Raw genomic sequence first — 54,706 nt, 5'->3', positions numbered from 1 at the left:
ATGTCTCCGTTGAAAACGCGAAGAAACCTGTCCCGTGCGGGGAAAGATTTCCCCGCAGTGGGTTGAAGTCAAAAGGGCTTACCTCACGAGCAGAGCTCGAAAGGCGCTCAGGAGAGCAGTAGGCGTTCATCACCGTAGATACGGTCACCGTGCGAGCCACCGAACGCTAATCGCACTTGGGCATAGCCATCACCGCAGTGATGTAGCCTGAAGGCTCTGGCTACCTGGGAATGTGCTGTCGATAACAGCGATCCGTACCTTGTATTTAGCCGGACGATTTATCTGGGTCAATCACTGTAGAGACGCTGTTTCACGGGGCTTTTCTTCTGGCTTCCAATGAGGAATTTTCGACCGGGGAAACTGATAAGCGGTCAGGCATGGGCCGTTTTCAGTAGTAGGCTATTACTCTTGGCTCAACCATGAAAACGCTCAGAAGAGGGCGAGACCGTGCCGACTCAGCAACCTGTTCAGAGTTCATGCGCCTACCGTTGGGCGTACGCCTGCGGTATGTCGGTGAAGCGTGGTTACCGTAGTTTGAAAACGTTTGAATCCCACGTGGTTGAGCGTGCGGAGATGACAGGTATGCCCGCAGGTAAATTACTCGTTCGCGGGAGTTTTCTGATTGCCAAACTGGCAATGATCGGAGGGCTGCTCTTTATCGGTTTCTGGCTCGTCGCTTCTGTTGTGGTGGTGATCGCTGTGATTGCCCTTCTGCAGTCCAAGGCTGTCATCGACACGGATTTTGAAGAGGGCAATCCAGGTCCTGACTACCTTGGGGCTAACTCCTATCTTGGCAACTACGATGACAATGGCCATTACATAGGTCATTTCAAATCATCTGATGACGTCAGATAAGCTTCTTCGTAGCACCCATCAACTGATCCGTTCCTTTGCCCGCTGCACCATGCGCGGCTTTGCTTGCACCACCTAGCATCCCCTCAAGGCTGTTGCCGATCGAGTAGCCAGCCCAGCTCATGGCGACCAAAAACAGTCCAGGCAGCACCAAGAACATCGCCCCCATCACATACTCGATCACCTGCGCGGTGACCGTCCCATCCATAAGCCCGGATGTGGGCAGCGACAACAGCACCTGATTGGACGCCGAAACCTGGTTGTACAAGGTGTCGAGCATGCTGGAGTCGACCCAGCGAGCCAGTTCCCACCAGAAGCTCAGCATATGTAAGGTGAACAGCGTGAACGTCACCGTCATGACGGTCTTCAACTGGTAGGTACTGACCAACAGGATCAGCGGCAAGCTGATGATGACGCCCATGATCAGGAAGGCCTGCACCATTGGCAGAGCGGCGCGTAGTGCATTTATTGCCGGGAAGTTGCTGAAGGAACCGAGGGCCAACCCGGTATTGGTGGCCAGGTTATTGAGCCCCTGATTGATCGAACCGCCACGAGCGCTGGAGCCGTAGTCCTGATACACCTGTCCGGGCGACATGGACATCGATTGCTGGCGTGGGCTGATCAGTTCGCGCAAGGTGGCATCCTCGATCTCGTTGCTCGAACGCCCAGTCAACCAACCTTTCAGCTGAGTCAGCAGCGAAGGATCGACCTGCTCGATCAAGCGCTCGCGTAGCCCGACTCCACTGTCGCTCCACCACTGCTTGCAGGTGGGGTAGCCCGCGCCATTCTCCAGCCGCGGCAAGGAAACATCGCGGTTGTCATCATACGGCCAGCTGACTCTCGGTGTGTGTGTGCGATCCGTATCGTAGTAGCCCGGTGTGTCGAGAAAATAGCTTGAGCCGATCCAGGAGGCGTCGTGACTTTGTACCTTGTCCAACTGCGGACGGTTGGTGAATAGCCGAGAGCGGGAATGGCCGTAGCAGTCGCGAGTGAAGTCGGCAACTTCCTGCAGTAGTACCTGGCTGTCGATACGCGAACTGTCGATCTCCATGCGCATTTGTCGGATATCCGGTGCGCAAGGGATGGAGGCGGTGGCCGCCGCGGTTACCCCTTTGCTCAAGGCATGCACCAGAAACCACCAGATCGGTACGTTGGCGGAGCGTTCGCTGATGGTATTGAAGGTCGTCCCCCAGGCGGTTTCCGCTGGCTTGGCCACACTCACGCCGCAGCGCTGACTCGCCGCATCATCGAACGCCATTGACGAGAGGCTCAACGGAAAGACCGGTGCGCAGCCGAACAATACGACGATGTAGGCCAGCCACAACCGGTTCTCGATCCGTGGCACCGAGAACAATCCCTTGTTTCCCTCATCCGCGCCTTGCTGACGGGCCGACAGCCATTCCTGGAGGATAATCGCGCCGAAGGGCGCGGCAAACAGCCCGGTGTCGGACAGGACGCTCCAGAGTCCGTTGTTAATGATCCAGGCCAGCAGGGAGAGGTAAAATTCCAGGTAGCTGTTGGTGCTCAGGAGCATGGTGGTGACCTCACAGTCGGGTGAGTTCGACGTAGGTAAAGAGCACGAGCCCTAATGTCCCGATGCGTTTCACGCGCAGTCGATCCTGTGGTCGATGTTGGTAGCACCGAAGCAGATCCCTCCAGAGCGCAAAGAGAGCGCCGTAGAGCAGGACGCGCCACCACCGCAGATAGGGCCGTGCGGATTCGAACGACTGCTGCCAGGCATCGAGGCCGCCCAGCACAGTGCTGCCGAGCCAGGCGACCAGTGCGGCGGCGAGGGTCATCACTGCGGCAATCCCCAGACTCGCAAGCAAAGTGAATAGCGGTGAGCGTTTCATGGCTCACTTACGTCTGGCGTCAGCATCATTGAGTCGACCGGGCTCGGGGTCGCCTTGCTCGACGGTGCGCGAAGCATCGGCACCACCGGCATGCCGGTCGAGCACCAGGCTGGCGGTATTGGTGGCCAGCATCTGCCGGGCCTGCAGTTCGGTCTGCAGCAGGCGTATTTCGCGCTCCAGAGCGTCGATGTTTTTCGTCAAGGCCGTCTGTGCCGGTTCGGCGGAGGCGATGTTGGGTTCGTGACTGCCCGCCAGCAGAGTGCGCAGTAGCAGCAACGCTTTGTCCAGCACACTGGACAAGGCCGTCTCACTGGCCAAGCGCCGTGCCAACAGATCCTGGTCGGGGTCGTCACGCAGGGCTTCGATCACACCACGGGTCACCGGCAACATTGGGCTGGAGGTTTTAGCCAGATTGTCAGAAGTAGGCCGCAGCGAGCCGGACAACAACTCTTGCAGTGCTTTGAGATGTTCGCTGTAGGCCTCCTGGATCAGTGGCGTCAGTCCGCTGCCAGCTGTCGCACGCAGGGTTTCGCAGGTGTCGCAGATCGCGACTTCGCTCTCGCCTAACACGCGAACGGCCCATTCGGATTCCTCATGGGGCGAGGTCCAGGTTTGGCAAATGGCCCCACCCAAGCAGTCGCTACTACTGACTGATGTAATGTCATCCACTGACCGGTTATGCAGCAGGTTATAGCCCGCGCGCACCACGTCGGCGGTCACTCGAATGGGTGTCTGCCCACTACCTCCAGCCTTCTGGCCGCCGACCCAGGACACCCCATTGTTGCCGTTATGGATCTCGGTATTTTTCACCGCCGCTACCGCATCACCGCCGGTTTGCTCCAGATTGCCCTGCATTTCTTGGTTCTTCGCCAGCGCGCCCCAACCGGCTTGACCGACCTTGTCCGCCATCTTTTCGGCCATGGCCTGGCAGGTCAGCTTGGAGCGGTCGAAGTCAATACGACCTTGCAGCACTCCGTTACTCAGCAACTCATAAAGACCGGGGTTGGCGCGCTGGATGATCAATGCTGGCAGCGACATCACTGCTTGGGTCGCGTTTTGCACAATGCTGCCCATGATCTGCTGGAAACCTTCGGTGACGCCGTTCAGTTGGTTTTGCAGGGTGTTGGTGAGGCTCATGTTTCCGCACATCATGTTCGCTCGCCAGGACACGCCGACACCGAGACCACTGGGTCGGTAGAGCGAACTCGGTGAGCCGACTGCCGAGCCGCCACCAATGGTGTACATCACTCGGTCATCGAGTACTTCGCCTTGAGTGCCCAGGCGGTAATCGCCCTCGGCGGCGTGGGCATGCGTGGCCATGGCGAGCAGCCCGTAGAGCAATAGACTTACCAGACCAAACCATGATTGCGCACGAAGCCGACTCATGACGCACCGCCTTCGAAGTCGATGCTGAACAGGAAGGTCTGTCCCTTACGTTTGCAGCAGCTATAGGGACGCCACAGCGACCAGGCGTAGCCGCCATCCGCGCTCTGTACCGGATCGCAGGGGAAGAGGGCGCACGTGGGCTGCACCTGGGGGTAGAGCAACTGCCACTTGTGGGTTGAGGCATCGTTTTCAACGATCGGGCCAGGCGGCCAGTAGCCGTCGCGTTTGGCGGGCGTGAGTGGTAAGTACACATGCGGCTGCCAGTTTCGGGTAATCACATCGCCGGCCCGTTGCGCCATGACTGCGGCCGCTTTGAAATCGTCGGGCTGTACCAGAAAGCCCTGCCGGGGATAAACGTTGCCCCATATGTTTCCAGAAGCCTGACGTCCGATTTCACGGATCCCCGGCATGAGCGATTCGGGGTAAAGACTTTCCGGAATGCCATGGCGCCAGGCTAGTGAGTCCAGGGTACTCAGGTAGTAGGGCATGAACGCAGTTGCACCGCTGGCGCAGGCATAGCCGGATTTCGAAGCCAGTTGCGTTGCGGCCCAACCACCGGGGTGGCCGATACCGTCGACGTTCTTGAAACGGGGTAGGCTGTCGCGGCGGGTGTTCAGGGTGATCAGGTTGCCGCCACCTTCTGCACCGCTGATGGGGGAAGAGAGGGTGGCCATCTCGGTCCATGGGTTATTGCCGGTGGTGGCGTAGCTCGAGACCACGAGTTCGGGAATGAAATGACGAACTTTGGTCGAGGTTTTGACTGTGCAGCCGAAGGGCGTGCAGAGGAGCCAGAAACAAATACCGACGATCCTGTATGCGAGACAATTTGGAGAAAGCACAGAAGACGTGATGCTGCCGGTATCCAGCGCCAAGCTTGGCCCGCACGCCAGCAGGATGCTCAGCGTCAAAGGTCGTAGCTTCTGGGGTGCAATTGACGGGCATACGACAGGCATGATCCAGGCTCTTTGAACTGATGGCCTGGACAGGATCAATGACGTAAGAGGGGGTGTCGGTGATAAAGCCGAACGTGGTGTTGTCGGTTTACAAGGGTTTACAGGACGATGAAATGGCTACTCGATGTCCAGCACACGGCGAAGGGCGTCAGGTTCGATGAGTAGCTGATTCGCCGTGATCCCGAAAATATTGGCGAGTTTGCACAGGACCAATAGCGACGGGTTGCCTACCCCTCGTTCGATTTGACTGACGTAGGTACGATCCACCTCGGCCATGAGCGCCAACTGCTCTTGGGTAAGGTTCTTCACGCGCCGTATCAAGCGGATGTTCTCCGCCAATTGCAGGCGAAGCTGTTCGTAGTCTTGAGTCATGCGCGCAAATTGCGCTTTGAGGGACTCTCAATCCACGGGATATAGTCTACATTGGTAGTGATCTAGGCCATTTGATGTTCATGCCTGTTATCGAGCATTCATTTGGTGTCGTTAAGATTTTCGAGGCTGGACTCTGCGTCTAACAATAAATCAGAAATCTAGGGTATGTATGGACGAAAACTACATTTCAATTCCTGCGGCGGATGGTTGCCCAAGTCTTCTGACACCTTGGGGCAACGAATTTGCCCCGATGATCGAACGTGGCGTGCAATGCGCCCAGGCTTGGCTTGATACGCCCGGCGAGATTCCTCTGTGGTGGGAGCTGGCGCAAACCCGCAAGACTTTTCCTGTTGGTGACTGCCAAGATGCTTTTGAAGCCGGATTCCTGTTGAGGATTCAGCAGCGGCTTCGAGGTGCAGCGCGATAACCTGTCGCTCGCTTTAGAGCGCGAGACCTGAATAGATTTCCCTATGCAGGTTCTATTCCTCGCACTCTATCGATCCGTTCAGCTACCCGGTAAGCCGCTTCCAACTCTGAGCAACCGTTCTCCTGCATCAGTGTCCAGCGCTCGGCTTTTTCCTCGGGTTCCGTCATGGCTAGGGCGAGATAGAGACTGGGCGGCACGGCCCTAAACAGCGTCTCGAGCTTCTTCGATAGCACGACCCCTTCGGTGTATTTACCGGGTTCCTTGCTGGCGGACAGCAACAGGGCTTTCTGCGCCGGTGAAAGTTTCTTGAAGCGAGCGATTTCTTCAATTTCCGCAGGCGGCATGTTCAAACAAATCCACCATTCGATCATGTTGAGCATGGTCTGCGCAGCCGTGGGGAAGTCGGCAAGGTTTTGCGTCGCCAGCCAGAACCAGGCGCCGAGCTTGCGCCACATCTTTGTGCCCTTGACCACGAATGGCGCCAGCAGCGGGTTTTTGGTGATGATATGGCCTTCGTCGGTGACCATGATGATTGGCCTCCCCAGGTACTGGTCGCGTTCGGCGAGGTTGTTCACGGTGTTTATCAGGCTGATGTAGCTGATAGACATCTGTGCCTCGTAGCCTTCGCGAGCGTAAGTGGCGAGATCGACAATGGTCACATCGCTCTCGGGCCAAGGCGTACCCTCGCGATCGAACAGTTCGCCCTCGAAACCCTGGCTAAACAAGTCGATGGACTCGCCCATTTCCTGGGCACGCTCACGACGCTTCTCTGGCAAGTGCGGGTCGGCGGCGACGCGCAGCAAGGCGTCGCGCACGTCGCGGGTCAGCACCTGACGGCCCGCCGTGACGCAGGTCTGCGCCGCATCCAGGATGCACTCGCGGATCAAGCTGCGATCGGCTCGACTCAGGCGGGCTTCTTCCTTGGCCTCGCCGCCGGTGATCATCAGTCGGGCAGTGATTTCTAGTTCACCGAGAACATCGCGCTGGTCTCCGCGATTGGCTACAGCCTCATCGTCCAGCTCATCAATCGACAGACTCGCCACTTGATCCGGTTGCTCGACCAGGCGCCAGGCATCGGCGAACGGGGCGAGACTGACCGAGGCGCCAGGTTTCAATTGGACCTTTTTGACCGACAGGCCCTGTGTCGCGAAGTAGTCGCCTTGCAAGCCGAATGAGTTACCGGCTTCGACGATAAACAGGCGAGGGCGGTACACGGCCATGACCTGCATCAGCAGGGTGACCAGGGTCGCCGACTTGCCGGCACCGGTCGGGCCGAACAACAGCAGATGACCGTTCATGGCCCGGTCCAGGCGTGACAATGGGTCGAAGCTCAATGGCGAGCCGCCACGATTGAACAAGGTTATGCCCGGATGTCCCGTGCCGGTACTGCGGCCCCAGACCGGAACCAGATTCGCCAGATGCTGGGCGAACATCAGTCGCGTGTACCAGTTGCGCGTGTCGCGGGCCGGGTCGTAAGCCATCGGCAACCAACGCAGGTAACTGTTGCAGGCAGCGACTTCATCGCCTTCGCGTACCGGTTGCAGCCCCGCGCCCAACAGCGCGTTGGCCAGGCTGACCGATCGCTGGTGCAGTTGCTGTTCATCGTGACCGCGCATGTAAAACGCCAGGGTGCCGCGGTACAGCTTGTGCTGGCGGCCGATGATCGCGCGAGCCTCTTCGACATCCTGACGGGTCTGGGTCGAGGCCAGGTTTTCACCGATGGCTTTGCGCGCCAGGCGGTTCAATTGATCCTCAAGTACATCCTGCGGTTTGACCACCAAGGTCAGACTCATCACCGTACTTTCGGGTAACTGGTCGAACAGGGCATTCACCGCGTCGCCCTTGCGGGTTTCTCCGGTGAGTTGGCCAATCAAGGGCGCCCGGCGCAGTTTGTCCACCACCATCACCCGGTGGGGTTGATCGTCAAAAAACCAGAGTCCGCGCTGCACATCCGAACGCGGTTCGTTGAAGAACAACCGCTCGGCAAAGTCATGATCGAAGGGCAGTTCCAGCGACTCATTATCGCCCGACTCCGGATAGGCCACGTGGCGGTAGAACTCCTCGGGCGCTTCATCGGTGAGCCTGGGTGCCGGATTGAACCAGGGCAATAACCAGGCATACAGACCTCGGCCATCGACTCGTGCCGATTGCACCCCGCAAGCTTGCAACGAAGCCGCGACCCGCTCGCAAGCCTGATGCAAGGATTGCACCGGTGTGAGCCCTGTCTCATCAGCGTCAGACTCAAGCCAGCGATAGACCACCAGGCGCACCCGTCGGTTATTGCCACGCCAGGGAAGGCGGGTAACCACCTTATCCTCAAACAGACCGCCGGGCTTGGCGATAGCCTTTAGATGGCGGCGAGTAAGCTCCAGGTACGCTTGGGTGAAAGCCGTGCCTCGTGCGCTGTCTCGAATATAGCCAGTGAGCCGGTCCAGGTAGGGGTAGAAATTGTTGTCGTCCTGGCAGAAAAACTGCGCCACCCAAGGCGCTTGATCCAGCTCGTCAAAGCTATCCTGCAGGGCATCCTCAAGGGCATCGCGGGCCGCCATCAACCAATCGGGTTCGCGCCCTTCAGTGCCGATGGGCAGCAACTCGAATACCGCACCCACCGAGCGATTGTCGTCGAGCAGAAAACACTGCTCGGTGTCGAGGTACTCGACCCACGGTAGGTGATCGGTGAAGCTGGGGTTGTGCGCGTACAGTGCGGCTTCATCGGCCAAGGTGGCGCGAGGGCGTAACGGGTTGCGCCAGGCTTTCCACGCAGGAGCGCCGGTTCGCATCACAAGTCTTCCTGCCGTTCACCCGGAAATGCGTACTGCACACGTTGATAGAACGGAAAGACGGTCGAGTAACCCGGGATCGGTGCCTGTTCGGTGCCACTCAAATGCGGATACACGTACAGCACCAGATCGGGATTGGGCAGGCGCGGGAACAAATTGTGGATCTCGTTCGTCGTTGTGCGCGTGTACGGTTCTTGGAGAGAGGCGGAGAAATCTGCCTGGGCCAGCGGACGGCGTAACTGCTGCCGAGCATCCAGCAGTTGCTGCTGAGTGCCTTGCGAACCGGTACCGTTCCAGATGTCCAGCATGGTTTGCTCGCCATGGGGCAAAAGCGTCTCCTTGTCGGTGGAACACCCCATCAGGACCCAGCAGAGCAAGCTAATCCAGGTCAGGCAGAGAAGCATGGTCTTTTTCATGGCGAACGCTCCGGCCCTTGGGCTCGTAGTCGATGGTGATCTCATGGTCGAGGTGCAGTGCGACTTGGGCGGCAGGTGGCACGTACACGGCAGCAAAGGCCTCGCCATACAGTTTGTTGACCCACTCGCGGATGTCGCTGACCCCACCACTGAGGATTGAGTTCAGTGCGCTGTTGCCCGTGCTACTGGTGACCCCGAGTGTACTGCCGCCCGAACTGATCACGCTGCTGTTGTTCTGCTCATCGCCGAGCAGAGCGGCGACGCCCGCACCCGCCGCGGTGATCAGGCTCTGGCTGCCGAGGTACTGCTGGGCATTCGAGCGGCGCTCGCCGGCAATGCAAGGAATGCCATACGGATCGGACAAGTAGCCGAGTCCACCGCGGATCTTGTCGGTGTTTGAGCTCTGGGTGGTGGAGGCATTGCGGCTGGCTATCGCCTTCGGCTGAGGTACCGTGCGGATGGTGCCATCGGTAAACACAAAGGTGATCGACTCGACTTGCCCGCGCACGCAGGACAGGGTCCAGTCACCGGACGCTGTGCCGCTCATTACGGCCCCGGCTACGTCTGGCAGGTCGATGCCGTTGGCGGTCAGGTTCTCCGGACCGACCAGCACCTTGAAGGGATAGGGATCATTCACTGTGCCGTCCACCGGGACTCGGCCGATCAGCGCAGTCATGGCGACTGAGCCCATCAGCGTGGCGTTTTCAGGGATGGTGTAGATCGGCTTCGCACCTTCGGTACGATCAGCGGATCGTGTCAGGTCACGCTCACCCTGGGTGACGGTACGCAGCTGTTTCTGGCTGCGATCAATGGCGTTATTTTTTGCGCCTTCCAGTGAGTTGAAGGCGGTCGGCAGACTCAGTACGGAGGAGGTCTTTGGTTTGCCTCGGGAGCCGGTGGATGGAGCATCCGAGGGTTCAATCCACTGCAGCGCATCATTGGCAGAGTGCCGCCCTTCGAACTGGGTACTGTCGCCCGGCTCAAGCCCCAATCCGATCGGCATATCCTTGCCTTTGCTGGTTAGCCCCGACAACTGCTCCTGTAACTGTGTCAGTAGACCGTGAGCCTGGCGACTGTCTTGTTCTGCTTTGAGCCGGGCCTCGTTGGCTTGTCGGCGGCCTTCGTCAACCTGCTGGGTCACGCTGCCAAGCGCCGTCTGGATACGCGAATCGACGCTGTTTTCCCGTTCGTGCAGGCGGTTGTTCTCCGCCTGCAGTGAATCGTTGTGTTTCTTCAACCCGAGCATGTCGCTGCGCATGGCCTTCACCTGGCCGACCAGGGTGGCGACCGTGTCGCGCGGGGTATCGCCAGCAATGCCAAGCGACTTGGCTTGCTCGGCGGATAACTGAAGGTTGTCCTGATCAACCGGGTTCGCTGGAGAAGGAGCGCTACCACCCGCGACCCAGCTTTTCAGGATGATCACCACCACGGCCAGCAGCGCAGCCGGTACCAGCCATTTGAGCAAGGCGTTAGCCTTCATCGTCAGCACCTCGCGTAATGGGCGGGAGCAGCATGGCGTGTTCGAGGCCGGCACCGCGGGTGACGAGGTAGGCAATTGTGGTGTCTTCAGCGCTGCCGATAGGCCCGAGGAAAGCATGCTGGAAGGCCGCGGCGAACAGCTTGGCCTGAAGCCGGCGCGGATCGAGTTGCACCGTCTCTAAACCACGATTGCGCAACTTCACCGCCGTCACCCAGTAATCACCGAGTCGCCAGGCGGCGATGGGTGTGCTGGACACGTTTTCGGTGGGCAGCAGGGTTGGCAGTTCGGTGCGCGGCTTGAGCGGGACGCGGCGTACACCGGGCAGGGACTCCATGGTGCGCAGCGGCGCGTACAGACTTTGCGCGGCGTAGCGGGTCAATGCGACTGGGATTGGTGTACGATCTGGAGCCGGGACGGTGCTAGATTCCTTCTCGGCAGACTGAACCTGAACATTTTTAACAATACGCACGGGCTCCAGCGGTTGATCACCAGGCGTGGAAGCAATATCCAGCAGGATGATCTCGCCCGTCGCGACCGATTGCAGTTGCAGTCGGGTCGGGGCAATGGCTTCCGACGCGCGCAGGTACAGCGTGCCGCCAGTTGATTGTACGCGCAGCTTACCTGTCAGGGTTGAGGGCATGCCGACTCGAACATTTTCATCGACAAAGACCACCCGTTCCTGATTGATTACCAGCGGAACCGCGAGGGGTAGGCGTTCCCAGTGCATAAGCTCGACGGCCTGCGCTGCAGCTCCCCATAGCATCAGTGCGACGGTGAGTCCCAGGGTAGAAATCCGCTTCATGGCTCACCTCCAGGCAGGGAGATTTTTTGCGGTGTGCCCTGATAACAATCCAGCGCCAGCCCCCACTTATTGCGCTCGGGATCCAGGTCAAAACGCACAACGCGCAATGGATAACGCACCACCACCCGTTTCACCGGTTCGGCGGCGTAATATTCATCGGCATTAAGGTCGAGCTTGACCAGCCAGCTGTCGCGATCGAGTTGCTTCACTCTGAGTTCCGGATCTTCGCTGTAACCTCGACCCAGAATTTCGTAGACGCCACGCACCCGCTGGCGCAGTTCGCCGGCAGCCTTGCGGTACTCGTAGTCGCCGTCGAGGAAGGCCTTGCAGGCGGGTGTTAGGTAGGACTGCAAGCCATAAATAGCGCGGCGATAATCCTGCTCGCCATCCGATGGCCAGCGGTTGAGCTGACCAAAGATGTACAGGGCAAAGGCATACACATTTTCTGAGGGAATATCCCACCATTTACGTGTGCTGCCCGAGCGCAGATCCGGTGGGACATGCACGGTCAGATCGGTCGGTGCCGAGCGCCAACCGTACCAGAGCCCGGCACAGACCAGGGCAAGGATCATTACCGCCAGACGCAGGCTGAAGATATGCGCCTGTTGGGCGTCCACCTTGTTCCGAAAACGACTCATGGTTGCCACCGGGACAGGGCAGGGCGCAGTCGATGCGAACGGCGAACCGTCCAGGCACCAGAGTGAAGGATCAAACTGCCGCGACCCAGGCGCCAACGCATGGCGAGCATCCATTCGAGCCTGCGGTACAACCAGGTCTCGGGACGGGCCCGTTTGGCCCGGCGCAGTAGAGAGCCACCGACCAACACCACCACCGTCATGCCTGCGATCATGCCGGTCGGCGCCACCGCAATGGAGGCGGTGGCAATCGCCAGGGGAACACCTAGCACCAGGCCGATGACTGCGCCAGTGCCAAGCGCTACCCACATCTCATCATTGGTCAACCCGCGCAATACGGCGGGATCACGATTGAGTCGCTCCGGCAGAAAGACCAAGGTGCCGTCGGCAAGGCGTTCGATAGCGTCGTTCATATCGACCTCACAGAATTGCGGCAGCCTTGGTCAGGAACCAGATAATGATCACCACCAGCAGGGCGCCGATTCCGACCACCGCGCCAAGGTCTTTCCAGGTCTTGCGTTGGTTCTGCACATCGGCATAGACGGTCAGGGAATGCCAGGCCACCCCTAAAAAAGCGAGCAGGGCGATCAGCAAGCCGAGCAGGATGCCGCCGTCGTAGGCGTAGTTTTTGATCGTCTCGATCAACCCAGAACCTTCACCGCGTGAGGGAGCTTCCATGGTCGGGAGTTCGGCAAGAGCCAGGCTTGGACCGAGTACCAACAGCAGACCGATCAGGCGCTGGCTTGCACGATCACGCAGGTTATTTTTCAGGGGGGCAAGGCACTTGAGCATGACGGTGATCTCCGGTGTTAAGACAGGGTGAAGAACAGCAAAACCAGCAAGGTGAGCAGCACGCGCGCGGCGCTGCCGCCAAAGGCTCCAAAGCGCACACTGCCGGTGGCCCAACCCCGGTAAACCGCCCACATCACCCAGGCGCACCAAAGCAAAGCCAGAACGAGAACCAGGGATAGCCAGAGTGTCGAACTGCTCTGCGGTGAGAAACCGGATGCGTTTTGGAACGCTGAGGTTTGGGCGTCAGTCATGCTCATGGCGAAGGCTCCGCGGGCGAAGTGTCGAGGAGGTAATCACCGACCAGTTCACTGGGATCGCGGGGTTGAGCGCGGGAAGGGGACAGGTAACCCTGTACTCCGTGGCGGATGCGCTGAATGTCCTGGGTCAGTCGTGGATAGTCGAAGCGATAGCGCTCGACTGATTCAGCCGTGCTGGCTGTCTCAGCTCGCGCCGTAAGACGGTCGATAGTGTCGAGCTGTTGGATGACCAGGCTAAGTTGGTCTTGCTCATAGAGCGATGAGGCAAAGGTGCTGCCGTGAACGATGGTTAGTAAAAGAAGTAAAAAACAGCGAAAGGCAGTAGTCGACATGTTATTGGCCCATGAGGAGATGGAGCCAGAGTCATGGGAGAGATTGAATTATTCAGTAGTAAACGCGAGATGGGATCTATCGTTTTTGGGGGCACGTGAACCAGCCCTCCTGTCCTTTTAATAATGCAATGTGCTACTCATCAGACAATGAGTCGATTTGCCCACTGTTTAAAGGGAGTATGGATGACGAAGAGCGAATCATCGCTTAATATAGAAACGTACATTCCTCATCTCCTTAACCTGAAGGAAGCTTCACATGTCTCGTTTGGCTGAATTTCGTAAGCTTGAGCAACAACTGGCTGAACAGCTCGCAGAGCTCGAGTCGATGAAAAGCGACTCCGGTTTGAAAAAAGAAATGGAATTTGAGAGCAAACTACGGGCGTTGCTTAGTGAGTACGGCTTCAGTCTGAAGAACATCATTAGCATCCTGGATCCACAGGCTAATCGTGTCTCGAAACCAATAGCTGCACCTGTAAAGGTGGCCCGTAAAGCTCGCGAAGTGAAAATTTACAAAAATCCAAACACTGGTGAGCTGGTCGAAACCAAGGGCGGCAACCATCGCCAACTGAAAGAATGGAAAGCCGAGTTTGGTGCAGATGTTGTTGAGTCGTGGCGCGCTCAGTAAGATCGGTTTTGATGAAAGGGCCTGCAAGGGCCCTTTTTGTTGGTGAAAGTTCTGAATACAAACCTTGACCCATTCACGTACCTGTTTAATTGGTGGTCAGGTCCTTGAGTCCCTTAAGTCTGGGAAGCCTACATTTCATATGACTTCCTAACTCATAGTGGAAACCGAGAAAGGCCTCTGGCGGTTTAATCCTCACTTGCGTGGTATGTCAGTTGTAGGTCTCTGGATAACTATTGGGATATGTAAAAGAAAAATGCTTTTCCCGAGTCAGAGATATTTCTTGAATGTAGTGGCCGTGATTTTCGTGGTGATACCGAGCATCACAGCACAAGGCAAAAATACGGCCATTGGATTGAGCGAAAAGGGCAGGGACAGGTAAATGACCCAAGGCACGATCAGCATTGGAATCACTGCTCGTTTGGCGCGGTGATAGACGAAGCTACTTTCTCGTCCTGCCCCGAATTTACGTAGGTCACGGCGGACCAGTCCATCGACAAAACCAGTGAACATGGCCAACAAAAATAGTGGTGTGGCCAGAACCAAAATGGTCAGGCGCACCACGAAGGTAAAGGTCACATACACTGCCGCCAGCACGAAATTCTCAATGCTCACGTAGAGCTGATTGGTCCAGCTCCAGAAGCTGTTGCCCTGGCTCGACACTCGCGCCTGCTGGGTAAAATCCGCAAAGCCAGTCTTGACCAGCAACCACTGATTGAGGAAATCCAGCCACTGGACAATCGTTGGACCAGGCTGTTGGAGGATGAGTGAAGATTTGAAGTGCTCGCTGAGCCAGCCTAACTCACTGGTTAGCATGGCCTGACTATGTTGCGAACCCTGATCACCCCAGAACAGAAGCAGGCCCGCGAACTCGATCAGGATCGAGAACAGCAACGAGGCGATCAGCAAACCGATAATGCGCAGGACCAGACTGATCGCCGAGATGATCAATCCCGGACGCTGGATCGGTTGTGGAGGCGTGTTCTGGGCGGAGGTCACCATCGTTCACTCCATTGTGTGCTGCAGAGTTGATGTGACTACGCCTTCTGGATCGTTTTCTGCTGAGTCGAAACCTAGGTCAGGGTAGAGCTACCCCACCTGATCCAGATCGAAGTTAATTGTTGGACCACCACCGCTGGCGCTCCACCATTGCCCCGCCTGTGCGTTGTAGGTCGCCCGCATTCGCTGAGCGAGCTCCTGGAGGTCCTTGGGCATGGCGTCGTCGTTGGAGGGTTTTGGTAAGGGCATGCGGACTTTCCAGAGCTGGCCACCGGCCTGGAAGGAAAACATTTGTCCCTTGGGCAAACTGACGATGTGAGCAGGCTCGATCAGCGGCACACTGGTGCTGCTGACACGGTCCTGTGAGGACGAGGTGAAGTCCGTGTTGGCCTCAGGATCGGAGGTGTCGGTGGCACCCGACACCAGGGTCTTGGTCAGCACGTTGACCTTGGGCAACTGTTGAGTAAGCAGCTCTGCGGTGGCAGTTTCGCGCACCCGCAGCATTTGCAGGGTGTTGAAATTGCCGATCACCTGACCGGCCTTGGCGCGGTTGCCGATACGTGCTTCGATATCGCTGAGGGTCTGGGTGTAGGCGGTTACCTGGATACCAGCGCCGCCGCCCTTGTTGATCAGTGGAATGAACTCATCACCCATCAACTCATTGAACTCATCGGCGTGCAGGTTGATCGGCAGCTTGTCACTGCGGCTGCCCGATGCGGGCAGGCCATGGTCAATACCATGTTTATAGATGTGGCCCGCGACCGAGACCAAGTCGGCGAACATGGAGTTGCCTACAGCGGCGGCCACCTCAGCGTCGGTCAGCGCATCCAGACCGACGTAGACGATGCCGCGCTTACGGATGATCTGCATCCAGTCGAAGATTGGCCGCGGGTCATCTAAATCGGTGTAGTTGGGGGCCAGTAACTGGGCAGTTTTGCCAGTGGTGAGTTTCTCCAGCAGCGGCAGTAGCGAGGCAACGATTTTGTCGAAGTAAGTACGGTCATACCGCACCGCTGAACGCAGTCCGTCCATTACCGGATCAAATACCCGCTTCACTGCCAGGTACTGCTCGATCGCCACCACGCGCTTTTCGCGTCCCACCATATGCCGGGGAATGTTCTTCTCGGTGAGCTTACCTTCAAGTTGGACGATCACTTCCCAGGCTTTCGGATCGGTCTTGGCGAAAAACTGCTGGGCGTATTCGATGAACAGTGCGTCGATGTTGACCACATGTCGTTGGATCTGCAGATAGTCCGGACGCCGGCCTAACTCGATCAAGGCACGGGCGATGATGTTGACGAAGCGCCAGGCAAACTCACGGAAGGCCGCCGAGTTGCCCTCACCACTGAGCTGCCCTGCGATGCGTGACGCCACCTCCGAAATACGTCCGAAACGTCCCACGGCGTTGTAGCGAGCGGAGATCTCCGGCCAGCCGAGATGGAAGACATAAAACTCTTTCTCCCTACCGGCGCGTTTGGCTTCGACGTACATGCGCTTGAGCAGGTCGGCATCGCCCTTCGGGTCGAAGACGATGACCACCTCATGTTCGACGCGATGAATGTCCTGGGTGATGTACACCTCGGCGAGCCGCGTCTTACCGACACGGGTCGTGCCCAGCACCAGGGTGTGTCCGACCCGTTCGCCCAGCGGCAGACTGACCTCCGTTTCGTCGGGCTCGACTCCATGCAACAGAGGCGAGCCACCGACCGGGGGCAAAGGCCGCAATGGATTGAAGGCACTGTCCCAGGCAGTGACACGGGCCAGTGTCGAGAACGGAAACGGTGCATGTTCCAGACGCCATTCGAGTCCACGTGCCAGGCGGTAACGGGTCGGTTGGTCGACATAGTGAGCGACAGCCGGATCCTGGGCCTCGACCAAGCGCTGGGTGTGCAGTCGGGTCCAGCGAAAGCCTCGCCCCATGAACAGCCACTTGCGGCTGACCGGAATCTGCCGACTGGTCAGCTCGTAGCGGGGCAGCCGGTGGATATTGCGCCGATAACGCAGCACCTCCCAGGCTTGTCGCAGGCGGATCAGGCCGAATAGGGTATAGGCCAGCGCTGCAACCAGACCGATCTCGGGTGACAGGGCCACAGCCCAGGGCGAGTACACGCACAACACCGCAGCGGCGATGCAGATCGCTACGGTGTATAACTCCACTGCTGGCCGGAGCTTGGATTCCATCGCATGCTCGGCCATAACCTGGGCTCACTGCTCCAGTGAAGTGGCAGTGATCAAAACGGGGTAGTGCTCAATCTGCAGGCGAGTGGCGATGTCGTTGCCATTGACCGGCAGGATGGTGATGCCCGGAGCGGCTGCTCGAATCCGGGTCAGGGCTTCAGTATTGGCCACTTCGACGGCGAGGCCAGCCGCGCCCATTTCCTGCAGTTCAGCTGCGCGTTGACGCAGCCAAGTCAGCGACTGGGGATCGTCACCGACCAGAAAAAATGGCCGCAAGCCCGGCATGTTCAGGGCGCGGGGCGTGATTTGGCCGGGGCTCAAATGAGAGCTGCGGACGGGCAGTATCCAGGCTTCATCGGCAAACATGGGCAGGTCCGCATGCATGGCCCGATCAGGCTGGGTCCTGTTGTTTATTGGCGGCCAGGAAACTTGAAAATGGGGGCGGGTGAAGTCGCTAGGCTGATCCTCTGCAACGGTCAGTTCCGACTGGGCGAAAGCTGCCAAGAGCAGGGTGAAATAACATGCAATGGGGATTCGCTTCATGGTGTGCCCTGTTCGAAGGAAACCAGCAGCCGTGCAAGTTGCCGGGAAAAACCTGCGCGGTAACGCGCGGCCGACACTCCTCCCGCCGGGCGGTGATAGCGTCCGGCCGCCGATACCCAATCACCGGTGGTGGCATGATGCTTCTGCAACAGCGCGGCCGTAACGGCGAGATTTTGGTAGGGGTCGAGGGCATCGCAGGGACTGGAAAAACGTTGTCCGTGGTAACCCAGGTTGGTTTGCCCGAGACCGACATCGACCCGCCTGGCGTCATGTTGAGCGAGCGCCTGAAGCAAGGCGTGACAGGCGGCCTGGCGAGTGGCGAAACGGTAGGGGGTTCCGGCGATGTTCAGGGTCCAAGGCCAGGGCAGCAGTCGACCACGGACGCGGATACCACTCTCCTGCAGGGCAATCGCGAACAGCACCGTAGACGGGATGTCGGCGTCATGCGCTGCCAGTTGGTAGGCAGGAGGCGGAAGTTCGTCAGCCTGGACGACGAATATCGTCAGCATGAGCGCAATACCACTCAGTCGAGGCGTTGCCATTGTCCACTCACCTGTTGAAATGTGACAGGCAATGGCCCCGGAGCACCCAGGCTGAACCAGCGACCACGGTCATGGTTCAGGGTGATCTGCCGGCGTTGAACCTTGGCCGGATCGATGTCTGCTTGCCGAGCCCAGCTACGGACGCGTTCATCCTCGCCTTGGCTGCCCACCAAGTAGATATCGAACACCGTGTCGCTGCTTTGCAGACGCTGCACTTCGGCGGTGCACGCCGGACAATGGTCCTCCACAAACAGGGCTTGGCGCGACGCGACCTCTGAGCTGGTAAGGGGCGAGGATGCCATGCCCTGGATCGGCAGCAGCCCGGGGAAAAGCTTGGCCCAGGCCGCGGTGTAAGCGTTTTGGTAGGCCAACTCGCGCTCAGCGCGTTTGGCTTCCAGCGCTACCTGTAATTCGGCATAGCGCTGGCGCTGTTGGTCGGTCTCGGCCTCGACTCCGAGTGCGGTCAACGGATCGAGATTCGGACTCCAGAAACCGCGTGGGCCGGCTTGGATCTGTTTGAAGCGCGTCCACTCCTGCTCCGTCAGCCCCCAGCTCGCCGCCTGTTCAGAGTGAGAGTGCCCCAGGGGAGCGACCTGCGTGTCGTGGTTCCGTGACTGTGTCGTGGCGGGATTGCCCATCGCAGCGCCCATGGCCAGTAGCGAAACCAGACAGACGACGTTGGGCAGTAGCGCTCTGTTCATGATCGCTTCTCAAGGAAATTGCACGGTCTGGTCTGGCTGAGCGGCCACCGCGAAGATGGCTGAGTTCGGCTCTAGCTTTTTCAGGCGCCAGGCCCCGAACTGCTCACCGCTATGTAGCAGCCGGACATCCGTTAGAGAGCGACTGTCATGAGGTGTGACCGCCAGAAAGCGCTCACCACCGCGGGACTCGACACTCAATACTGAAAACGGCGGCGAGAGCGAGATGGGTTTGGGGTGAGCGGTCTGTTTCGGCTTGGCCGTGGAAGACGTCGATTGTGGAGTTGATGGCTGGGTCTTGAGCTCAAGGATCTGCTGTTCGACGTGCTCAAGGCGTGTGCGTAGCGCTGTTATGTCCGTTGCGGTGGCGCGGGCTGCCAGACCGTCACGCAGTTCCTGTATTTCTTGCGCCCATTGATCCAGCATCGGATCGAGGGTATTGGCCTGTTGCTCACCGCTATCGACCATCTGCTTCAGGTCTTTCAGCGCGTACTGCAGCTTCTCCTGTGCGTCCTTGAGGGCGTTTGCATCACGTTGCAGGGTGTCCAGAGTGTGTAGGTGCTGAGTGTTTGTACTCTGTAGCTCGGCCACGCGTTGATACTGGTTGTACAAACCACCGCTGAGGCCGGCGACCGCCAGGCAAAGCAACCCAACAATGAGGGTTTGAAACGTCGAGGCCTTCATGGGCGTGCCTCCGACTGATGGGGCGAGACGGGTGTGATCAGCGCGACGCCGGCCTCCGTTTTTTGCTGTTCAAAGCAGACCGAACGGCTAACTTCGTCGGTCGTGAGTTGCCAGGCGGGGCCAGCCAACACCTGCAGCGCGCGGCGCAAAGGGATTGGACCAAGTCGGTAATGGGCCGCGGGCAGAGACCGGGAAAATAGCACCCTCACGGACGCGGTAACGGGGCAGAGCGAATAGCCCGAGCGCAGCAGCACGTACTGCAACGCATCCTGCACCGAAGGGCTAAGGCGGGACGGGATACTCACGTCAATGACTTGAGCGAGAAGATCGCGTTGTTCCGTGGTGGGCTCGGTGCTGACCAGCGTATAGCGGCCATAGCGAAGTTCTGCCGGATGATTTTCTTCGGCTGAATCTCTCGAGAACTGGGCCCGATTGGAGCCACTGTCGATCGTCGAGGTGGTCGGCAATGTGTTGGGGATTTGCGCGGTGCAGGCGCTCAACAAACCCAGCAGGCAGACAGGCGTGAAAAAACGCTCCATGGAAAAAGCCTCATGTCAGATTCAGTGCAGAACCTGGCATGAGGTGACGGGCCGATTCAGTGAGAAAGTTGATTCAAGATGGGTCGTGTTAACGCTGAACACGTTGTTATTCATCAAAGATGGCGAGCCCCTCCAAGACGGCAGCGTCGGGGTCGAAGATTAACAATCGCACATCCACCAATGCCGCGAGGTATAGCACCTTGATCAACGCTACTGGCGTACCGGTATCGAGTTGCTCTTGTCTCAGCGATAAGTAAGGACGGTCCTTGATATTCAACAGGTTATCGTCGGTCCAGGGTGTGCCGATCAACTTACACCCGACGCCATTGCAGTCTGTCAAGGCAAAGGGTTCGAACAGCAGACCTGTTGGTCTGGAGCCGAAATTGCCAGCCCGGCTTTCCAAGTAGCGCAATGCTTCTTCAGTGAGGTGTGCGGTACTGATCTCCCAGGCTCGACTGTAGTGCCCTGTTTTGAAGCTCAATCGATGGATCATGGCTTGAGCCTCTTCCAGGGAGTACAGGTCACCGAGGTGATGCCGCTCGTTGTGTATTTCGCCCATCACGGCATAGATCACTTGGCGCACCAGTCCGGTGGACTGACAGCATTCATCCAAATCATCCGGAATGGATTGGCCTTCGCTGATCAAGGCGAAATCGTCATTGAACAGGCAGGGGAACAGTTGCAGCTCATTGTCGGGCAGATGGGCTTGTGCGTCATGCACAGGTCGAAAGCAGGGAGGGCAGTCGTCTTCGTAGGTGATCAGTAGCAGCCGTTCGATATGCAGGTTGTCGTAGCCGCGAGCAAATGGGTTTGAGGCTGGTAGCAGGGCTGCGGCTTGGGATACGAGGTTCATGAGCATTCTCCAGGATGAAAATGAACAAGGCGTCCGAAGGCACCTGTGAGGGTTAAAGCCAGCCATATTCGGTAAGGGAGAGCGGACGACCTTCACCCACGATGAAGTGATCCAGTACGCGCACTTCGATCAAGGCCAAGGCCTCCTTCAACCGCGCGGTCAAGACGCGATCCGCTTGGCTGGGTTCCGTACAACCTGAGGGGTGGTTGTGAACAAAAATGGCGGCTGCAGCGTTATGCGCGAGGGAGCGCTTAACGACTTGACGGGGGTAAACGCTGGCTCCATCAATGCTACCGTGAAAGAGCACCTCGAACGCCAACACGCGGTGCTTGGCATCGAGAAAAATCACACCGAAGACTTCATGCTCTTGTTGCGCAAGATGCAGTTTTAGGTACGAGGCTACGGTGTCAGGCGACGTCAGGTCAGGGCCACGGGCGAACAGCCGACGATCCAGAATATGCAGCGCTTCGTCGATCAGCTGGTTTTCTTGGACAATGCGATCAGCCTCGAAACCCGAGGTTTCAATCAGTGTGAGTTGGGGGCTCATGGTGGTACCTCCGAAGGGAACAGTCAGGGGTACACGCCCGAGGGGAGTGGTGTCCCCAAGGTGGATATAGAGTCGCGGGTGTTAGCAAATGGCGCGCTGTTTACAGCCGAGTGAATCGGTGGCGTTGACCGTGTAGGTGTGAACCACAACAGTCGCAGGGCAATGGGGAAAAGGCTTTTATTCCCCAGCCGGCTTCGGGATCGAAGTCGGCACTGATGGGCATTAATCGAGTCAGTCCACGATGGATACCGGCGATGCGTTTCTCGATTTCATCCGTCGTATAGTAGAGCGATAACATGCCGTAGTCCTCGTAAGCAGCTGCGAACAGGCAGTCGTCGCAAAGCCAAAAGGATTCCATGATGGTTCCCCTGTGCGGATTGAAGAAAGGCGCTCGAGGGAGCGCCTTGATGAGCAACATCGTGGACTGTTCAGGCGGGCTGAACGGTACGGGTGGCAACACGGCGGGCCGTAGGGGGAGTGGGTGGAGATTCAGATTCGACCTGAGCCTCTGTTGGTTTGTCGTTTTCCTCAGCATCGGCATCAGTCGATGGTGAAGATGGCTCAATGTTGGGCGCTTGCTCAGCAGGTGCTGTTGCTTCCTGCCTGGCGGACGCTTTGTACTCGAAGGTGCCGTTGACCTTGATCCAGTCGATGAACAGCAAACGACCTTTCAGGCTGGCGCCTGGCTGGCCTTGTTTAGCGCCTTTCTCGTAGAGAAACGGATCGATCCACAGGTCGCCGATACGGAACGACAGCAAGACCTTTTTCTCGGCTTTGACGGCGTCCATATAGAGACGAATCAAGCGTTCAGCTTCGCCCCCGGCGACTTTGCAGTCGAAGCGGGTGTACTCCACCGCATCGGTGGCACCGTGCAGGGCGGCGATATCGCACGCCATGAAGGGTTGGCCGCGGCGGATTTGTACTTCACGAACACGGTTGAGGTAGCCGATACCGACGGTGTGCAGGTTGAAGTAAGTGGTCGCTTCTTGGGGTTGGTTGGTGTGGGCCATGATAGTTCTCCTGTTTCAAGGGAAAACGGTGACGCACTGTCCCTGACGGGGGAGTGAGCCCCCGTCAGGGTGGGTAAGATGAAGGCAAGCGATGAGCGACTCGCCACCGGCAAGCCGATGAGGATCAGAACGATGCGCCTTGGGGGAATAGCGGTGACGCAGAGGAGCGTCTGCGGTGGTGATCCGCAGGCATCGGGTAGTGGGCATTCATCACCGCTGAAGCGGTAACCGCGCGAGCTTCCGAACGCTGATCGCACTTGGGTAAACCACCACGAACGTGGCGTAGCCTTGAAGGTTCAGGCTACCTGGGCTGGGCTGTCAACGACAGCGAACCACGCCCTTTGTATAAGCCTGTCACAGGGGAGCGTCAAGACGCTGCAACCCGATTTTTTATGGCCGGAATACGGTGGCAGTCACTGGAATGAGAAAAAGAAGAGCTGGCCTGGTAGGTCACCAGGCGAGGAATAGAAAAGCCACCTTTGACGGTCATACGCAGTCGAAAAGCTCCTCGCAAAGCTTGGTTTAACTGCGCCTTGATTCACCAACCGACCCTTGTCGTGGCCTGGGTCGGAACATGCTGGCACGCATCCGCGCACAAAAGGTGCCCAGTGTTTCCCCGGCGGGCCCCGGGGCTGAATACGATCGCCGAGGCGGATGACCGCTGTTGCCTTGTAGAGGCAACACTGGTCATCCGCCACCACGATCAGGTCGAGCACAAAACGGGAACGAAATCCCGCAGAGGAGAAGGCTCCGAACTCTAGGAGTCCGACCAAGCTACCCGGAGCGAATCGGTCTTGGGTCGCCGTTGGCGATGATCCTGAGGCACTACAACAGAGAGGGTGGGACGACGTCAAGGCAGAGTGCGCCGCCTCAAAGACCCCGGTATCGGATGCGAGTGAATGAACTCACTTGTTGGCGAGATGAGCGGCTAATTGTTCGACGGTTGCCAAGATAAAGGCACGGTCGCTGTCTTTCAGTCCACTCAGCAGGCCCGCGATCATCTGGCCCTGGTCATTGGGGCGATTGCTCGACGCCGTCAGCAGTTCATCCATCCGGCAGTCGAAGATATCCGCCAGTTGCATCAGCTTGACCACGGAAAGCTCCACCATACCCCGTTCCAAGCGCGAGATGGCTTCGCTGCCGATTCCTAAGCGTTCAGCCACCTCTTCCTGAGTCAGATTACGCTCGGTGCGGTGCTTCGCGATCATGCGCCCGATTTGGGCTTGGGTTGGATGTTTATGTGCCAAGTGATGAGTTCTCCAGTTCAACCCGAATGGTTGAGCAAAGACCCATTGACATGAACATCCTTAAAGGTTGAGTATCGACTTATTGAGTCGTTATTTTGACTGAAATAGCTGTATGGCGCGACGTGAGTTCTGTTCCTCCAGGAGTCAGAGTTCAGGGTAGCCAGTGTGAGTGAACGGTCTGATAGGGCCAAGCTGAGGAAAGGTTGAGCATGGAAGAGGTGAGCAAGAACGTCATGGATCTGATCTGGGATCGAACACTGGAGTTGTTCATCAGGATCCATGATTGCCCTGATAACCCCGAACACTTCGACAGCCTTGTCCATTGGCTCAACGAAGATTCTGCACACCTGCAGGCCTTCAACGAATTGGGGCAGATATGGATGGCAGCAGGCATTGCTTTGGCCCGTGAAATTGGACAGCCCTTAATCGACTTAGAGAGGGATCAGTCGCCGTTGATGATGCACTGACCACTACATTGACCCCAATGCTCATGTTGATCTCCATTGGCGCATCATGGGCGACGCGTATCTTTTCTGATTGGGGCAGTGCCCTTGCAGTCCGGGTAGTGGGAGCATGACCAGAACGGCCCTGATTTCCCCTTTCGCTTGAGCATTGAGGCGTTGCAAGTGGGACAGACTGGGCTGGCTTCGACAGGCATAGCTAAAGTCAGTGAGCCGCAGTGTGCGACCAGTTGCGCTATCCAGTTTGCCTGCTTGGCGACGAATGCATCCAGGGTCAGACGTCAAGTGGGTGTCTGGACGCGTCGCACTGACAGGACGCCTTCGTAGCCCGCCCGTCGCCAAGAAGGGTAAACAAACGACTGAGGTTTCATGCCGATCAGCCAGTCGGCGTGGCTGCGGGCGAGAGCTGAGTGGTAGAGCAGGAAAGTCTCCTGGCCGGACTTCAGCTTAGTCGGTGAGGGCAGGCTTGAATGGGCGGAGGCTGCTGCCCCCGTTGAAGTTGGACTACAGTACGGATCTTCACGAGCAGCAAGTAACAGCAGGCCAGCAACTTCGCGCAAAGGCGCATTTTTTATGCCTGAAATCGATCAGTCCGTAGGTGGTGACCCTCTACGCTTTTTTTGGTTTCGACGAAGGTGAACTGGCCTGCTCTGTATTTTGCCCAACGTGTTTCGCAGGCGCTGCCGGGTTATTGGATCGCTCCCGCATGACCACGCTGTGCATACGGTGAGGCAGGATGCCGACTCGGCGGGCCTCTATCTTGAAGGTCACCCGCGCGTTGTCTTCGCTGTCCTCCCACTCATCGCGCACTGTGCGACCTTCGACCAGTACACGCATGCCTTTCTGGTACAGCGTGCTCCAATGTTCAGCTTCGCGGTGCCAGAGCTCAACCGGTGCCCAATAGCCGCCTCGATCTTCATAGCTACCCTCGCGTGGCACGGGGTTGTCGAAGTACACATTCAGCCGTAGCAAGCGCCGTGGCTCGTCATTGCCTGATGGAAATTCCTGGAACTCTGGCGCACTGCCGATGTTGCCTTCGCCGAGGAAAAAAGTACTCATCGTGATACCTCCACTGCGGTTGTGAACTGGCGCAGCAGCCGTTCGGCGCTGTCCATTTTGATCGCGCAGGTCGTGGCCTGGCGGTAGAGCGAATGCACCACGCTCATCTGTAGGTTCAGGGCAATGCGATCGCATTCGAAACGGTGCAATCTCTCGCGTACGGCTTGTGGCAGGACCTGGTTACGGATCTGGTACTCCCAGACTGAAACCCCCATGCGGGCGAAGTCACGGGTGCGCCAACGCAAGAAGGTGCTGCCCGCGCTGGTGTTCTGCAGCACCAATCGAATATCCAGCAGTGAGTAAGGAGGCTGTGCGGCCTGCTGCACAACAGCCTCCATCAGGAGACATAATTGCGCCTCGATTTCCCTCGCTATTTGCGCCAGGTGTTCCAACTCCCCCTTACCCTTAAAAGGCTTTAAAAGGCCTTTTAGGAAGGCCGCGTGTTCGAACGTTCGATAAGCATTCGGTGTCAATGCTTCGAAGGGTATTGGTCGAACCGGGATCATCGGACTCATGCTTCGTCCTCCGGTTTATCCACCGTTGCAGAGGGCTCTCCCAGGTCCTCTGCCAACGCATCAGCGTCATCCACTGTCCCAGCACCACGACGAATGATCGGTGGTGCGAACTGGGAGCGGCGATGACCCTCAAGGATGTCCGTGGGAGGCAAACCCCATTTTTCGATGGCCGCCAGGGCACGGGCGTTGTTCGCTGCCATGTCATCGCGTGTGACGCCGGCATGCCGATAGCGTTGCGCCTGACCGAACAGGCTGCGCAACAGATGGGCACCGTCGTCGATCCAGGCTTCCATATCGTTACGGCCGATCAACGCGGTGTGATGGGCCAATAGGGTATGACGCACCAGGGTGTCGTAGTCAGTCAGCAGGTAGACCGCCAGGAAACCCAGCTGGCTGCCGATGTACAACGGCAAGGTGACGGGATGGATGTTGAGGTTGTCGCTCATATCGATCTGTGTCGGCAAATCCTGTCTAATCCGATCCAGCTGTTGGGTCAGTTCCAGCATCCCTGCCTTGGCCTGCATCAGCTTTTCTTCGAGTTGCACGATGGCCCAGTCGGCATACGGATCATCCTGGGCTGCGGTTTGTTTGATCAGGTTGGTGACGCTGATGTAGCCGGCCATGCCCATGATCGAGTGCACACCCTCACGCGCAGTCCGGCCTTGCCAGATACGGGCTGCGTGGTGAGTGTGCAGGGTCAGGGTGATGCTGCTGCGCAATGAGCCCAGGTTGAGTTGGTAGTGATCGGCCACGGTGTTGTCCTCGTATAGGCTTGGGCGAGAACGTTGTGATAGATGAGAGGTAAGGGCAGCCGAAAAGTTGAAAGCGGTCTGTTCGGTTTGGTCTGAGAGGGCTAATTTCGGAGGCGTTACGAGTGATGCCGGTGGCATCATTTCTGTGGATATCTATAGCCATGTTGTTCGCATTACATAGATCGCGATCCCATATTGGACCTCAGTAGATTTGATGCCAGTGGCATCAAATCTACTGAGGTCCAGGACGTTTGCCACGCAGTTGGCGTAGCTCATTCAGACATGCTTGGGCCAGCGCTGAAGCGGGTTCGCGTTGCTTTCGGGGCGGGCGCGAGGGGACGGGTAGGAACGGTTCTGCAATTGGCGGCGGTTCTGCCTGACCTGCCCAAGGACGAAAATCGCCTTTCAGCGCACGCTGGATCAGGCCCATCAGATAGGCTGCTGGCTTGCGGACACTTCCTGCCGCACAGCGTGCCCCCGCCTCGTTGAGCACCGCCTGCCGATCCGCTGGCTTGAGCTTGTTCAGCGCCACGGTGACAGCCTGACGTTCGCTTGGGATCAGATGCAGTGGATTGGGCCAGTGCAAGTTATCTACCGCTGGGGTCGCGCGCGGTACAGTACAAAGACTTTCTTCTAATACAGTACAGGCGGTGTTCGGACTCCGAACGGTGCTGGAAACACTGGCATTCAAGCCTGGTTCGCAATCCGAACGAGGCTTTGCACGATTCCGAACCGGGTTATCTTCCCCCAATTCGGATTCGTGCAATACGGCATTGCTTGCCTGATCCAACCCTTGCCACATCCAGTGATCGCCCCAGCTGTCGAGCCGCGTCGGTAACCGATCCCGATCAATATTCGTGTCCTGGCTGACTTCCTCTACGACGTGCTGGGCGACAATACGCACTGCCTTCGTCGCATGGCCTAGGGCATGTCCGACCAGCTCCAGGTAATCCTGATCCAACTCCATGGCTTCGGCGGGGGTTAACGGTTCATCATGCAGGACGTACAGAGAACCTTGAAGGCGTCCGCTGACCTGATCGCGTCCACGACTCACCAAACTGAGCCAGCGCGTCAGTCTGAGCATCGTCAAGACGCGCGCGATGGTTTCACGGGAGGCAGATGCACCGTAGGGCACGCTGGACAGGTAAGGCTGCAAATCCTCATAGCGCGGCGTGACCACACCCTGGCCTTGCAGCATGAGCCGGAACACCTGCCAGGCATTACGCTCCAACGGCGTTAGCCGATTATCCAGCAGCAATCGACGTGGCACGATTTCGTGTGATTGGCCACTGAACAGAAAGCCAGCCTGCAGAGCCTGGTTGGAGGGTCGCTCAGTAGTCGGACGTGCGGGCCAGCATTCACTCAGTTGCTGGGTACATTGCTGCAGGACACGCTGCCAGCGACTGCAGGGGGCAGTGTTCATGTTCCATTGCTGTACTGGTCAATCTGCTGCCAAACGATGGTCAAGCTGATCTGTTGTTCTTCGGCCAGCATCATCATCGCGTCGAGCTGATCTTCGGTACTGTCCTGCGCGCGTAGCTGGCACCAGCGCTGCCAGAGCGCATGTTCCTGCGCTTCGCTCAAATGCTGAGGGCGGCCCTTACGGGTTTCTATCTTGAGTAGACGGCGGCGCAGGGCGGTTTCCGAATGTGCCAAGCCGAAGCACTGGTACATGATGGTGCTGCTGGCGCCCAGCTTGAGCGCCCGATTGATCAACCTCTCGTTCTGCTCGTCGCGTTCGGCTTGTTCGATCAACCGGTGCAGCACTGGCGAGTCAATCTTGACCTCAACCCAGGGGACGGTGGCATGAGCCAGGCGCGAGAGTGTGGTGGGCGGTAAGGATTGCAACAGATAGATGTCGTCTTCACTCAGTCCGAGGGCTTTGCAGCGCTGTGGGTTACCCAGGCGCAGCTCATGTAACACCTGGGTCAACATGGCTTGGTTGAGCACATTAAAGGACAGGCTCATGGCAGCTCCTTCGGTGAGTTATTTTCATGCGCAAGCGTTAAATCGATCAAGCGACGGGCCAGACGGATCAGGCGATACAGCTTGATTAGCAAGCTGTCGGGCAGTCGCTCCAGCCCCACATCCACGGCGGGACGATCTGTCAGCGGGAGTTGATAGACCCCCAACAACAGTTGGCCGAACAAGGCCGAGGGCAGTTGCTGACGATCCTCCCAGTTCACGTCGTCTTGAGCGCGCAGCAGGGCTAGGAGCAGTAGGTGAATGCCGGTCGCGCGAGGTGCTGCAAGATCAAGCCGCTCGATGTTGAGGGCGAAGCCCAAACCCAGCTGCTGATCGATGATGCTCTCGGGATGTCCGGCGTAGGTCGCCATTTCCCGCGCCAGTGTGGCAATGGCCAAACGCAGTTGTTCGGGGGTATCCAATTCAGGGGTGATGGCCCAGATCTCGCTCATCGCGCAGGCTTCGACAGTCGGCAACGCTTCTATGGAGGTCTCACGATCGATCTGTTCGCGAATCTGTTGAACACGTGACGGGCGGCTGACCGATGATTTGATATTTGTTTCAGGCGGCGTGAGCAACTCCCCTTGCGCTGTCTCAGCCTCTGGGCGGAGCTTGGAGGAGGGAGGTTTTGCCGCGGCCTTATCAATACCCGGCTGAGGGCTGTTTTTCGAGGGCGTGGTGGCGACAATGTCAGGCGTCGAGATCACCCGTTGGGTATCGCTCAGCTCCAGGGCCAGCATGCGGTAGGACTGCCCGAGCAAGCGGCTCATGCGCTCGAGCAGTTCATCCTGGAGCTGCTCAAGATCGAAGGACTCTGGGGCGGCATCGAAGTCGCTCAGGGTTTCGAGCCAGAACTCGGTGAACACAACAGTGGTGGTTGGATAGCGGTTCCAGGTTCGTTCAGCCTGGCTGCGCAGAGCGATCAGGCGTTCGACCTGGGGCTTCCCCAATCCGGCATACAGGGTTTGTGGAATAGCGGGCAGTAAGTGTTCGAGGGTGTCCAGCATCCGGCTGATGTGTGACTGCGAAATGGGATAACCCCCAGTGGCAAGGCGTCGTGCCAGCTCACGTTGTGAGAGCACAACTCCATCTGCTTCGAGCATGGTTTTGAGCTTGGCTACTGCCAGAGCACGTTCGATGAAGGTGAGTTGGCCATGCAGATCGCTTTCAGCCAGATGGCCGAGCAGGGCAGTGATCTCACTGTTCCAGGGGCGGAACAGACAGTGAATGCGAAAGAAGCGCTGGTCACGGGTTTCCTGCCACAGCTCGCCAAGAATCGCCAAGCGGGTATTACCACCGTTGCGGATGATGAAATAGGTTTCTCCCGGGCGGCGGGTAATCGGTGGTGGTTGGTCTAGTCCGCGCTCACGGATTGAGGCTTTGATATCGTTGTAAAGCGGATTACGGATGAAGCGTGGGTTGTGTTCATAGGGCCGCAACTGCTCCAGAGTGACTAGCATAGGTGTGTCAATGACTGGATCAGACAGTCGCTCCAGCTCTGGACCTCGAGAGAAACGCTCCTGATGCAGCTTGTCGGTGATCTCCTCCTGACTGAGCTTCTTCATCTAAATAACCTCAGTTAGCGCCGGTTTCGCAAATGGTCACCGACCTCGAATTTGACGATCTGGACAGTCCCCGAACCTTCGAAATGTTTAGAGAGTTCTGCGAGGAACCAGCCCATGGCCGAGCGACCACCCTGCAGGCGAAAGACTACGGTGCAGTACTCTTCGCAAGGTGGGTGCTGTGGTCGAATGGATGGTTGAATGATGATGGGAGGCTGAGCCAACATCTAGAGACTCCTCGCCAAACACAGTTGGCCTAATGTCGAGTAAATAAAACGATTTGTTGAGAATGGTCAGCTTGGCGATTCGCCTCATTGCGCTTCCGGACATCTATTCACTGCAGAGATCGCTTCGCGCCATTCTGGAAATAACTCGATGGCCAGCGCTAGCATGGTGTCCAGGGCTGATGGAGAGCGTCGATCACCTGACTGGCGTTTCTCGACTCGATGGACCGGTAGACCGAGGGATGCGGCATTGAGGTACGCCACTCGGTCTGGAACTACGGTTTCCAGGATTGAGATGTTGGTAGCCCCAGCATAGGTATCGCGCAGTCCGCGGATGATCATCCGGGTGTCTATCCGAATGGTATTCACCTGGTTCAGCAGTAATCTCAAGGGTGGTGGGGGAATGCCCAGGTGGCGGAACGGTTCGAGTTCGCTGAGCAGCTGCAAGGTGCCGCGCTGCAGTTCGCGGGCGGCGAGCATTTCTGGGGTGATGGGAGAGACGGCGAGATCGGAGGCCAGGACAGCCATCTCCAGCAACACGCTTCGTGCGCCCTGGGTGTCGATCAATAACAGGTCATAATTGGGGGGGAAATTGTTGAGCAAATTGCGCAGTCGCAATCGACCATCGGGGGCATGCAGCAGCAAGGTGCTCAATCGGCCTTGATCGTCATTGGAGAGGATCAGGTCGAGTCCCGTGATCACTGTCCTGGAAATAATCTGTGCTGATGCTGTTAGGTTGAGTGCGATGAACTCGTACGCGCCTGCGTCAGCCTTCCGGTTCAATGCGTAATAGCTGGAGAGGGTGGGTTGGCTATCCAGATCGAGCAGCAGAACGCGTAGGCCAGCATCCGCCAGCAGACCACCGAGGTTGGCGGCTACTGTGGTTTTTCCTACCCCACCTTTGGTGGAAATCACCGACACCACACGCATGGCATCAGGCCTGCTGACCTAAGCGTTCAACGATCCACTGCTCGATCTCCAGCGAGTCCCAGCCAACCGCGCGCAGGCCAATTCGCTTGGCTTGAGGGAATCTGCCTTCCTTCATCAGGTTGTAGATGTGCGCACGCTTGAAGCCGGTTTTTCTTTCAACTTCGTCGCGGCGCATGATGTGCCGTCCGACCTGTGGCTGAGGTGTTTCAGTGATGGGGGAGGATTGGCTGGACATGCTGGTCTCTCCTGGCGCCGATTGGCGCGTGGTGGGAAGTGACTTGAATTAAATGGCAGCAAAGGCGCGAAGTCATTGCACTGCAATCAGGAGGATTGCAGTGCAATGCTATGGTTCAGGTGTTTTTTTGAGGCTACGGTTGGCGGCAGCAAACTTCTCATCCAATGTTCGTTTGCTGAGACCGGGAATGTCCTTGTGGCGAGCAGTCACAGCGTCAACTATTGCAGCTTGACTCTTGAATACGGAAAGAGGCTTACCAGCAGGTGATGAGTCCAAAAAGGTGTTGAGCAAGGCACCGATGATCTTCAGATAGGTGTTCTCGCTCCGCTCGCTGAGCTGCCCCTGGACATTCGCCAGTGATTTAAGGCTTTCCTGTTCAAGTCCTAGAGTCCGAAGGTCTGCTTCGACACTTTGGAGCTGGTGCTGCAGAGTATCCCGTTCTCGCAGTAAGGCATCACGCTCGGCCTGGAGGCTAAAGTAAACACCCAGGCTGATTTTTTCTTGAGCGTTGTCGCCAGACTCGAATAGAAAGGTGGGTCGTTGATCAGGATAATAGACCTGCATCCATTGACGTAGACTTGAATGCCGAATCGTCAATAAATTGGGTTCCACGATAGTGCCTAGGGGTACCGAAATGCCGAAACAGCCATAGGGTAATTCGCCATTGCGAATAGCGTCATAAATGAGTTCGGTGTTGGACTGTAGGCATGGCCACTGAGGAAATAGGAGCTTGAGTTCCTCTGGGGAAGACCAGGTAGCCTGTAAGATTTGTGCCTCGAAACGAATGAGATTGCACCAGCGCAACGCTGCGTCGATGGGGCGATAGAAGGTTTTAGCCTGCGGATTAAAATTCTTTGAAGACATGCGCGAACTGGCCTCCATTCCTGATGGATGGGCCTCTCGCGAAGCATCTCTACATCGCCTACCTATTTGGCACTGTTGGCAGTGGCTGTTATATGGATCTTTAGGTCGATGAGATCATTCCATCTATCCATTTCCTAAGGTAATGCCATTATTTTTGTTAAGGCGTTCGCCCGAAGGTAGGTGGGCGAATCTCATCGTAGGGATCTACGGTAATTTCTTGGCTGATAATGACAGTGGATCCATGGTGAAGACCACCTGTTTTGTGATGCGTTCATACCGATAGTCGCGATTCTTCTCGTCGCTTGTTACCCGATAGAACACGAAATGGTTGGGCGTTTGAGCGCCCGATGTGAGGCTCTGGTGTGAGGTGATAGCTGGCGAAGGCCTGTCGATCCCATTGGGCATCTTTTTCGTCGGCGGCACCCGGACAGATTGGATGTTCCTGCCAGAACCTGGGCCCGTTGAGAACCGAGCACTGGCGTTTCTGGTAAAACGGGCCGTTTGTCCTGTCCTTGGGGTGTCCACCATCGCAAACGGAACAAGCGATGGCGATAGGCTCCACCGTGCACCTCTAATGTGTTCCACATTGGCACCGCGTCAAATCATTATCGGTAAAATCGATAACACATGCCGATATTACGGTAAAAAACCGATAAGGAAATGACCTAGACTGCACACATGGTCATCCACACACACATCAGGAGGATTGCTATGACGCGTAGGTATTTTGCCGCTCAAACCTCTTGGGCATTTGAGCGGACCATTGGGGTGGTGCGTCAATTCATGCTGGCGACCATGGGCTAGCAGCTTTTCACTGATCTTGACTTGACTTTCATGGACTCCCCAGGCCGCGCTCCATTTCTGAAGGGCATTGGACGTTGAACAGCGTTCTGTTTTGCACCTTGCAGTGTTTGTACACAGCTCGGTGGGTCATGTTTTTGATGGGAACAAGCAGATTTTCGGATGCGCTCTAGCGAGGCTGATTAATTTAGGGCTTTGGCTGATCCTAAATGAAAGTAGCGCTGTATCACTTCTTATAAAGGAAGGTCCACAATGTATATGTTCTTGCCGTTCTTAATTGCTCTGCTGAGCGCCATTTCTATATTTTTCGGGAAAAAGCGAACAGGGTTTTGGCTGTGGGGGCTGTTACTGATTGTCAGTCTGGTGTGGTTTAACTACCACTCAACTGATCTCCTTAACCTATCCTTTTGAAAGGTATTAGAGAATGAGTAACTATAGCTCGCGGCCCTCGATGGGGGAGAGCGCTTCTCAGCTCTCCAAGCTCAGTATTGGCGATACGTTAAATATTCTTGGTCTTTTAGGTATAAGTGTGTCGCTGGTAATTGCGTTTTATTATCAGCTGTTTCAGCATGAACTGCCATGTCCGCTATGTCTGCTACAACGAGTGGGTATGATTACCATAGGTTTTGGCTTTTTAATGAATGTACGTTTCGGTGTCCGTAGTGCTCACTACGGTGTTGCGCTATTAGGGAGTCTGCTAACCGGAGCTATCGCCTCACGCCAGATGTTTCTGCATATTCTTCCAGGGGATCCGGGCTATGGGGTGACGCTTTTGGGCGTGCATTTCTACACATGGGCCGTGGTGTCTGCCCTTGCATCCATGGTGTTCATCTCGGGGCTTCTGCTGCTTAAAAGCTGGGAGCAACCATCACCTATCAGGCAACAGGCGCACGCTCTTGGGAAGTTGGCCATGGCCGTATTTATTTTCCTGATAGCTGCAAACCTGGCATCTACAGTTCTGGAGTGTGGTACCGGAGAGTGTGAGGCTAACCCCGTGGTTTATCAGCTACTGACAAACTAGTTCTGCTCAGACATGACTTTTCTTCGGGCTGTGAGGTAATGAGCTCACAGCTCGCCGTAATCCAATGACTCGCTTCTTGTATTTCAATTCTGGTGGTTGAAGTTGGCTTCATGGTCTTTTGCTGATCGAAAGAAAACTTGAGCCGGCTTACCGTTCGTGATCCTGCATGCCATCCCGGCAGAGAGAGTATGTCGGTCATGTAGAACTCAGCAACTAACTTGAGCGCACTGTTGCAGTCATGCTTTATCTGCATATAAGAGGGCAGTTATGTTTAATCTACAGGCATTAGACTTGGCGCGAATGCAGTTCGCATTTACGGTCTCGTTCCATATTCTGTTTCCGGCGATCACGGTCGGTTTGGCCGGTTACCTGGCGGTTCTTGAGGGGTTGTGGCTGAAGACCCGCAACGATACCTACCGTGATCTGTACCACTTCTGGTCGAAGATCTTTGCCGTCAACTTCGGCATGGGCGTGGTGTCCGGTCTTGTTATGGCCTATCAGTTCGGTACCAACTGGAGCCGTTTTTCGGACTTCGCCGGCCCCATCACCGGTACTCTGCTTACCTATGAGGTACTCACAGCCTTCTTCCTTGAGGCGGGCTTTCTGGGAGTGATGCTGTTCGGCTGGAACCGGGTCGGGCGCGGACTGCATTTCTTTTCTACCGTCATGGTGTCTCTGGGAACGCTGATATCGACCTTCTGGATCTTGGCGTCCAATAGCTGGATGCAGACCCCTCAGGGTTTCGAAATCGTTAACGGCCAGGTGATTCCGACGGACTGGCTGGCGGTGATTTTCAACCCTTCGTTCCCGTATCGCCTCGCACACATGTCGATTGCGGCGTTTGTCGCCACCGCCTTCTTCGTCGGTTCGTCGGCTGCCTGGCACCTGTTGCGCGGCCGTGATAACCCGGCGATCCGCACCATGCTGTCGATGGCCATGTGGATGGCCCTGATCGTCACACCTATTCAGGCCATGGTCGGGGATATGCACGGCCTGAATACCCTGGAGCATCAACCGGCAAAAATCGCCGCGATTGAAGGTCACTGGGAAAATCATGGCAATGAACCGACCCCGTTGATCCTGTTCGGCTGGCCGGACATGAAAGCCGAGAAGACCAGGTTCGCCGTCGAAATTCCTTACCTGGGCAGCCTGATCCTGACCCATAGCCTGGACAAGCAGGTACCCGCACTGAAGTCGTTTGCCCCTGAAGACCGCCCCAACTCGACCGTTGTGTTCTGGTCGTTCCGGGTCATGGCCGGCCTCGGCATGTTGATGGTCTTCACCGGATTGTGGAGCTTGTGGTTGCGCAAGCGCGGAACGTTGTACCAGTGCCGTCCGTTTCTGTACTTGGCGATGTTCATGGGGCCGTCCGGACTGATCGCGATTCTCGCCGGTTGGTTCACCACTGAAATCGGCCGCCAGCCGTGGGTGGTGTATGGCCTGCTGCGTACTACCGATGCCTCGTCGAACCACAGTGTGGCGCAGATGAGCCTTACCCTGGGTCTGTTTGTCGTGGTGTATTTCGCGCTGTTCGGGACCGGTTTCGGCTACATGATGCGTCTGGTGCGCAAAGGTCCGAAGACCAATGAAGGCGCAGAGATCAGCCACGGAGGCCCTGGTCAGCAACGTACGCCGGCCCGTCCGCTATCGGCCGCCGACAACAACGGTGAAGGCGATCACAGCCACAGCCTGAGCAAGGGGAATTGAGTCATGGGTATTGATCTTCCATTAATTTGGGCCGTGGTCATCATTTTCGGCATCATGATGTACGTGGTCATGGACGGCTTCGACCTGGGGATTGGCATTCTTTTCCCTTTTATCAAGGACAAGAGTGACCGCGATGTCATGATGAACACCGTCGCCCCCGTCTGGGACGGTAACGAGACCTGGCTGGTGCTGGGTGGTGCAGCGCTGCTCGGTGCTTTCCCGCTGGCTTACTCGGTGGTGTTGTCGGCGTTGTATCTGCCACTGATTTTCATGCTATTCGGGCTGATCTTTCGTGGCGTGGCGTTCGAGTTTCGCTTCAAGGCCAAGGAAGACAAGCGTCATATCTGGGACAAGGCCTTCATCGGTGGTTCACTGGTCGCCACGTTCTTCCAGGGTGTAGCACTGGGCGCATTCATTGATGGCATACCAGTGGTCAATCGGCAGTTCGCTGGCGGTGGGCTGGACTGGTTGACGCCCTTCAGCCTGTTCTGTGGCGTGGCGCTGATCGTCGCGTATGCCTTGCTGGGTTGTACCTGGTTGATCATGAAAACCGAAGGCAAGTTGCAGGAACAGATGCAAGACCTGGCGCGGCCGCTGGCTCTCGTGCTGCTGGCGGTAATCGCTATCGTCAGTATCTGGACCCCAATAACCCATCCCGAGATCGCCGCACGCTGGTTCACCCTGCCGAATCTGTTCTGGTTTCTGCCGGTGCCGGTCCTGGTGCTGGTAACAACCTGGGGTCTGTTCAAGGCTGTGGCGCGTAATGCGCACTACACACCGTTCCTGCTGACCCTGGTGTTGATCTTCCTCGGCTACAGCGGCTTGGGTATCAGCCTATGGCCGAACATCGTGCCACCATCCATTTCAATTTGGGACGCCGCCTCACCACCGCAAAGCCAGGGTTTTCTCCTGGCCGGCACCTTGTTCATCATCCCATTCATCCTGGGTTACACCTTCTGGAGCTACTACGTGTTCCGCGGCAAGGTCACCCACGAAGACGGCTACCACTAGCAGAGGAGTGCCCCAATGGACAGTAAGAGAATTGTTGAACCGGCCGAGCATAAGCCACTACTACGGCAGCGACTGGGCTGGATGCTGGTGATTTATGCAGGCAGCGTGGCGGCGCTGGGTGTGTTTGCCATGCTGATCCGACTGTTTATGCAGGCGGCGGGGATGAAGTCGCACTGACAGGTTTCTCGATGCTGGAACAGCCTCTTCAGGATATGGATGTCCGAGGGGCTGTTTTTGCTATGGGATCAATACAAAACGATTGCACCTGCTTCACGCTCGGCGTTCCTTCCTTTGGGAGTTGTGTTTGGGGCTCACACAACTTCGTCCTCGTTTTCGCATATACACAAAAGACTTACGCCAATTGATGCGAATCATCTGAAGGGCGGCAAGGGGGTAACCGCGTTCCATCTTGAGCCTTTAACGTTCAGTACACGTTTGTTGGATCGTGTTTTTGGTGACGGCGATCACGTTTCTTTACGCTTTGCAAATGAAAGTTGTACGTTTTTCTTGTTGGACCAGATATGATCAAAAAGTTGATATGAGCGTCAAGACTGATCGTGCATGAAAAAACTGGCATGCATAAGTCAGTGCAGGTGCTGCGACCAGGCTTAAATCAACATAGTTTGCATCGGTCTTCATAAAGGAAAGCTACATAATGTATATGTTTTTACCCTTCTTAATTGCCTTGCTGAGTGCGATTGCTATTTTTTTCGGAAAAAGGCGAGCAGGATTCTGTCTGTGGGGGCTGTTAGTAATTGTCAGTCTGGTGTGGTTTAACTACCACTCAACTGATCCCCTTACCTTATCCTTTTGAAAGGCATTGCCATGTTAAGTAACAACCGTTCGCAACCCTTGAGCGGGGACAATCCTCCCCAATCCTCCAAGCTCAATATTGGCGATACGCTCAATATTCTTGGTCTTTTAGGTATAAGTGTGTCGCTGGTAATTGCATTCTATTATCAGCTGTTTCAGCATGAATTACCGTGTCCTTTATGTCTCCTGCAACGCGTAGGCATGATTACCATAGGTTTTGGCTTTTTAATGAATGTGCGTTTTGGTATACGCAGTGCTCACTACGGTATTGCGCTATTAGGCAGCTTGCTGACTGGAGCTATCGCCTCGCGTCAGGTATTTCTGCATATCCTCCCGGGGGATCCAGGTTATGGGGTGACGCTTATGGGCCTGCATTTCTATACATGGGCTGTGGTGTCTGCCCTTGCATCCATGGTATTCATCTCGGGGCTTTTGCTGCTTAAGAGCTGGGAACAACCATCATCTGTCAAGCAGCAAACACTTTTTCTTGGAAAGTTGTCGATTGTTATATTCATACTTCTAATCGCTGCAAATCTGGTCTCTACATTGTTGGAATGTGGTTTGGGTGAGTGCGAGGCTAATCCTACCTATTATCAGCTACTGAATTTATAGTGTTGTTAAAGACACTATTTTTTCGAAGTTTTGGAGCGTTGCCTTAGAGATTGCTGTATTTCAATACCCCTTTGCACTCCAGCCACTATGGCTGGAGTGCGCTCAACGGCTTGCTGCTAATAGAAAACAGACTCTAATTAGCCTGCCGGGTACGATACTATTCCATTCCCTAAAAATATTCCGGATGCCGACTTGTCGGTGCTGACTGCTTTGATTCCATAGTTGGATATTGATCTGGCCATTGATTAACAGCAGGTAGTCATTTATGAATTCGGCCCAATTGGGGGGGGTGGAGCTTCGGCATTTGTTTGGGCAGATATTCACCGCTCTCGATGAAGCGATCTGAATAATCATAGTGATCAAGTTTTGTAAGAATCTCGCCCTGGGCTTTACTTTCAAGAGTAATGCGCGAGCTTTCGGTGCACTCGTTAGTAGGAAAGGCAAAGCGGATTGCTGAAAGGCTGCGTGGAAAATGGGGCCTATGGAGCGCCGCTGGGCTTTTGGCTACGGTGCAAATACTCATTAGTTGCTGTCGCGACGTGTGCGTCCTCTGTATAGGAAGTGGTGATGAAGCCACTGGAGCGATATGGGTTTCTGGCTTTGAATCGAGCAGGAAATTGCGACAGAAAACGCAGTGGACCTCTTCGTAGTAGATACCTTCTTTCGCCAATTCGGCAAGCGCGGTTTCTAATGAAAGAAAGCTATTTTTCAGCAGTAGCCCCGGTGCCTTGCGATTGCGTACGGCCAGTACGTCTACGCCCTCTAGTTTGACGCCATAGCTAATTGCAAAATATGAATCTTTACTGTATTTGGACAATAAGTAATTACGTATTGGGTTTTCGGGTTCTCGCCGCTCAAAGGGTGTAACTTCGTTGCGCATGACACTACTCAAACCCGGATCTTGCAGGGTCTTGCCGTCCGGACCATAAAAAAACAGTGAGGTATTGGCTGGGACACGAGTATTCATGCCGGGCACATAGGCCCCGTGGCTTGTTATGATAAGCTTTTTGCTAGGGTTCCCAAGAGTTTTTTGAAAGAGATAGAAGTGCTCTCCGAGTGGAATTATATCAAGTGGGAGTGGTTTCATATTGGGTTTCCTTATTTATATGTTAACGTAAAGTTCGCTGTTGCATTTGCACTGCCTGGCTGTGGTCCGGCCGCAGAACTGCTTGTTTGGATATAACGGGCTTTAAGCGGTACATCGGTTATGCCGTCCTGCAAGCGCACAATAGGGGTGTCTACTCCTAATGTTACTGGAGTCTTACCATCGGCTTGTAGAATTTGCACAGCCAAGCCGGTCGCCGTTGAGTCGCTATTCAGGCTGAGTATGCCTTTGTCGGCGTCCAGTACAGTCGAGCCCTTCGCGCCTTCGAATCGAATATTGGCGTTGCTGGTCTGGAAGAAGTTCCATGGCTGGTCGGTTGGATAAGACCCGGACACGCAGTCGGTCAACTGAATATTAAATCCTGCAGCGTCCGAGGTGCTCCCTTTACCGTTAAAATGACGTTTTTCTATAGTACCCATTAATACTTTGATCTGTGTGCCGACACCCTTAGGTAGTGTGCATTCAGAGCGAGTGATGCTGCCGTCGAGAAAGAGCTGATCTATTGGTCCAGAGATGTCACTGGCGTACAGAGAACTAATTAGTTGATGATTGAAGTTCTGATTGCCTGTGGCGATTTCTCCAATCTTTACTAGCGTGACCCAATAATCTGATTTGGGAATCCTTGTCATCCTTGAGGTCGGGCCGAAGGTTATAGTGTAAGGTACATATGGGTAGCTTCCGGTGATTTCCCAGCCAACGGTACGTTTCTCAGTTCTAACAATGACGCCAATTCCTGAGATGTTGGTTTCCATTAACGAGCCTGATGTAAGAGTTGTGCCGGCAACAGGGATGTCGCTGACTATTTTATTTGCAGTTGAGAATTGAATATTATCTCCAGATGCTCTGCACCTAAAGGCGCTCTTCCAGTCGCGTGAAACATAATATTCTCTAGTGCCGATTACTGAGCCGATCGGTGCATCACGTGGAATATATATATTGCCAAAATTTATTGTCGTTGTGCCTCTAGTGAAGCCAGCATCCAAGATGCATTTGGCATAAGCATTAAATGCTAAAAAGCTACTGCTTAGTAGGATTGTGAGAGTGAGTTTTATTCTAAATGGTAGCATGTTAAGTCGTCTCCAAATAAAAGCTGTGCAGATATAATTATTTTAAGTAGTGAAAATATGCTTTTCATAAGCTTGAAAGATGTTGAATGGGCTTCAGTTGAGCCTTTCATGTTAAATGTCGATCATCCGGTAATTGCAATTAGGGTAAAAGATCAGTGGTCTATCCGGCACAACGCATCCATCACCCGATAGCCGTCTTTGCTTGGCGTCTTGTCGATATCCACTTGGACTTCACACTGCTGCCTCTGGCCTTTGCCCCACTTCATGGTGAAAGTCTTGCCGCTGCCCACCGAAAGCAGAACTCGTCCGGCCTGCCCGACAACCCCTGCATCTATGCCTTTCTCGTTATACACAGTCGTGCCGAATGGCAGCAGCGAACCATCTAGCAAACGTATATTGAGCAGAGCTTTCTCCGATCGGCTGGCCGTAAAAGATACCTTGACCACCGCACCGCGACGCGGCACCACATTCGTCACGCCTTCGAGGATATCGACACTGCTTTCCAGTTCACTGGTGTCCACCGCTACCCGGTTTCTGCGATAAGGCGTCAAGTACGGCACTACTGCGTAGCCTTTTTTGTTGGTCAAAGTACCAGGAGCATTGAGCAGGCCGACATTTGGGGTGTCCTTGACATTCACCAGGGCGACGGTTTCCCCCAGGTTTTGGCCAAACTCAATGCCGTCACTGTGGGCCAATACAGAGCCGGAGGTGCTGATCGAGCTTTGTTTATAGCCTGGACCGGTACTGACCCCGGCACCCAGTTGAGCGAATGGAGCGAGATAGGCGATTTGTGCTGAGCCAGTGTTGCCGCGACTGCGTGCGCGGTTGGTATCGATGCTGTAGCTCAGGTTGCCATTGTTGCCACTCAAGCCCGCTCGCTGATCGAGCGTACCATCGGTATTGCGGGTAAGGCTGAAGGTGCCGGTATTGCGTTGACCCAAAGGCATCGACAGGGTGAGCACTACCTGGTTGGTCTCACCAAAACTGTCCACCAGTGTTTTGCTGGCATACGCGCCCAAGGTTATGCCTTTGTATTGGGTGTTGAAGCCTAGTTGCATCTGTTTCTGTTCATGGGAGGTGCCCCAGTAATCCTGTTGGCTGACGTTTAGATACAGGGAGCCAATGTTGCCCAGCGTTTGGTTGATGCTGGCTTCGATCCTGCTGCGTTTGGATATATTCGTGTAAGCATTGATTTGCTGTTGCTCCACCGCTTCGCCGAAGTCGCGATAGCCTTCGGTGGAGTAGCGATATCCGGCGAAACGCACAAAGGTTCCGCTATCGAATGCCTTGCCGTAGCGCAGGGTATAACTCTGCCCGTTTTTCGTAGTGTTCCTGGTAGCCACGTCTTTTGGGAGCTCGGTTTGTGCCTGAGTAACGTCCAGGGAAATTGCTCCGAGGTTACCGAGGCTTTTACCAACACCGAGTACACCGGCGCGATAGAAATCACTGCCCTGCAGGCCGCCGTAGAGGGTTAGGTCGTATGGCAGGCCATAGGCCAGCGAAGCCTCACCGAACATTGGTCGATAGCCGGCACTGGCCGAGTTGTATTGAGCAAGGGTCAAGCTGTAGCGCCAGGTCTTTTCCCGCAGCATGTTGCCAAGGGTGGCGTAAGGTTGAGTGAAACGCCGCTCACGACCATCAGCCTCGGTGATCACCACCTCCAAATCACCGCTACCACTGGCGGTGTTTAAGTCATTGATTTCGAATGCCCCTGGCGCAACATAAGTGGTGTATAGCGAATAGCCATTTTGCCTGACTTCGACTTTTGCCTGGGTCTCAGCGATACCCCGAATAATTGGCGCATACCCCTGCATCGAGTCCGGCAACATGGCCATATCCGATGCCAATTGCATCCCGCGAAACGGCACGCTGTCGAACATATCGCCGGGAGTGAAGCTTTCACCTAGCGACAATGTACCCTTGATGCTGGTGAGGTCCCGTTGTGCGTAAGTATTGCTGCGTTGCCAGAGGCTTGAACCTTGGCTGTCCTGACGGAATGAGGAACTGGAACGAAAGCGCCAGTCCCCAAGATTGAAACCGCCGTTGGCATATAGGCTGGTTTGGCTGCTGCTACCTCGCGTGTTGCTTCTGGTTTGGGCTGTAGAGAACTGGTAATTGAGTATCCCCGCATTGATACCGCGATCCCATTCTTCAGGCGAGACATAACCGGCGGCGTCCCGACGCAAAGCGATTTGCGGCACGCTGATATCCAGCGCCAGGCGGTGAGGGTCAAAACTCACTGAGGCGTCTTTGATCAGGGCTTCGAGGTCGACGCATTCAGGCAGAAATTCACCTGGCTTGATGAAGGCCTCTAGCTTGACCCCGAGTTCTTTGAGGAGTGCTGGCGACAAACATGGCCGCACATCGCCGCTTTTCGGGTCTTTGGCTAGCGTCATGTCTCGACGGTCGAAAAAACTCTGGTTCAAGCGAATCGTGACAGAGTAGGTGCCGGGAGCAATGCTGCTGTTGGCGATGGCATCCAGGTCCAGCTTGGGACTAGTGGAAGTTGCGCCAAGTGATTGCATGAAGTCCGAATCGAACTTGGCTGGTTCTCTCGCATATGCTCCCGTAGCAAGTAGTGCCGTTATGACGCTGGCACACAGGTGGGTCGGGGTAAAAGAGGGTGTCGTGAGACTGATTACCGAAACAACGACTCGCATAACAATACTCAAAACGAAGCCCACCTTGAACGCGGTGAGCTGATTCACTGAGAAGGTCGAAATGGCGTAGTAGAAGGTGCTTTACGGAGCGGAAGTAAGCGGTACATGCAGTGGTTTGCTATAACCGCCGTAGTCGTTGATCGCGGAAAAGATCACTTCACCCTTATTGTTCTTGAAGCCAGGCAATGGGTAGCTTTGGCTTTTCATCGGGGCGACCATCTTGGGTTCGAGCACTTCGATCTTCTGCTGGCCGGCAACGACTTGCACGCCTATGAATGACACATGGAACGGTGAAGGATTATTCACCTGAAGGAAGGTTTTGCCTTGCTTATAAACCAGGCTCCAGCGCAACTCTGGAAGCGCATCCATGGACGAGCCCTGGAGCTTTGGGGGGCGATAGAAGAGTTTGATTCGCGTACGCAAAGCGACTTTCAAGGTGTTCCCGTGTTCTGTACCGGCAACGGGAATTTCCTGGGCATTGAAATAAAATACTGACTCTCGATCTTCTGGTAAGGCACCTGGTACTTTACGGATGCGTACGATTTGCTCTTTGCGTGGGTCTAGGCGGAACAGTGGTGGTGTGGCCATGAACGGTGTCGGAGTACTGTTGTCATCGGTTTCGGTGTTAACCCAGGCCTGCACCGCATAAGGCTGTCCAGTGGTATTACTGACAGTGATAGACGCATCACGCTTACTACCGTCATACACTATTCGTGTACCACCGAGCATGACGCCGGCTTGACTGAGACTGCTGAACAACGACGTACTTAGCAGCAATACCAACGCTGGCCTGCCTAAGGAAAATAGGGTGGTAAGTTTCATTTGACTATTCTCTGTCGCTCTCGGCGTAACGCCGAAGGTAATGTGATGGCAGTCTGAGTGCTGCCATCAACAAGACTTAAAGGGTTACTGGTAGTCGACGGTGAACGAAGCTTTGGCGTTGGCAGACCCTGCTGTAGCTGTGCCGGTGGCAATGTAGTTGGTGGTGAAACGCAGAGGTTGGGTCAGATCCAAATATGGCTCGGAGGCCAGGCCCAGTTGAACGTCCTTACCGGTAGCGTCTTTAATCTGCAAGGCAACGTTGTTGGCTTCTTTGCCACCATCCTTAGTGATGCCGATCCATTGACCACTGGAGCCGGCGCTACCGCTTAGGCTCTGGAATCTAACCACTGCCTTCTTACCGGTCACGCTGCACCCTGGTGCTGTTGTGTCGATGGTCATCGTGAATGCACCACCGCCTGCAATATCGCCAGAATTGGCCAAGGAGGTGGCGGGCACAGTGCCAAGGCCTACATCACCAGCCACACTACCGTTCAGGTCTTTGACAACCACTGGGCAAGTGTTGTCGGAAACACTCCCGATGAAATTGATTTGGCCATCAGCGGCTATGGCCGCTTCGGAGCTCGCGGCAAGAATAAGTGCGGTACATAGGGGCTTGAGAGAGTTTTTTCTCATAACGTTATCCAAATTGTGAAATGTTCTGAAATCTGTTGGGCTTTAATCGCTTGATAAATTGCATTCCGCATAGGACCGCATGTTTCAAGGAGGGGTAATTGTCGTAAGGAGCTCGAATAGATTCAGTGGGGCTTTTCTCTGTCTAGCTGAGGAATGCTCTATAGATAGTTGCAGAAATTTCCTCAACAAAAAATGGCCTGGAAAAATACTTCTTGCTTAGGGGGCAGAGTTTTAGTAGGTAAGAAAGTCTCTGGTTTGGAGTTTATGTGCTGATAAGTTATAAGTTTTTGTCGGGCCGAGTCAGGGGGTGTATATTGAAAAAGAATCGCCTCCTAGTGAGTGTCGAGATGGCGAGGTACGCTACAAGAAGCAGAGTGAATGTTCTTGCGGTATATGAAGGTGTTAACTGACTATACGGTGGAGTATTATTAAGCGTGAGCGGAGCCGTGCATGAATTAAGATGGAGAGAAAGAGATTTTTATTAGTCAATGAAGTAAGGTTTTAATTTTAGGGCTTGTCAGTTCAAAGAAAGGCTGGAAGATGTCGATCTGCCCCCCCTTAGGAAAATCAGTAACACTTTCAATTGGGCGCCAGAGCTGTGCGTGTCAGTTGTATGGGAGCGCAAAATGAGAGATGTATTGATTGTTGATGATCATCCAGCCATACGAATGGCGGTTAGGATGGTATTGGAGCAGAATGGGTATTTGGTTGTTGGCGAAACAGATAATGGTGTTGATGCCCTCAGAATGAATCGCGAGCTAGTTCCTCAGCTAATGATTCTAGATATAGGCATTCCAAATCTGGATGGCCTGGCTGTTATTGAAAGGGTGAAAGCTCAAGGCGCAAACGTCAAAATTTTGGTATTGACCGCTCAGCCCGCAGCTATTTTTCTACCACGTTGTATCCGGGTCGGTGCTGCAGGGTTTGTTTGTAAAACCGGGGGTATGCATGAGTTGGTCGGCGCATTGGCTGCGATGAAAGCAGGGTATACTTGCTTTCCAGATCTGCCATTTGAAAATGTACTTGATAATAGTGCTAATAGTGGCGCCTGCAATAGGCTCACTGATCGAGAAATTGAAGTTCTCCGGCAGTTGGCTTCTGGAACCTCGAACAAGGAAATAGCCGAAGCCATGAGTTTGAGCAATAAAACTATCAGTAGCTATAAGTTTCGGATTATGGATAAACTAAAAGTGAATAACCTGATTGACTTGGTCGAGGTCGCAAAGCGAGATGGTATAATATGAACAACAAGCGCTTACGGAATAGCATCTTGTCGTTGTCGTTGTCGTTGTCGTTGTCGTTGTCGTTGTCGTTGTCGTGTGTTGTGAGTCATTCAAAGGCTGAGGGATTAAGTTATAAGGAGTTGCAGGTATCGGGAAGATCTTCAGCGAATATTGAAGTTGATTTGTCAGCTAGTGATAGGCTCTGGCTAAGCCGTAAGAAGAGAATTGTTTTGGGTACTTCATACCCGGACTATCCTCCGTTGAATATGAGCGTTAATGGGGTTTTATACGAGGGGATCACCGCTGATTATGCAGTGCTCATAGCAAAGATGTTAAATGTGGATATTGTCGTTCGACAGTATCGGTCTCGTGATGCGGCAATACAAGCTCTCAAGTTGGGTGAGGTTGACATTCTAGGCGGCGCTAATAATTATGATGTCGCCTATTCTGATGTTGTGTTAAGTAATTCTTACTTAAATGACCAGCCAGTGCTATTCACTCGGGTAGGAGAGAGCCATTTGGTTGACTCCAAACTCGAGGGGAAAAGAGTTGCTATGCTGAACCACTATTTACCTCTAGAGGCTGTATGTCGTTTTTATCCAAAATCAAAATTGGAATTGTTTACTTCGACAAGCAACGCAATTGGAGCGGTAGTTTTTGGTCAGGCAGATGTTTATCTTGGTGATATTGTTAGTAGTAGTTATTTGGCAAGCAATAGCTTTTTTAAAGATATAGAGCCTGCTGGTTTTTCAAAGATGAAGGTTTCGAACTTTTCGTTTGCTTTATTGAGGGGGAGTGAAAGGCTAAAAAGACTTGTCGATCGAGCACTAAAGGCTATTCCATTAAATGAGAAGATGCTTATTGTTCGGCGCTGGGATCACAATGGAGTATATTTTTTCGGCGATCAGCGGATTGAGCTTAGTGCGATTGAAAGAGAATGGCTAGGCAAGCACCCGATAGTCAATGTTGCCGTAGATGCTGGGAACGCACCATTTTTATTTAAAAAAGATGGCCTGGTTCAAGGAGTAAGCAAGGACCTACTCAACGAAGTCAGCTTCAAAACAGGAATTAAGTTCAAGTTTGTCTCAGTAGATTCGTGGGAGGATGTGTTACAAAGCCTTGAGTCGGGAAGAGTAGACTTGATCGGGGCTGAATCCTCCGATGAGAAGAGAGAGCTCAATAGGATTTTTAGTCGGCCTTATCTAGTTGATCCTTTGGTTTTGGTTTCAAATGTAAGCAATGTGAATATTAGAACATTAGAGGGGCTTCTTGGGAGGACAGTCGCATCAGTGCGGCATAGGGCAGCAGTTGAGTATGTAAAAAATAAGTACCCAGGTATAAAGTTTGTCGAAGTAGCGTCGACGGCGGAAGCCTTTTCATTGGTTGTACAAAAAAAGGTTGATGCGGCAATAGATTATAGGATGGCGGCTGACTATAAAATATCGAACTCGTACAAGGGGGAGTTGAAAGTTGTCACGGTTTTAGGGGAGGGACCAGAAAGTATTGCATTCGCTATGTCGGATAAATCTAAAATATTGGGATCGATTTTAGATAAGGTAATAGTCAGTCTACCAGCCTCTAAAATAAACTCGATTATTGATTATTGGGTTGCTGATTCTCGGAGGGATTCGGGCTTTTGGGAGAGATATAGAAAGCTGATCATAGAGCTAATTTTTTTATTCGGGTTGTTATTAGCAATCTCTATTGCTTGGGCCGTCTATTTCAGATGCCAAGTGATTAGGCGTATAGCGGTAGAGAAAGAGTTATGTGATCAGTTGAAGCTTATGCAGGATTTAATTGATGGAACGCCAAATCCTATCTATGTAAGAGACAGAGCTGGGCGGTTGGTAATATGCAATATGTCTTATCTGGAGTCATTGTCGGTTGACAGAACCAATGTAGTTGGCAGACGCCTTACAGAAGTCACGGGTGTGAATAAGGAGGAAGCAGCCAAGTATGAGGCTGATTATAAGCGCGTGATGAAAGATCAAGTGCCTCTCGTGTCCGACCGCAGTATTTACGTGCCCACAAAAGATCAGGTACTTGACATATATCAGTGGATCTTGCCATATCATGACTCCGAAGGGATTGTTAAAGGCATAATTGGTGGGTGGATAGATATAACAGACAGAAAAAAAATGGAAGAAAACTTGCGTTTCGCAAAAGATCAAGCCGACTTGGCCAGTCGTGCCAAGACTACGTTTCTAGCTACCATGAGTCATGAAATAAGAACCCCGCTTAATGCTGTAATCGGAATGTTGGAAATGTCGTTAAGGAAAGCTGATCAGGGAGAGTTTGACCGCGTGGCCCTTGAAGTCGCTTACGATTCCGCGAATGGTCTGCTGGGGTTGATTGGGGACATATTGGATGTGGTTCGCATCGAGTCTGGCCTCATGGAGTTGTGTCCCGCACGGACCAATCTAAGAGGCTTGATTGAGTCGGTAGTTGGGGTTTTTGACGGTCTGGCCCGGCAAAAAGGGATCCAGTTGCTATTCGATACTGATCCTACGCTACAGACTGATGTTCTTATCGATGCGCTTAGGTTCAAACAGATTATCTCTAATCTCCTGAGCAATGCGATCAAGTTTACTGAGCATGGCAAGGTTGAGATCCTGCTTGATGTCATACCCTCTAAAGATAAAAGCATTAATGAAATCTGTATAAAACTGACTATATGTGATACAGGCGTTGGAATCTCTGCTGAGGACCAATTGAAATTGTTCTCTGCATTTTCTCAAGTACATGGCTCGGAAAGAGCTAGGAAAGATGGAGCGGGTCTTGGGTTAATGATCAGTCGTACTCTCTGCGAAATAATGGGAGGAACGCTGATTTTAACAAGTACCTTGGGTATTGGCACAAGCGTAGAAATTTCTCTGGATTTGACGACTCTGGATCCATTGCCGATTGTAGCTGTCCCTGATGTGGACAACAAAATTGCAACCACTCAAAAGCTGAAAGTATTGATTGTTGATGACCATATGGCAAATTTGTTGCTGCTAAACCGGCAACTTGAATATCTTGGTTGTTTTGTAAGCCAGGCTGACAATGCTGAAAGAGCATTGAGTATCTGGCGGTCAAGCCACTTTGATGTTGTTATTACGGACTGCAGCATGCCGAATATGAGCGGTTATGAATTGGCTAAAGCTATTCGTGATGATGAAGTATGCCGTGCTTTAGCTCCTTGTACCATTTTTGGTTTTACGGCAAATGCGCAAACTGAAGAGAAGGAGCGTTGTTTGCTGTCTGGTATGAATGATTGTTTGTTTAAACCGATCAGTCTTTCAGATTTAAGTCAAAAACTACTGGCGGTACAAAGTATTTCGGGTTCTGATCAGGGGGAGGGAGGTGAGACAGCGGAGGTCATAAATTTAAATGGAATCAAGCACCTGTTGAGCGACGACCCAGGAATGGTGGCGAGCCTTCTGGAAAGTCTGGCTAGTTATAATGAGAAGGACTTGGCTATATTGCATGGGCTAACAGAGTCCTTCGATTATCCTTCAATAGTTTGTTTGGCCCATAAAATAAAAGGGGGGGCAACTATTGTAACTGCTACCGAGTTAATAAAATGTTGCCAGGAACTGGAAAGTGCTTGTGCGCAGAGTCAATCCTTGCCAGCTGTTGAAAAACTGATTTTGAAAATTGAAGAGCATATTGTTGCAGTTAATGAAGTACTTGCCCTCACTGCGAGGCATCTAAGGGGTTGATGAATCGCTAATACTTAATTTACTGTGCCTGTTTGGTTGAGTTTTTCAATGAATATATCAAGGGGCAAAGGGCGACTATACAAATATCCTTGCAAGTATTTGACTTTTCGCTCTTTTAGGTACTTCTGTTGCTCTGGTGTTTCTATTCCCTCTGCAACGACTGAGAGATTTATTTTTTCTGATAACTCCAAGATGCTTTCAATTATGTGCGTTGATAACGAATCCATTCCGATCATCGATACAAAACTTCTGTCTATTTTAAGATAGTCAACCTTGAATTTTCTAAGGTAGTCAAGGCTAGAGTGCCCGGTCCCAAAGTCATCTAATGCAATTTTTACTCCTGCGCTGTTAAGCCTGTCAAACAGCTCATAGGTGGTTGCGCCTGGCTCAATGATTTCGCGCTCGGTGATTTCTAACACTAGGGTAATCGAATCCTTGGGGAAGGCGTTTAAAAAAAGTTGGCAGTCATGAATCAACTCAAGATCGTGGCAGTGACGGTTGCTTATGTTGAAACCAATGTGAAAGCCTTTGCCGAGTTTCTTGCTTATAGGTGCTAATTTTTTAGTGACTTGCATCATTACTGATTGTGTCATAGGAATGATAAGACCTGAATGTTCAGCGTAAGGTATGAATAGATCTGGGTGCACTAAACCATCTCTAGAGTGATTCCAGCGCATCAGCACTTCAGCCCCTATCCAGGTCCCGTCTTCGGCACTAACGATGGGTTGCATATACGGAATGAACTCTCCAGCGCTCAATGCTCTTTTTAGTTCTTGGGAGAGCGGGGAGGTGCGCCCGAGAGTCCAGTAGATGACCCCACCAGTTGATAGGCCAAGGAAGATAAATACTGCAAACAATTCAATATAATTTTTTTCTATATATTTTAAAACTTCCCCATTTTCGAATCCTGAAGCGACACTAAAAGCATACTTCTTTGAGGTGATCTGTGTTTCTGCTACGGGGTACCTTTTGCGCTCTGCGGCAAATACATGGCCATTGGAAGACATCCATTTTGATCCCACGATCAGGACTGGATGACTGCCTTTGCTCCCATACTGAAGTACATCCTTCAAGTAGCGTCCATCAATGACGGCAAGCGCGCCTTTTTCATTTTCGCTCTTTCGGTATGTTAATACTGGGATATCAGGAGTTGCTACATTTCCAGGTGACAAAGAAAGCTGCCCGTTTACATAATCTTTTGAATTAATATGTTCGAAAAAGCTTCCAAATAGTGAGCTGCAGTAAAATTTATCATTCAATGTTACCCCAACTGTTCGAACAAAAAGTCGTTGAGTAGTTTGCTCTCTCAGCAGAAACTGAACATCGTCACAAGAGCTTCCAGCCAGACGATAAGTGTTTGATGTGGCTCCCTCGGCGTTGTCGAGCATAGAGTTGAACTGTTGAATAGCTGCTTTGGCGACCGACTCGGATTGTTGCTCTAATGTTCGATTTGCCAATGAGTGGAGGGTGACTATACCGCAAGCTATTGGAAATAGGCCTATTAAAAACGATGTGCAGAAATTTAATACAATTTTCTTGTGGTGTTTGATAGTCAAAGAGAATTGCTCTATCCCGAGGGTCATGAGAAGTTAATAGCTATATGCTTGGATCATATGAGTGGCGCACTCATTCGGATATGAGAAATACCTCTCCCATTTGTTTTTGAGAGGTGCATGAGACAATAGAGATAGGTTTAATGGTTGTCAATCTAAACTGAGAGATTTTTCAGGGGCATGGGGTTTAAGAGGGTTTGGCATGTAAGTTAGAGGTGTCCACTATGAAATAAACTCTTTTTTTAGCGATTTTTATCCAGACACCTCTTCGTGAAAACTATTCTCCGTAGTTTTTAAATTTGTCTTCTGGGAGTAGGTGGCCTACTTTAAGTCGTTGGACTTGTTTGTGGAGGTTTTCGGGTGGCATATAGTGGCCGCTTGAGTTATTCCATGAGATAAGTTTGCCATTTGCAAACTCTATTTCTCCGGCATAATAAACTGCTGCACCTCTGGAGATGGCCGTGTGTCCGCCATTTATGCGCTCCCCCAGCCTAACCTCCCAGGGGCGGCTAATTAGAATAGTATAGCAAAACCAGCCGTCCGCTAGAGAGTTTGAGTCGATGTGATATCGTCCATTTTCGATAGAAAGTGTTTTGTATGCTTCTTTTTTTCTAATATCACCCTTATTTTCAATTGCAGTCATTCCATCTATTACTGGTTCGGGGATGATTGTTAATAAATCATCCATGTGGCTCTCTATCGTTTGTTTGACTTTCTCGGCAGTGCTTTCTGTTTTCTTCGCACGCTGCAGAGTTTCTATGATTCTGAGTTTTGTTTCTACAAAATTCGCCATTTTTTCATTGAATAAATAGCCGTCTTTTTTATTTGTTTCTTCTTTGTAGCGAAACAAAACGTCGCTCATCCACTCTTCTGAGTCATCTTTGTTTGAAGGTCTTGTTTTGGTAGGAGACTCTTCTATAGCATCTTTGGCATGGTACATTATTTGTTCTCTATAAAGTACACTGGCTGTTCAGTGGAGGGCTGATGGAATGGTTTGCGTTTGAGTTTTTCCTAATTGCGCAGATTCAGAATTTTCGCTTTGAAAAGGCCTTGAAGTGGCAAGAGGTTTTTGTAATTGTTGTTGATAATATATTGGCATATTTGCACGTAGAGCTTGTTTTGAGTTGGTAGCAGCTGATACTCAAGAAAGAGGCAGGGTCGGATTAAGGTCGTTTATAGCCTGAGTAAAATACCACCGGCTTACTTTAGTTAGCATCAGACAAGCAACTCCATCAGTACCTTTGGACCTGCTCGGATTTGCTCAGTGGGACGAGCGATAGGTTTCTAACCGCCTGATCCCCTGAATCTGCTGGTTGCAGCGCTCCAGCGCATTGAGCAGTTGCTCATTCAGTATCAGGCTATCTCCGTAGGTCATGGTTGAAGGGATAGTCGGCCCATAGCATTCAACCAGCAGGCTGGCGGGCAGCGGAATTGGAGGCGGTGGTGTGAGTGTGTTCGGCGTGCTGGCGCAACCGCTCAACAACAGCAGCAGGAACAGGCTCCCGAGCGCAGGACTCTTTAACCAGCACGGTTTTAATAATGGATTGCACCTGTTCACTCTGTTGTTGGCGTTGTAGCTTGGCATTTTCAGTCGCCTGAGTAATTTGATCGAAGAAGCGCAGGGTTTTTAGCTGCTGCTCCAGCTGTGCTTGGGCTTCATCCCGCTGTTCTGTCAGATAAAGATTTTCTTGTTGCAGAGTGCGAACATCTGCCTGCTCACAGCGTAGCTGCAGCCATAGTCCGCCGATGACAATGGCTCCTACGCCCAGCAGGGCGCAGGACCAGTTTCGTAATAGCCAGCTCATAGCAGAAATAGCTCGCGCTCGAGCCGTCGGCGGTTAAGTAGGCCGGCAGAGGTGATTTTCTGTCGCGTCTTCGCATCAGTCAGCTTGCACCAGGCTAAAAATTGTTCCGCGGCCTGCAGAACATTTCCTTTATTCAACTCCTTCAGCAGCGTTGATTGGCTAAAGTTAGTGGTACCGATGTTATAGATCAGGGAAACCAAGGCGTCATACTGGTTCTGGGTTAACCCAATAAACTTCACTAAGCGGTTGACATCTTTTTCAAAGGTTAGCAATGAAGTTCTCAGTAAGCGTTCGGCACACTCTTCGTCAATGGCCATACCACGGTTAATAGATTGGCCATTCACCTTTCCTGTCGTGCCATAGCCAATGGTCCAGATCCCGGCACTGTCCTGGTAAGCGCTGAGCTTACAACCTTCAGAAGCCTTAATAGCAGACAGGCCATGTTTGGATAGTGTGTAGGTCATTATGCTTATGACTCCTTTGGCGTATAGCGTTGAATAATCGATAGCAGTTTCTTTTGTAGGGCTTTTAATAGGGCGATACCCAGGGTGCCGGAGATCCCGGCAATACTAAAGGTAATGGGAATGGATAGATGGTTATCCAATGCCAATAGCCCACCCAGGATCCCTGTAAAGCAGGAGACAAAGATTTGAGAAATAAGCAAAGCGCATGACGCTTTTTCATGGGTGTCTCGTATATGAATGATATAGGCCACAATGCCGCTCCAAATGGAAATGGCAAATAACCCAGCGCAGACAATGCTAATGTCATTAAATAAGGAAAGCATTTTGTCACCTCTATATTGTTGGCCTGGGAAAATGTAGAGGCGCGATGTGTGTAGTGGCAATCTATATATTGTATATAATTATTAGTTGGGTGGGCTTTAAGTGCTTCGAGCATTGGGAGGGGAGGTGGTTGAATGAGATGGATGAGCTAACTATGCTTCACCTCACGTGAGGCAAGCTTGTAGATGTCACACGTGCAGCATAGTTTGCTCAGTATTAATGTGGTTTTTCTCGGCAGGTGTCCATAAGGCTAGAAGCTTATAGTCATATGTTCATCGGTATTTTTCTCATTTTTAAAACATAAGTCATATCCATTTATCGTTCTGGTTACGTAAACACTTTCAACCCCATCGACAGGAAGCTGCTCTAAATCAACAAGAAGGGGAGCCTGTGTGATAGATATGAATATCTGGTAAGCATATATAATGCAGAAGCTCAGTGTGATGAAAAAGGCAACACGCCGGACTCTGTGTCGTTTGGATGGTTTATCGGGCGAAGGTGAGGGGAGGAGGGGGAATACGCTCTGTTCAGAGCAACTATCATCCGCCTTTATCTGCTCATCATCCTCTTTAGGCAGAATGAAGCGATAACCTTGGCGATATACGGTATGTATAGCTTCACCCAGCTCACAGTAGCGTAATGTGCGGCGTAGTTTACAGACCAGCTGTAATAGGTTGCTTTCCTCGACGCCATTCTTACGCTCAGGCCAGACTAACTGAATCAATTGTTCGCGACTTAATATGTTCCCTTCTTGTGCATGCTCCCATAGCGCTAGTAGCAGTTGCTTTTCTTTCTCTGTAATTGGGAAGACACTATCTCCATGGGAAATTTTGTTTAGATTGCTGTCTAAAGAAACATTTTTTGTCAGCCTTAACATTACGCAGTCCCTCATTGTTTAGTGTTTGTGCATCCGCTATGAGTAGGTCTGGCCTGGATAGCCTGGACGCGTTGAAAATTTATATGATTCTTGTACTAATGCAAGGAAATTATAGGGTTCAAATAATTGATTTTGTTATGT

Annotated in this window: 59 protein-coding genes and 3 pseudogenes; 13 read left to right on the top strand and 49 right to left on the bottom strand. The window is 53.7% G+C overall.

Going from position 1 to position 54,706, the window contains the following annotated elements:
• The first annotated feature begins 447 nt into the window (after positions 1–447).
• Positions 448–855 carry a DUF3742 family protein gene (locus AC07Y9_RS04985; RefSeq protein ID WP_087092592.1) on the top strand — a complete coding sequence of 136 codons (408 nt, stop codon included), beginning with the start codon at positions 448–450 and terminating at the stop codon, positions 853–855.
• On the opposite strand, the gene AC07Y9_RS04980 is transcribed toward AC07Y9_RS04985, so the two are convergent.
• The 5 genes from AC07Y9_RS04980 to AC07Y9_RS04960 all read right to left on the bottom strand — a co-directional run bounded on the left by AC07Y9_RS04980 (position 848) and on the right by AC07Y9_RS04960 (position 5,416).
• The gene (locus tag AC07Y9_RS04980; protein ID WP_102680968.1) at positions 848–2,386 is read right to left on the bottom strand and encodes a conjugal transfer protein TraG N-terminal domain-containing protein; all 1,539 of its coding nucleotides are present in this window, start codon (positions 2,384–2,386) and stop codon (positions 848–850) included. The genes AC07Y9_RS04985 and AC07Y9_RS04980 overlap by 8 nt on opposite strands.
• Positions 2,387–2,396: 10 nt before the next feature.
• A complete protein-coding gene (locus AC07Y9_RS04975) occupies positions 2,397–2,705 on the bottom strand; it encodes a hypothetical protein (RefSeq protein ID WP_102680967.1) in 309 nt (102 codons plus the stop codon).
• A gap of 3 nt (positions 2,706–2,708) precedes the next feature.
• Positions 2,709–4,091, bottom strand: coding sequence for an integrating conjugative element protein (locus AC07Y9_RS04970; protein WP_102680966.1), 1,383 nt, complete (start codon positions 4,089–4,091; stop codon positions 2,709–2,711).
• Positions 4,088–5,044, bottom strand: coding sequence for a TIGR03756 family integrating conjugative element protein (locus AC07Y9_RS04965; RefSeq protein WP_102680965.1), 957 nt, complete (start codon positions 5,042–5,044; stop codon positions 4,088–4,090). The genes AC07Y9_RS04970 and AC07Y9_RS04965 overlap by 4 nt, the downstream gene beginning before the upstream one ends.
• A 117-nt stretch (positions 5,045–5,161) precedes the next feature.
• Positions 5,162–5,416, bottom strand: a complete 255-nt coding sequence (locus tag AC07Y9_RS04960) for a helix-turn-helix domain-containing protein (protein ID WP_102680964.1) — start codon at positions 5,414–5,416, stop codon at positions 5,162–5,164.
• 169 nt (positions 5,417–5,585) lie between these two features.
• Here AC07Y9_RS04960 and AC07Y9_RS04955 point away from each other — a divergent pair, with 169 nt between their 5' ends.
• Complete coding sequence (locus AC07Y9_RS04955; RefSeq protein ID WP_087092598.1) at positions 5,586–5,843, top strand: LasR-specific antiactivator QslA; 258 nt, start codon at positions 5,586–5,588, stop codon at positions 5,841–5,843.
• Positions 5,844–5,884: 41 nt separating this feature from the next.
• On the opposite strand, the gene AC07Y9_RS04950 is transcribed toward AC07Y9_RS04955, so the two are convergent.
• Genes AC07Y9_RS04950 through AC07Y9_RS04910 form a run of 9 tightly spaced genes read right to left on the bottom strand, consistent with a single transcriptional unit; the run spans position 5,885 to position 13,337 of the window.
• Positions 5,885–8,623: a conjugative transfer ATPase gene (locus AC07Y9_RS04950; protein WP_087092599.1), complete on the bottom strand. Its 2,739-nt coding sequence runs from the start codon at positions 8,621–8,623 to the stop codon at positions 5,885–5,887.
• A complete protein-coding gene (locus AC07Y9_RS04945) occupies positions 8,623–9,039 on the bottom strand; it encodes a TIGR03751 family conjugal transfer lipoprotein (protein WP_087092600.1) in 417 nt (138 codons plus the stop codon). Before AC07Y9_RS04945 ends, AC07Y9_RS04950 begins: the two co-directional genes overlap by 1 nt.
• Positions 9,002–10,519 carry a TIGR03752 family integrating conjugative element protein gene (locus AC07Y9_RS04940; RefSeq protein ID WP_102680963.1) on the bottom strand — a complete coding sequence of 506 codons (1,518 nt, stop codon included), beginning with the start codon at positions 10,517–10,519 and terminating at the stop codon, positions 9,002–9,004. The genes AC07Y9_RS04945 and AC07Y9_RS04940 overlap by 38 nt, the downstream gene beginning before the upstream one ends.
• Positions 10,509–11,321, bottom strand: a complete 813-nt coding sequence (locus AC07Y9_RS04935; protein WP_102680962.1) for a TIGR03749 family integrating conjugative element protein — start codon at positions 11,319–11,321, stop codon at positions 10,509–10,511. Before AC07Y9_RS04935 ends, AC07Y9_RS04940 begins: the two co-directional genes overlap by 11 nt.
• Positions 11,318–11,959, bottom strand: coding sequence for a PFL_4703 family integrating conjugative element protein (locus AC07Y9_RS04930; RefSeq protein WP_016978885.1), 642 nt, complete (start codon positions 11,957–11,959; stop codon positions 11,318–11,320). Before AC07Y9_RS04930 ends, AC07Y9_RS04935 begins: the two co-directional genes overlap by 4 nt.
• On the bottom strand, positions 11,956–12,369 hold the full coding sequence (locus AC07Y9_RS04925; protein ID WP_102680961.1) for a TIGR03750 family conjugal transfer protein: 414 nt from the start codon (positions 12,367–12,369) through the stop codon (positions 11,956–11,958). The genes AC07Y9_RS04930 and AC07Y9_RS04925 overlap by 4 nt, the downstream gene beginning before the upstream one ends.
• A gap of 7 nt (positions 12,370–12,376) precedes the next feature.
• Positions 12,377–12,748: a TIGR03745 family integrating conjugative element membrane protein gene (locus AC07Y9_RS04920; protein WP_087092604.1), complete on the bottom strand. Its 372-nt coding sequence runs from the start codon at positions 12,746–12,748 to the stop codon at positions 12,377–12,379.
• A gap of 17 nt (positions 12,749–12,765) precedes the next feature.
• Positions 12,766–13,005 (bottom strand): TIGR03758 family integrating conjugative element protein, encoded by a 240-nt coding sequence (locus AC07Y9_RS04915; protein WP_087092605.1) that lies wholly within the window; start codon positions 13,003–13,005, stop codon positions 12,766–12,768.
• Complete coding sequence (locus tag AC07Y9_RS04910) at positions 13,002–13,337, bottom strand: integrative conjugative element protein, RAQPRD family (protein ID WP_102680960.1); 336 nt, start codon at positions 13,335–13,337, stop codon at positions 13,002–13,004. The genes AC07Y9_RS04915 and AC07Y9_RS04910 overlap by 4 nt, the downstream gene beginning before the upstream one ends.
• A gap of 256 nt (positions 13,338–13,593) precedes the next feature.
• Between AC07Y9_RS04910 and AC07Y9_RS04905 the strand changes: the two genes are divergently transcribed.
• Positions 13,594–13,962, top strand: a complete 369-nt coding sequence (locus tag AC07Y9_RS04905) for a histone-like nucleoid-structuring protein, MvaT/MvaU family (RefSeq protein ID WP_087092607.1) — start codon at positions 13,594–13,596, stop codon at positions 13,960–13,962.
• A gap of 267 nt (positions 13,963–14,229) precedes the next feature.
• Here AC07Y9_RS04905 and AC07Y9_RS04900 read toward each other — a convergent pair whose 3' ends face one another.
• From AC07Y9_RS04900 to AC07Y9_RS04845, 12 genes are all read right to left on the bottom strand, one after another.
• Positions 14,230–14,961, bottom strand: coding sequence for a TIGR03747 family integrating conjugative element membrane protein (locus AC07Y9_RS04900; protein WP_087092608.1), 732 nt, complete (start codon positions 14,959–14,961; stop codon positions 14,230–14,232).
• Between the two features lie 87 nt (positions 14,962–15,048).
• Positions 15,049–17,154 (bottom strand): type IV conjugative transfer system coupling protein TraD, encoded by a 2,106-nt coding sequence (gene traD / locus AC07Y9_RS04895; protein ID WP_102680959.1) that lies wholly within the window; start codon positions 17,152–17,154, stop codon positions 15,049–15,051.
• 9 nt (positions 17,155–17,163) lie between these two features.
• Positions 17,164–17,679, bottom strand: a complete 516-nt coding sequence (locus AC07Y9_RS04890; RefSeq protein WP_087092610.1) for an integrating conjugative element protein — start codon at positions 17,677–17,679, stop codon at positions 17,164–17,166.
• Positions 17,676–18,221, bottom strand: coding sequence for a lysozyme family protein (locus tag AC07Y9_RS04885; RefSeq protein ID WP_087092611.1), 546 nt, complete (start codon positions 18,219–18,221; stop codon positions 17,676–17,678). Before AC07Y9_RS04885 ends, AC07Y9_RS04890 begins: the two co-directional genes overlap by 4 nt.
• Positions 18,203–18,922, bottom strand: coding sequence for a TIGR03759 family integrating conjugative element protein (locus AC07Y9_RS04880; RefSeq protein ID WP_102680958.1), 720 nt, complete (start codon positions 18,920–18,922; stop codon positions 18,203–18,205). The genes AC07Y9_RS04885 and AC07Y9_RS04880 overlap by 19 nt, the downstream gene beginning before the upstream one ends.
• A 9-nt stretch (positions 18,923–18,931) precedes the next feature.
• Positions 18,932–19,603, bottom strand: a complete 672-nt coding sequence (locus AC07Y9_RS04875) for a chemotaxis protein (RefSeq protein WP_087092613.1) — start codon at positions 19,601–19,603, stop codon at positions 18,932–18,934.
• Entirely contained in the window at positions 19,600–20,142 is a 543-nt protein-coding gene (gene pilL2 / locus AC07Y9_RS04870) for a PFGI-1 class ICE element type IV pilus protein PilL2 (RefSeq protein ID WP_087092614.1), read from the bottom strand. Before pilL2 ends, AC07Y9_RS04875 begins: the two co-directional genes overlap by 4 nt.
• 106 nt (positions 20,143–20,248) lie before the next feature.
• On the bottom strand, positions 20,249–20,995 hold the full coding sequence (locus AC07Y9_RS04865) for a DUF5983 family protein (RefSeq protein ID WP_102680957.1): 747 nt from the start codon (positions 20,993–20,995) through the stop codon (positions 20,249–20,251).
• Positions 20,996–21,047: 52 nt separating this feature from the next.
• Complete coding sequence (radC, locus tag AC07Y9_RS04860) at positions 21,048–21,542, bottom strand: RadC family protein (protein ID WP_102680956.1); 495 nt, start codon at positions 21,540–21,542, stop codon at positions 21,048–21,050.
• Between the two features lie 100 nt (positions 21,543–21,642).
• Positions 21,643–21,900, bottom strand: a complete 258-nt coding sequence (locus AC07Y9_RS04855; protein ID WP_102680973.1) for a hypothetical protein — start codon at positions 21,898–21,900, stop codon at positions 21,643–21,645.
• 70 nt (positions 21,901–21,970) lie between these two features.
• Positions 21,971–22,552 carry an STY4534 family ICE replication protein gene (locus AC07Y9_RS04850; protein ID WP_102680955.1) on the bottom strand — a complete coding sequence of 194 codons (582 nt, stop codon included), beginning with the start codon at positions 22,550–22,552 and terminating at the stop codon, positions 21,971–21,973.
• A 905-nt stretch (positions 22,553–23,457) separates the two neighbouring features.
• Positions 23,458–23,799: a helix-turn-helix domain-containing protein gene (locus tag AC07Y9_RS04845; RefSeq protein ID WP_102680954.1), complete on the bottom strand. Its 342-nt coding sequence runs from the start codon at positions 23,797–23,799 to the stop codon at positions 23,458–23,460.
• Positions 23,800–24,008: 209 nt separating this feature from the next.
• Between AC07Y9_RS04845 and AC07Y9_RS04840 the strand changes: the two genes are divergently transcribed.
• Positions 24,009–24,266, top strand: a complete 258-nt coding sequence (locus AC07Y9_RS04840; RefSeq protein ID WP_087092619.1) for a hypothetical protein — start codon at positions 24,009–24,011, stop codon at positions 24,264–24,266.
• A 44-nt stretch (positions 24,267–24,310) separates the two neighbouring features.
• Here the strand turns inward: AC07Y9_RS04840 and AC07Y9_RS04835 are convergent.
• The 11 genes and pseudogenes from AC07Y9_RS04835 to AC07Y9_RS04785 all read right to left on the bottom strand — a co-directional run.
• Positions 24,311–24,541, bottom strand: a pseudogene (locus AC07Y9_RS04835) (topoisomerase DNA-binding C4 zinc finger domain-containing protein); the annotation flags it as partial.
• Between the two features lie 3 nt (positions 24,542–24,544).
• Positions 24,545–24,691, bottom strand: a pseudogene (locus AC07Y9_RS04830) (DNA topoisomerase); the annotation flags it as partial.
• Between the two features lie 156 nt (positions 24,692–24,847).
• Positions 24,848–25,319, bottom strand: a pseudogene (locus AC07Y9_RS04825) (single-stranded DNA-binding protein).
• Positions 25,316–25,834 carry a DUF3158 family protein gene (locus AC07Y9_RS04820; protein ID WP_087092621.1) on the bottom strand — a complete coding sequence of 173 codons (519 nt, stop codon included), beginning with the start codon at positions 25,832–25,834 and terminating at the stop codon, positions 25,316–25,318. The pseudogene AC07Y9_RS04825 and the gene AC07Y9_RS04820 overlap by 4 nt, the downstream one beginning before the upstream one ends.
• Positions 25,831–26,586: a PFL_4669 family integrating conjugative element protein gene (locus tag AC07Y9_RS04815; RefSeq protein ID WP_087092622.1), complete on the bottom strand. Its 756-nt coding sequence runs from the start codon at positions 26,584–26,586 to the stop codon at positions 25,831–25,833. Before AC07Y9_RS04815 ends, AC07Y9_RS04820 begins: the two co-directional genes overlap by 4 nt.
• A gap of 232 nt (positions 26,587–26,818) precedes the next feature.
• Positions 26,819–28,009: an STY4528 family pathogenicity island replication protein gene (locus AC07Y9_RS04810; protein WP_102680952.1), complete on the bottom strand. Its 1,191-nt coding sequence runs from the start codon at positions 28,007–28,009 to the stop codon at positions 26,819–26,821.
• Positions 28,006–28,554: a DUF2857 domain-containing protein gene (locus AC07Y9_RS04805; RefSeq protein WP_087092624.1), complete on the bottom strand. Its 549-nt coding sequence runs from the start codon at positions 28,552–28,554 to the stop codon at positions 28,006–28,008. Before AC07Y9_RS04805 ends, AC07Y9_RS04810 begins: the two co-directional genes overlap by 4 nt.
• Complete coding sequence (locus AC07Y9_RS04800) at positions 28,551–30,116, bottom strand: ParB family protein (protein ID WP_087092625.1); 1,566 nt, start codon at positions 30,114–30,116, stop codon at positions 28,551–28,553. The genes AC07Y9_RS04805 and AC07Y9_RS04800 overlap by 4 nt, the downstream gene beginning before the upstream one ends.
• Positions 30,117–30,424: 308 nt before the next feature.
• Positions 30,425–31,267: a ParA family protein gene (locus tag AC07Y9_RS04795; protein WP_087092627.1), complete on the bottom strand. Its 843-nt coding sequence runs from the start codon at positions 31,265–31,267 to the stop codon at positions 30,425–30,427.
• A gap of 4 nt (positions 31,268–31,271) precedes the next feature.
• On the bottom strand, positions 31,272–31,502 hold the full coding sequence (locus tag AC07Y9_RS04790) for an AlpA family transcriptional regulator (RefSeq protein ID WP_087092628.1): 231 nt from the start codon (positions 31,500–31,502) through the stop codon (positions 31,272–31,274).
• Between the two features lie 108 nt (positions 31,503–31,610).
• A complete protein-coding gene (locus tag AC07Y9_RS04785) occupies positions 31,611–32,366 on the bottom strand; it encodes a hypothetical protein (protein WP_087092629.1) in 756 nt (251 codons plus the stop codon).
• 1,053 nt (positions 32,367–33,419) lie between these two features.
• Here AC07Y9_RS04785 and AC07Y9_RS04780 point away from each other — a divergent pair.
• The 7 genes from AC07Y9_RS04780 (at position 33,420) to AC07Y9_RS04750 (ending at position 38,331) form a co-directional block, all read left to right on the top strand.
• Positions 33,420–33,578 (top strand): DUF5993 family protein, encoded by a 159-nt coding sequence (locus AC07Y9_RS04780; protein WP_219735175.1) that lies wholly within the window; start codon positions 33,420–33,422, stop codon positions 33,576–33,578.
• A 13-nt stretch (positions 33,579–33,591) separates the two neighbouring features.
• A complete protein-coding gene (locus AC07Y9_RS04775) occupies positions 33,592–34,188 on the top strand; it encodes a disulfide bond formation protein B (RefSeq protein ID WP_207240232.1) in 597 nt (198 codons plus the stop codon).
• A 267-nt stretch (positions 34,189–34,455) separates the two neighbouring features.
• Positions 34,456–35,895: a cytochrome ubiquinol oxidase subunit I gene (locus AC07Y9_RS04770; RefSeq protein WP_087092632.1), complete on the top strand. Its 1,440-nt coding sequence runs from the start codon at positions 34,456–34,458 to the stop codon at positions 35,893–35,895.
• A gap of 3 nt (positions 35,896–35,898) precedes the next feature.
• Complete coding sequence (cydB, locus tag AC07Y9_RS04765; RefSeq protein WP_102680950.1) at positions 35,899–36,906, top strand: cytochrome d ubiquinol oxidase subunit II; 1,008 nt, start codon at positions 35,899–35,901, stop codon at positions 36,904–36,906.
• A gap of 15 nt (positions 36,907–36,921) precedes the next feature.
• Complete coding sequence (locus AC07Y9_RS04760) at positions 36,922–37,083, top strand: DUF2474 domain-containing protein (RefSeq protein WP_102680949.1); 162 nt, start codon at positions 36,922–36,924, stop codon at positions 37,081–37,083.
• Positions 37,084–37,561: 478 nt separating this feature from the next.
• Entirely contained in the window at positions 37,562–37,720 is a 159-nt protein-coding gene (locus AC07Y9_RS04755) for a DUF5993 family protein (RefSeq protein ID WP_219735174.1), read from the top strand.
• An 11-nt stretch (positions 37,721–37,731) separates the two neighbouring features.
• Positions 37,732–38,331 carry a disulfide bond formation protein B gene (locus AC07Y9_RS04750; protein WP_087092635.1) on the top strand — a complete coding sequence of 200 codons (600 nt, stop codon included), beginning with the start codon at positions 37,732–37,734 and terminating at the stop codon, positions 38,329–38,331.
• Positions 38,332–38,590: 259 nt separating this feature from the next.
• On the opposite strand, the gene AC07Y9_RS04745 is transcribed toward AC07Y9_RS04750, so the two are convergent.
• The 5 genes from AC07Y9_RS04745 to AC07Y9_RS04725 all read right to left on the bottom strand — a co-directional run bounded on the left by AC07Y9_RS04745 (position 38,591) and on the right by AC07Y9_RS04725 (position 44,618).
• Positions 38,591–39,418 carry a putative adhesin gene (locus AC07Y9_RS04745; RefSeq protein ID WP_146021803.1) on the bottom strand — a complete coding sequence of 276 codons (828 nt, stop codon included), beginning with the start codon at positions 39,416–39,418 and terminating at the stop codon, positions 38,591–38,593.
• Positions 39,419–39,429: 11 nt separating this feature from the next.
• Entirely contained in the window at positions 39,430–40,503 is a 1,074-nt protein-coding gene (locus AC07Y9_RS04740; protein ID WP_102680948.1) for a fimbrial protein, read from the bottom strand.
• 152 nt (positions 40,504–40,655) lie between these two features.
• Positions 40,656–43,211 carry a fimbria/pilus outer membrane usher protein gene (locus tag AC07Y9_RS04735; RefSeq protein WP_256580993.1) on the bottom strand — a complete coding sequence of 852 codons (2,556 nt, stop codon included), beginning with the start codon at positions 43,209–43,211 and terminating at the stop codon, positions 40,656–40,658.
• 33 nt (positions 43,212–43,244) lie between these two features.
• Entirely contained in the window at positions 43,245–43,985 is a 741-nt protein-coding gene (locus AC07Y9_RS04730) for a fimbrial biogenesis chaperone (protein ID WP_087092638.1), read from the bottom strand.
• An 84-nt stretch (positions 43,986–44,069) separates the two neighbouring features.
• The gene (locus AC07Y9_RS04725; protein ID WP_087092639.1) at positions 44,070–44,618 is read right to left on the bottom strand and encodes a fimbrial protein; all 549 of its coding nucleotides are present in this window, start codon (positions 44,616–44,618) and stop codon (positions 44,070–44,072) included.
• Between the two features lie 626 nt (positions 44,619–45,244).
• Here AC07Y9_RS04725 and AC07Y9_RS04720 point away from each other — a divergent pair.
• Both AC07Y9_RS04720 and AC07Y9_RS04715 read left to right on the top strand, forming a co-directional pair.
• The gene (locus tag AC07Y9_RS04720) at positions 45,245–45,862 is read left to right on the top strand and encodes a response regulator transcription factor (RefSeq protein WP_087092721.1); all 618 of its coding nucleotides are present in this window, start codon (positions 45,245–45,247) and stop codon (positions 45,860–45,862) included.
• Positions 45,859–49,545, top strand: a complete 3,687-nt coding sequence (locus AC07Y9_RS04715) for a transporter substrate-binding domain-containing protein (RefSeq protein ID WP_102680946.1) — start codon at positions 45,859–45,861, stop codon at positions 49,543–49,545. The genes AC07Y9_RS04720 and AC07Y9_RS04715 overlap by 4 nt, the downstream gene beginning before the upstream one ends.
• 14 nt (positions 49,546–49,559) lie before the next feature.
• Here the strand turns inward: AC07Y9_RS04715 and AC07Y9_RS04710 are convergent, their stop codons facing one another.
• The 7 genes from AC07Y9_RS04710 to AC07Y9_RS04680 form a co-directional block, all read right to left on the bottom strand.
• On the bottom strand, positions 49,560–51,101 hold the full coding sequence (locus AC07Y9_RS04710; protein WP_256580992.1) for an EAL domain-containing protein: 1,542 nt from the start codon (positions 51,099–51,101) through the stop codon (positions 49,560–49,562).
• A gap of 274 nt (positions 51,102–51,375) precedes the next feature.
• Complete coding sequence (locus AC07Y9_RS04705) at positions 51,376–52,038, bottom strand: hypothetical protein (RefSeq protein ID WP_143481924.1); 663 nt, start codon at positions 52,036–52,038, stop codon at positions 51,376–51,378.
• Positions 52,039–52,359: 321 nt separating this feature from the next.
• Positions 52,360–52,578 (bottom strand): Rz1-like lysis system protein LysC, encoded by a 219-nt coding sequence (gene lysC, locus AC07Y9_RS04700; protein WP_441346734.1) that lies wholly within the window; start codon positions 52,576–52,578, stop codon positions 52,360–52,362.
• Positions 52,502–52,903: a DUF2570 family protein gene (locus AC07Y9_RS04695; RefSeq protein WP_087092642.1), complete on the bottom strand. Its 402-nt coding sequence runs from the start codon at positions 52,901–52,903 to the stop codon at positions 52,502–52,504. The genes lysC and AC07Y9_RS04695 overlap by 77 nt, the downstream gene beginning before the upstream one ends.
• Positions 52,900–53,367, bottom strand: a complete 468-nt coding sequence (locus AC07Y9_RS04690) for a lysozyme (RefSeq protein WP_087092643.1) — start codon at positions 53,365–53,367, stop codon at positions 52,900–52,902. Before AC07Y9_RS04690 ends, AC07Y9_RS04695 begins: the two co-directional genes overlap by 4 nt.
• Positions 53,368–53,372: 5 nt before the next feature.
• Positions 53,373–53,690 carry a phage holin family protein gene (locus AC07Y9_RS04685; protein ID WP_087092644.1) on the bottom strand — a complete coding sequence of 106 codons (318 nt, stop codon included), beginning with the start codon at positions 53,688–53,690 and terminating at the stop codon, positions 53,373–53,375.
• 248 nt (positions 53,691–53,938) lie between these two features.
• Positions 53,939–54,565: a winged helix-turn-helix domain-containing protein gene (locus AC07Y9_RS04680; RefSeq protein WP_087092645.1), complete on the bottom strand. Its 627-nt coding sequence runs from the start codon at positions 54,563–54,565 to the stop codon at positions 53,939–53,941.
• Positions 54,566–54,706 lie beyond the last annotated feature (141 nt).

The organism is Pseudomonas sp. GW456-L12 (genome assembly GCF_059424045.1).
This window is presented reverse-complemented; position numbering and strand designations above follow the sequence as displayed.

Excerpts from the sequence above, each read along its gene's own strand:
- AC07Y9_RS04980 (WP_102680968.1), bottom strand. The coding sequence starts at position 2,386 with ATGCTCCTGAGCACCAACAGCTACCTGGAATTTTACCTCTCCCTGCTG.
- AC07Y9_RS04975 (WP_102680967.1), bottom strand. The coding sequence starts at position 2,705 with ATGAAACGCTCACCGCTATTCACTTTGCTTGCGAGTCTGGGGATTGCC.
- AC07Y9_RS04970 (WP_102680966.1), bottom strand. The coding sequence starts at position 4,091 with ATGAGTCGGCTTCGTGCGCAATCATGGTTTGGTCTGGTAAGTCTATTG.
- AC07Y9_RS04965 (WP_102680965.1), bottom strand. The coding sequence starts at position 5,044 with ATGCCTGTCGTATGCCCGTCAATTGCACCCCAGAAGCTACGACCTTTG.
- AC07Y9_RS04960 (WP_102680964.1), bottom strand. The coding sequence starts at position 5,416 with ATGACTCAAGACTACGAACAGCTTCGCCTGCAATTGGCGGAGAACATC.
- AC07Y9_RS04955 (WP_087092598.1), top strand. The coding sequence starts at position 5,586 with ATGGACGAAAACTACATTTCAATTCCTGCGGCGGATGGTTGCCCAAGT.
- AC07Y9_RS04950 (WP_087092599.1), bottom strand. The coding sequence starts at position 8,623 with ATGCGAACCGGCGCTCCTGCGTGGAAAGCCTGGCGCAACCCGTTACGC.
- AC07Y9_RS04945 (WP_087092600.1), bottom strand. The coding sequence starts at position 9,039 with ATGAAAAAGACCATGCTTCTCTGCCTGACCTGGATTAGCTTGCTCTGC.
- AC07Y9_RS04940 (WP_102680963.1), bottom strand. The coding sequence starts at position 10,519 with ATGAAGGCTAACGCCTTGCTCAAATGGCTGGTACCGGCTGCGCTGCTG.
- AC07Y9_RS04935 (WP_102680962.1), bottom strand. The coding sequence starts at position 11,321 with ATGAAGCGGATTTCTACCCTGGGACTCACCGTCGCACTGATGCTATGG.
- AC07Y9_RS04930 (WP_016978885.1), bottom strand. The coding sequence starts at position 11,959 with ATGAGTCGTTTTCGGAACAAGGTGGACGCCCAACAGGCGCATATCTTC.
- AC07Y9_RS04925 (WP_102680961.1), bottom strand. The coding sequence starts at position 12,369 with ATGAACGACGCTATCGAACGCCTTGCCGACGGCACCTTGGTCTTTCTG.
- AC07Y9_RS04920 (WP_087092604.1), bottom strand. The coding sequence starts at position 12,748 with ATGCTCAAGTGCCTTGCCCCCCTGAAAAATAACCTGCGTGATCGTGCA.
- AC07Y9_RS04915 (WP_087092605.1), bottom strand. The coding sequence starts at position 13,005 with ATGAGCATGACTGACGCCCAAACCTCAGCGTTCCAAAACGCATCCGGT.
- AC07Y9_RS04910 (WP_102680960.1), bottom strand. The coding sequence starts at position 13,337 with ATGTCGACTACTGCCTTTCGCTGTTTTTTACTTCTTTTACTAACCATC.
- AC07Y9_RS04905 (WP_087092607.1), top strand. The coding sequence starts at position 13,594 with ATGTCTCGTTTGGCTGAATTTCGTAAGCTTGAGCAACAACTGGCTGAA.
- AC07Y9_RS04900 (WP_087092608.1), bottom strand. The coding sequence starts at position 14,961 with ATGGTGACCTCCGCCCAGAACACGCCTCCACAACCGATCCAGCGTCCG.
- traD (WP_102680959.1), bottom strand. The coding sequence starts at position 17,154 with ATGGCCGAGCATGCGATGGAATCCAAGCTCCGGCCAGCAGTGGAGTTA.
- AC07Y9_RS04890 (WP_087092610.1), bottom strand. The coding sequence starts at position 17,679 with ATGAAGCGAATCCCCATTGCATGTTATTTCACCCTGCTCTTGGCAGCT.
- AC07Y9_RS04885 (WP_087092611.1), bottom strand. The coding sequence starts at position 18,221 with ATGGCAACGCCTCGACTGAGTGGTATTGCGCTCATGCTGACGATATTC.
- AC07Y9_RS04880 (WP_102680958.1), bottom strand. The coding sequence starts at position 18,922 with ATGAACAGAGCGCTACTGCCCAACGTCGTCTGTCTGGTTTCGCTACTG.
- AC07Y9_RS04875 (WP_087092613.1), bottom strand. The coding sequence starts at position 19,603 with ATGAAGGCCTCGACGTTTCAAACCCTCATTGTTGGGTTGCTTTGCCTG.
- pilL2 (WP_087092614.1), bottom strand. The coding sequence starts at position 20,142 with ATGGAGCGTTTTTTCACGCCTGTCTGCCTGCTGGGTTTGTTGAGCGCC.
- AC07Y9_RS04865 (WP_102680957.1), bottom strand. The coding sequence starts at position 20,995 with ATGAACCTCGTATCCCAAGCCGCAGCCCTGCTACCAGCCTCAAACCCA.
- radC (WP_102680956.1), bottom strand. The coding sequence starts at position 21,542 with ATGAGCCCCCAACTCACACTGATTGAAACCTCGGGTTTCGAGGCTGAT.
- AC07Y9_RS04855 (WP_102680973.1), bottom strand. The coding sequence starts at position 21,900 with ATGGAATCCTTTTGGCTTTGCGACGACTGCCTGTTCGCAGCTGCTTAC.
- AC07Y9_RS04850 (WP_102680955.1), bottom strand. The coding sequence starts at position 22,552 with ATGGCCCACACCAACCAACCCCAAGAAGCGACCACTTACTTCAACCTG.
- AC07Y9_RS04840 (WP_087092619.1), top strand. The coding sequence starts at position 24,009 with ATGGAAGAGGTGAGCAAGAACGTCATGGATCTGATCTGGGATCGAACA.
- AC07Y9_RS04820 (WP_087092621.1), bottom strand. The coding sequence starts at position 25,834 with ATGAGTCCGATGATCCCGGTTCGACCAATACCCTTCGAAGCATTGACA.
- AC07Y9_RS04810 (WP_102680952.1), bottom strand. The coding sequence starts at position 28,009 with ATGAACACTGCCCCCTGCAGTCGCTGGCAGCGTGTCCTGCAGCAATGT.
- AC07Y9_RS04805 (WP_087092624.1), bottom strand. The coding sequence starts at position 28,554 with ATGAGCCTGTCCTTTAATGTGCTCAACCAAGCCATGTTGACCCAGGTG.
- AC07Y9_RS04800 (WP_087092625.1), bottom strand. The coding sequence starts at position 30,116 with ATGAAGAAGCTCAGTCAGGAGGAGATCACCGACAAGCTGCATCAGGAG.
- AC07Y9_RS04795 (WP_087092627.1), bottom strand. The coding sequence starts at position 31,267 with ATGCGTGTGGTGTCGGTGATTTCCACCAAAGGTGGGGTAGGAAAAACC.
- AC07Y9_RS04790 (WP_087092628.1), bottom strand. The coding sequence starts at position 31,502 with ATGTCCAGCCAATCCTCCCCCATCACTGAAACACCTCAGCCACAGGTC.
- AC07Y9_RS04785 (WP_087092629.1), bottom strand. The coding sequence starts at position 32,366 with ATGTCTTCAAAGAATTTTAATCCGCAGGCTAAAACCTTCTATCGCCCC.
- AC07Y9_RS04780 (WP_219735175.1), top strand. The coding sequence starts at position 33,420 with ATGTATATGTTCTTGCCGTTCTTAATTGCTCTGCTGAGCGCCATTTCT.
- AC07Y9_RS04775 (WP_207240232.1), top strand. The coding sequence starts at position 33,592 with ATGAGTAACTATAGCTCGCGGCCCTCGATGGGGGAGAGCGCTTCTCAG.
- AC07Y9_RS04770 (WP_087092632.1), top strand. The coding sequence starts at position 34,456 with ATGTTTAATCTACAGGCATTAGACTTGGCGCGAATGCAGTTCGCATTT.
- cydB (WP_102680950.1), top strand. The coding sequence starts at position 35,899 with ATGGGTATTGATCTTCCATTAATTTGGGCCGTGGTCATCATTTTCGGC.
- AC07Y9_RS04760 (WP_102680949.1), top strand. The coding sequence starts at position 36,922 with ATGGACAGTAAGAGAATTGTTGAACCGGCCGAGCATAAGCCACTACTA.
- AC07Y9_RS04755 (WP_219735174.1), top strand. The coding sequence starts at position 37,562 with ATGTATATGTTTTTACCCTTCTTAATTGCCTTGCTGAGTGCGATTGCT.
- AC07Y9_RS04750 (WP_087092635.1), top strand. The coding sequence starts at position 37,732 with ATGTTAAGTAACAACCGTTCGCAACCCTTGAGCGGGGACAATCCTCCC.
- AC07Y9_RS04745 (WP_146021803.1), bottom strand. The coding sequence starts at position 39,418 with ATGAAACCACTCCCACTTGATATAATTCCACTCGGAGAGCACTTCTAT.
- AC07Y9_RS04740 (WP_102680948.1), bottom strand. The coding sequence starts at position 40,503 with ATGCTACCATTTAGAATAAAACTCACTCTCACAATCCTACTAAGCAGT.
- AC07Y9_RS04730 (WP_087092638.1), bottom strand. The coding sequence starts at position 43,985 with ATGAAACTTACCACCCTATTTTCCTTAGGCAGGCCAGCGTTGGTATTG.
- AC07Y9_RS04725 (WP_087092639.1), bottom strand. The coding sequence starts at position 44,618 with ATGAGAAAAAACTCTCTCAAGCCCCTATGTACCGCACTTATTCTTGCC.
- AC07Y9_RS04720 (WP_087092721.1), top strand. The coding sequence starts at position 45,245 with ATGAGAGATGTATTGATTGTTGATGATCATCCAGCCATACGAATGGCG.
- AC07Y9_RS04715 (WP_102680946.1), top strand. The coding sequence starts at position 45,859 with ATGAACAACAAGCGCTTACGGAATAGCATCTTGTCGTTGTCGTTGTCG.
- AC07Y9_RS04705 (WP_143481924.1), bottom strand. The coding sequence starts at position 52,038 with ATGTACCATGCCAAAGATGCTATAGAAGAGTCTCCTACCAAAACAAGA.
- AC07Y9_RS04695 (WP_087092642.1), bottom strand. The coding sequence starts at position 52,903 with ATGAGCTGGCTATTACGAAACTGGTCCTGCGCCCTGCTGGGCGTAGGA.
- AC07Y9_RS04690 (WP_087092643.1), bottom strand. The coding sequence starts at position 53,367 with ATGACCTACACACTATCCAAACATGGCCTGTCTGCTATTAAGGCTTCT.
- AC07Y9_RS04685 (WP_087092644.1), bottom strand. The coding sequence starts at position 53,690 with ATGCTTTCCTTATTTAATGACATTAGCATTGTCTGCGCTGGGTTATTT.
- AC07Y9_RS04680 (WP_087092645.1), bottom strand. The coding sequence starts at position 54,565 with ATGTTAAGGCTGACAAAAAATGTTTCTTTAGACAGCAATCTAAACAAA.